The sequence below is a fragment of the Micromonospora sp. NPDC002296 genome, assembly GCF_040296145.1.
Taxonomy (GTDB): Bacteria; Actinomycetota; Actinomycetes; order Mycobacteriales; family Micromonosporaceae; genus Micromonospora.
The window spans coordinates 1-40,799 of the sequence record NZ_JBEOWQ010000044.1; the positions used below are offsets into that span (position 1 = coordinate 1).

General features: G+C 75.5%; 5 protein-coding genes. All 5 read right to left on the bottom strand.

Annotated elements, in window-relative coordinates; translation table 11 throughout:
- Positions 1–117: 117 nt before the first annotated feature.
- The gene (locus tag ABT023_RS24485) at positions 118–3,672 is read right to left on the bottom strand and encodes a class I SAM-dependent methyltransferase (protein ID WP_350888740.1); all 3,555 of its coding nucleotides are present in this window, start codon (positions 3,670–3,672) and stop codon (positions 118–120) included.
- A 17-nt stretch (positions 3,673–3,689) separates the two neighbouring features.
- Complete coding sequence (locus ABT023_RS24490) at positions 3,690–11,117, bottom strand: SDR family NAD(P)-dependent oxidoreductase (protein WP_350888741.1); 7,428 nt, start codon at positions 11,115–11,117, stop codon at positions 3,690–3,692.
- Positions 11,114–15,169, bottom strand: a complete 4,056-nt coding sequence (locus ABT023_RS24495; protein WP_350888742.1) for a beta-ketoacyl synthase N-terminal-like domain-containing protein — start codon at positions 15,167–15,169, stop codon at positions 11,114–11,116. The genes ABT023_RS24490 and ABT023_RS24495 overlap by 4 nt, the downstream gene beginning before the upstream one ends.
- Positions 15,166–39,039 carry a non-ribosomal peptide synthetase gene (locus ABT023_RS24500; protein WP_350888743.1) on the bottom strand — a complete coding sequence of 7,958 codons (23,874 nt, stop codon included), beginning with the start codon at positions 39,037–39,039 and terminating at the stop codon, positions 15,166–15,168. The genes ABT023_RS24495 and ABT023_RS24500 overlap by 4 nt, the downstream gene beginning before the upstream one ends.
- Positions 39,036–40,799 (bottom strand): methyltransferase (locus ABT023_RS24505; RefSeq protein ID WP_350888744.1); only part of this gene is annotated, 1,764 nt, incomplete at its 5' end. The genes ABT023_RS24505 and ABT023_RS24500, both read right to left, overlap by 4 nt.

Below are 40,799 nucleotides of genomic sequence, written 5' to 3' on the forward strand. Positions count from 1 at the left end.
CCCCGCGTTGCTCTTCCCCCCCCCCCCCCCCCCCCCCCCCGCGGGGGGGGGGGGGGGGGGGGGGGGGGGGGGGGGGGGGGGGGGGGGGGCGGGGGCCGGTCGGCCCGACCCCGCAGATCAGGCGAGCATGTCGGCCACGACGCCGTCGGGAAGCTCGTCGATCCGTTCGACCAGCTCGCCCTCGACGATCTGGGCCATGCCCGAGATGGTGCGGGCGTCGAACAGGCCGCCGAGGTCGAGTTCGATCGGGAACCGGCCCCGCAGGCGGGAGATCACCTGGGTGGCCAGGAGCGAGTCCCCGCCCAGCTCGTGGAAGTCGTCCGCGGGGGCGACCGTCGGCAGGCCGAGCACCTCGGCGACCGCCTGGGCCACCATGACCTCCAGCGGGTTGCCCTCCGGCGCGTTGCCCGCCGGGGCGCCGCCCGGGGTCGCCACGGCCCGATCCGCCTCCGCCGGGGTCACGGCGGACGCGACCGGGCCGCCGGGCGCGACCGGGCCGCCGGACGCGTTCTGGTCGGCGGCACCCGGGTTCTCCGCCAGGATCACCGACTCGATCGCCTGGTCCTCGCGGGTGGCCAGCAGTGAGAACGTCCGCACCGAGCCCATTCCGGCCCGCTCCAGCGCCCGTCGCCACATCGGCGCGCTCAGCAGCGGCCCGTTCGGCAGGCGGGTGTCCTCGAACGACCACCACCCCGACATGAGCCCGAAGGTCAGGGTGGGGAACGGCTGCACCCGGGTCACCTCCAGCACGACGATCACCCCGCCCGGCCGCAGGAGGGACCGCGCGTTGACGAGGGTGCGGTCGATGCGCGCGGTGGCGTGCAGCACGTTGGTGGCCAGCACCACGTCGTAGCCGCCCTCGGTGACGCCCTGCGCGGCCGGAGGGCGTTCGACGTCCAGCACCGCGGTGTCCAGGAAGCGGTACTCCCGGCCGTACCGGTCGGCGCCGTAGCGGGTGAAGCCGCGGGAGATGTCGGTGTAGGTGTAGCTCACCCGGTCGCTGTGCTCGACCAGGACGGGCAGCACCGAGGCGGCGGTTCCGCCGGTGCCGGCTCCGATCTCCAGCACCGCCACCGGGACCTGCGGGTCACGGTCGAGCCGGGCCCGCACGTACTCCCCGACCAGCCGGGCCACCAGGGCGTTGGAGTCCTGGTCGCTGTGGTAGACGTCCTCCACGGCGGTGAACGAGCCGCCGGGGAACAACACCTCGTGCGCCTTGCGCTTGCCGGTCAGCACGTCCGGGTAGGCGTCCAGGCAGGAGGTGAGCAGGCGGGCGAAGCCCGCGATCTCGGGCCGGTGGGCGAGCATGCCCTCGGTCAGACGGTCCACCTCGGACTGCTCCCAGCGGAGGGTCATCGCCGCGCACCCGGCGGTGGTGGTGTAGGCGCCGCCCTGCTCGGCGAGGTAGCCGGCGTCGACCAGGATGTGCACCAGCCCGGCCACCAGGCGGTGGTGCTCCGCGACGACGCCGAGCCGGCCGATCAGCTCGTCGACGGTGTACCGCTCGCCCTCGGCGGAGAAGACGCCCATCCGACGCAGGGACGCCAGGAGCAGCCGCTCACACAGCACGGCCAGCTCGCCCGCCAGTTCCTCGGCCTCGAGAGCGGCCCGCAGGCTGGTCCGGTCGGGATGCTCGTCGAAGTGCGCGGCGGCGGCGGCGTCCAGCTCCGACAGCATCGACGGCACCCCTGGGACGCCGGGCTGAACGGGCTGAACGGGCTGCGAATGCCCGTCGCCCGGGGCGGCGGGCGTGATCGGCGCCGCGCCGCCGGTCGGGCGTTCGATCGGGGTGCCGTCGGCCCAGACGTGCGGGTAGCGGTTGCGCTCGAAGGGGTAGCCGGGCAGGCCGATCCGCCGCGGCGCGGCGCCCAGGTGCAGGCGTGCCCAGGCCACCGGCTCACCCGCCGTCCACCGCCGGGCGGGCTCGGCCAGCTCGGCGGGCACGGCCCGGGTGTCCCCGCCCTCCCCCGCGGCGATCCGGTCGAGCAGGTCGGCCAGCTCCGCGACGGAACCTGCGACCACGACCGCCCGCTCCGCCGTCGGCTCCCGGCCGACCTGCAGGGTGTAGGCGACATCGACCAGGTCCGCCCCCGCGAGCGGACCGCGCAGCGCGGCGGCGAGCTCGGCCGCCTTGACCCGCAGGCGTTCCGCGGTACGCGCCGACAGCGGCACCAGCTGCGGCCGGGACGCGGCGGCGGGTTGCCGGGCGGGCGCCGGACAGTCGGAGAGCACCAGGTGGGCGTTGGTGCCGCTGTAGCCGAAGGAGCTGACCGCGGCATGCCGTCGGCCGTCCGGGCCCGGAGCCCACGGCATCTCCTCGGTGACCACGCGCACCGGCGCGGCGGAGAAGTCGATGTGCGGGTTGGGGGTGGTGAAGTTCGCCGCGGGCGGCACCACACCGGCCCGCATGCTCAGCAGCACCTTGATCACCCCGAGCACCCCGGCGGCACCCATGGTGTGGCCGATGTTCGCCTTGACCGACCCGATCGGGCAGTACCCGGTGCGGTCGGTCAGCCCGGCGAAGGCCGAGGTGATGCCCGCGATCTCGATGGGGTCGCCGAGGGTGGTGCCCGTGCCGTGCGCCTCGAAGTAGCCGAGCTGGTCGACCGGGACCCCACTGCGGCGCAGCGTCCTGCGCAGCAACGTGGCCTGCGCCTGGGTGCTGGGGGCGGTGATACCGGACGTGCGCCCGTCCTGGTTGGTGCCACTGGCCCGGATCACCCCGTGCACCCGGTCGTTGTCGCGCAGCGCGTCGGACAACCGCTTGAGCACCAGGACTCCGACGCCCTCACCGACGAGCATGCCGTCGGCGTCCGCGTCGAACGGCCTGCACCGACGGGTACGGGACACCGTCCCCAGGCTCTGCATCGTGAGGAACACGCCGGGGTGGTTGCACACGTAGACCCCGCCGGCCAGCACCAGATCGGCCTCGTCGGACAGCAGCAGTCGAGCGGCGACGTCGATGGCCACCAGCGACGAGGAGCAGGCGGTGTCCACCGCGAGCGCCGGCCCGGCCAGGTCGAGGTGGTAGGCGAGCCGGGACACCATCACGCTGGTGTCCGAGCCCAGCAGCGACTGCGCGTTGTACTCCGCCTGGGGTGCCAGGCCGGTGGTGCCCACGACCATGCCGACCCGTTGCCCGCGCAGGGTGGCCGCGTCGATGGCGGCGTCCTCCAGGGCGTGGTAGCTGGACTCCAGCAGCACCCGTTGGGCGGCGTCCATCGCCGCCGCCTCGGTCGGGGCGATGCGGAAGAACGCCGGGTCGAACGCGTCGGTGTCCGGCATGGCGCCGTAGCGGGGCAGCTCGGTGTCGGGGAACGCCTCCCGGTACATGCGCAGCGCGACCGGGTCGGTGATCTCCCGGGTCACGTCCCGCCCCGCACGCACCAGTTCCCAGAACCGGTCGGGGCCCTCCGCGTCACCGGCGCGGCAGTTCAACCCGACGATCGCCACCTGTTCCGGTGGCGCCTGCGCCGCCAGCACCGACTCGACGTGCGCGGCGAGCCTGCCGGTGTCCGGGTGGTCGGCGACCACCCCGCTGGGCAGGTTCGTGCCCAGCGCCGCGTTGATCGCCTCCACCAGGGACACCGACCTGGCCAGGTCCAGTCCGGCGATGGTGGTGAGGTTCAGCTTGGCTGCGGCCTCCTCGACCACCCGCACGACCTCAGACATGTGTTTCCCTCCAGGTTTCAGGCGTTCGCCCAGTCGGTGAGTACGCGGTGGTTGGCCCGGTCTCGGTCATCCGCCGCCAGGACGGCGTCCTTTCGCAGCCGCAGCAGCACCGGGCGGGTCCACCCGCGGCGGCGCGGCTCGGCGAGCCCGGCGTGGCCGAGCTGCGGCTCGAGCACTCCCGGCACTTCGGTGACCTGGTCGACGACGAGGCGGGCGGAGCCGAGCAGCGCTACCCAGGAGTCCACGCTGGGCACGAGCACGCCCGCGCCACGGTCGTCGAGGTCACCGCGCAGGGTGCCGAGGTGGTCGGCGAGCAGCACCCGACCACCATCGATCAGCGCGGCGTCGATCCTGGCGAGCAGGTCCCGCTTGCGGCGCACGGCGACCAGGCAGCCCAGGGCCACCACCAGGTCGTAGGAGCCGGGCAGGGCGACGTCCGGGTCGGCGGGTACGACGTGCACCACAGCCCGGCCCTGTGCGGCGGCCAGCTCGGTGAGCCGCTGACCGCCACCGCCGGCCAGATCGGCGATGGCCCCCACGGTGGCCAGGTCCTCCGGCGCGAACAACGCGGCCCAGGGATCCCCGGCCGTCTCCCCGCCACCGGCGGCGGCCGGGGTCGTCGCGGCGGTGGGGATCCGCTCCGCCAGCAGCCCCAGCAGGTGCGCCGCGAGCGCGCCCGCCGTGGCCTGGTCGAACACCAGGGTCACCGGCAACCGCAGGCCGGTCACCTGGTCGAGCCGGTTGCGCAGCTCCACCGCGGTCAGCGAGTCGAACCCGAGTTCGGCGAACCCGGTGTCGGCGTCGACGTCGCCTGCGTCGTACCCGGGCAGGATCGCCGCGACCTGCTCACCGATCACCGCCAGCAGCACGTCCCGACGCCGGTCCGGATCGACGGCGGCCAGCCGGTCCGGCAGCGAGCCGGACGACCCCGCGGCAGGCCCGGGTACCACGGGTGCGGACGCCGGTGCCGGTACGGGTGCCGGTGCCGCGATCACGGCGGGTGCCGCGGGTGCCGGTTTGGGCTTCGCGCCGACCAGAGCGCGCAGGATCGGGTGCACCGGCGCGGCCCGCAGGGCGGGGATGTCCAGCCGCATCGGCACCGCGAGCTCCGCGGTCCCGGCCAGCGCGGCGTTGAACAACGCCATGCCGTCCTCGTCCGACAGCATCCGGAACCCGCCCCTGGCCATCCGGGACGCGGCCTGCTCGTCCAGGTCGCGGGTGAGGTCGCTGATGCTGGCCCACAGGCCGAACGCGATGGACAGAGCCGGCAGTCCGTCGGTGCGGCGACGCCGGGCCAACGCGTCGAGGAACGTGTTGGCGGCGGCGTAGTTGGACTGGCCCGGGTTGCCGAGCACGCCGGCCGCGCCGGAGAACAGCACGAACACGTCCGGGTCGGCGGCCCGGGTCAGCTCGTCGAGGATGACCGCGGCGTCCAGCTTGGCCCGCAGCACCGGCGCGAGCCGGGCCCGGGTCTGGCCACGGAGCATTCCGTCGTCGAGGGCGCCGACCACCTGCACCACCCCGGTGAGCGGGTGCGCGGCCGGGATCCCGGCCAGCAGAGCGGCCACCTGGCCCCGATCGGTCACGTCGCAGCGCACCACCCGGACCCGGGCGCCGAGCGCCGTGAGATCGGCCACCAGCTGACCCGCGCCGGGCGCGGCGTCGCCACGGCGGGAGGCCAGCACCAGGTGCCGCACGCCGTGCGCGGCCACCAGGTTCCGCACGACCGCCGAGCCCAGCGTGCCGGTGCCACCGGCGACGAGCACGGTGCCACCCGGGGCGAACGACCGGGGCATGACGAGCACGATCCTGCCGACGTGCCGGCCCTGGCTCATGGTGCGCATCGCGTCCCCGGCCCGGCGCACGTCGAGGACGGTGCGGGTGGGCGGCGGCAGCTCGCCGCCCGCGAACAGTGGCATGAGCTCGTCGAACATCGCGCCGATCCGCTGCGGCCCGGCCTCGACGAGGTCGAACGCCTGGTAGCGGACGCCGGGATGGGCCCGCGCGACGTCCTCGGCCCGCCGGATGTCGGTCTTGCCCATCTCGATGAACCGCCCGCCGCGCGGCATCAGGCTCAGCGAGGCCTCGACGTGCTCACCGGTCAACGAGTTGAGCACGACGTCGACCCCACGGTTGCTGGTCTCGACGGCGAACGCCTCGGCGTAGCCGGTGTCGCGTGAGGACCGGATCAGCGAGGCGGGCACGCCCATGGCCCGCACGTCGGCCTGCTTGCCCGGGCCGGCGGTGGTGAACACGTCCGCGCCCAGGTGGTTGGCGAGGTGCACCGCTGCGCTGCCGACCCCGCCTGCGGCGGCGTGCACCAGCACCGACTCGCCGGCCCGCAGCCCGGCCAGTTCGACCAGGCCGTGGTAGGCGGTCAGGTAGGCCACCGAGGCGGACGCGGCCTCGGCGTAGGACCAGCCGGGCGGGATCCGCCGCACGGTCCGCGCGTCGGTCACGCAGACCGGGCCGATCCCACCGGGCATCAACCCGAACACCCGGTCGCCCACGGCCAGGCCGGTGACGCCCGGACCGACCTCGGTGACCACCCCCGCGCCCTCGGCGCCGAGCACCAGGTCGCCGGGGTACATGCCGAGCGCGCCGAGCACGTCACGGAAGTTGAGCGCGGCGGCGCGTACGGCGATCCGCACCTGCCCGGCGACGAGCGGGCGGGCGGCGTCGGGCGCGGGCACGAGCGCCAGACTGTCCAGCGTGCCGGGCGCGGTGCTGTCAAGCCGCCAGGTCGGGGCGTCCGGCACCGCGAGGCCCGGATCCTTCGCGGCGGGCGCCAACCGCGGCACCAGCACCCGGTCGCCGCGCAGGGCGAGGTAGAACTCGTCGGCGGCCACGGCGGCGGTGACCGCGGCGGGCACGGCCCCCACCGGGGCGTGCCGGTCCAGGTCGACCAGCACGAGCCGGCGCTGGTGCTCGGACTGGGCCGCGCGCAGCAGCCCCCAGGCCGGTGCGGTCACCAGGTCGGGCAGTTCCTCCCCCGGTTCGACCGCGACGGCTCCCCTGGTCAGGACGACCAGGAGCCGCTTCCGGTTGGCCGGGTCGATCAGCCAGTCGCGGACGGTGTCGAGCAGCGCGCCGGTGGCCTCGTGCGCGGCGGGTACCAGCTCGGCGGTGGTCACCGCGACGTCGGCCGGGCCGCGCAGGGACAGGACGACGAACTCCCCACGCTCGGTGGGCGTCACCACCGCACCGAGGCCGAACCTGTCGGGGCCGAGCAGCGACCAGGTCCCACCGGACGGCGTGCCGGACTCGGGCAGCGGAAGCCACTCGACAGCGAACAGCGCGTCCCGCACCAGGTCCCGTTGCTCACCCGTGGCCGAGCGCAGCACCAGGGAATCCAGCTGCGCGACGGGTTTGCCGTCGCCGTCGGCGAGCTGCAGGGCGACACCGGAGCTGCCGGCGGCGGTCAGCCGTACGCGGGCCCGGCCGCCCGCGCCGGGGGTGTGCACCGACATCCCGGTCCAGGCGAACGGCAGCAGTCCGCCGCCGCCCTCGATCCAGGTGCCGAAGCCCATCGCGTGCAGGGCGGAGTCCAGCAGCGCCGGGTGCACCCCGTAGCGGCCCGCGTCGGCCATCCACTGCTCCGGCAGCTCGACCTCGGCGAACACCTCGTCGCCGCGGGCCCACACCGCGCGCAGGCTCTGGAAGGCCGGGCCGTAGGTGTACCCGGCCGCGTCCATGGCGGCGTAGTAGTCGTCCGAGGGAAGCTTGCGCGCCCCCGGGGGTGGCCACTCGGTGAGGCCGAAGTCCAGCGCGCCGCGCAGCGGGGTGCACGTGCCGGTGGCGTGCCGCGACCATGGGCGGTTCTCGGCGGCGTCCGCCGGCCGGGAGGTCACCTCGACGGTGCGGACGCCGGCCGCGGCCGGCGGTGCGAGCACGACCCGCACGGTCACCTGCCCGGCCCTGGTCAGGTCGAGCGGGGCATGCAGGGTCAGCTCCTCGATCCTGCCCGTGCCCGCGATCGTGCCCGCGCGCCCGACCATGTCGACGAAGGCTGTGCCCGCCAGCAGCACGCGGCCGTTGACGACGTGGTCACCGAGCCACGGCTGCGCCGCCAGCGACACGCTGCCGCTGACGGTGACCGTGCCGTCCGCGCCGGTGACCGCCCCGGCGAGGTCGAGCAGCGGGTACTCGTCCGCCGTCGACGTACGCGCGGTGGCCGGGCCGGGGGACGGTGCGCCAGTGCCGGACCCGACCACCGGGCCCGGCGCGGTCGCGGTGTCGGACGCGACCACCACGCCCGGCGTGGGCCCGGTGGTCGACGCGACGGCGACGGGCCTGGCGGGCCGGGTGGCCGTCGCGGGCGGGTCGACCCAGTAGCCGGTGGTGGCGAACGGATAGGTGGGCAGGCCGCCGAGCCGAGTCGGGGTGCCCTGCTGGTACAGCGACGCCCAGGCGATCATGCCGCCCGCCGCCCACACCCTGGCCAGCTCGGTCAGGGGCCGGCCCTTGGCGCGCTCGGCGCGCACCGCGGACGCGGGCCGCCGCGCCTCACCGGTTACCACGGCTGTGGTGTCACCGGCCCGCCACCGGCCGAGCCGGTCGACGAGTTCGGCCACGCTGTCCACGACCACGGTCAGCCGGAACCGCATCGGCTCCCGGCCGGCCTGGCTGGTGTAGGCGACCCGCGCCAGGTCGAGGTCCGGGTGGGCGCGCAGGTGGTCGAGCCAGTTTTCCGCCGAGGTGACGAGCTGCTCCTGAGTGCGTGCGGACAGCACGAACAGGGCGGGCCCCGGGATCGCCCGGCGCTCCACCGCGGGCGCTTCCTCGAGGACGACGTGGGCGTTGGCGCCACCCGCGCCGATCCCCGTCACGCCGGCCCGGCGCGGCTGCCGCTGCCCCCGCACGATCGGCCGGTCCCACGGCGCGGGCGTGTCCGACAGCTCGAACGGCAGCTTGTCACGGTCGATGGCCGGGTTGATCGTGGCGGGCATGCGGGTCGGGGGCAGCGTCCGCTCGCCGAGCGCGAGAACCACCTTGGCCAGCTGTGCCAGTCCCGAGGACGCCTCGCCGTGACCGATGTTGGGCTTGACCGAACCGAGCCGGAAGCGGCCGGTGGCGTCGGTACGACCGCCGAAGACCTGGGTCACCGCGGTCATCTCCACCGCGTCGCCGATCTCGGTGCCGTTGACGGTGGTCTCCAGGTAGCTCACCGTGTCGGCGTCGACGTCCGCCCGACGCAACGCCGCGGTGATCACGTCGGCCTGCCGCCTGGGGCTCGGGCTGGTGAAGCCGACCGTACGCCCGTTGTGGTTCACCGCGGTGCCACGGATGACGGCCCGCACGTGGTCGTTGTCGCGCTGGGCGTCGGCGAGCCGCTTGAGCACCACGACACCGACGCCCTCGCCGGGCACGATGCCGTTGCCGCCGATGCCGAACGCCGGGCACTCCGGGCGGTTGGACAGCATCTTGACCGCGCCCAGCTCGGCGTACGTGGACGGGTGCAGGTACAGGTTCACCCCACCGACGAGGGTCATCGCGCACTCGCCCGACCGCAGGCTCTCCACCGCCTCGTGCAGCGCGACCAGCGCCGAGGAGCACGCCGTGTCCACCGGCTTGCTCGGTCCGCCGAGGTCGAGCTGGTAGGAGACGCGGTTGACCATGTCGCCGAAGGAGGTACGCGGCAGGTCGACCCCCCGGTCGGGGCCGAGCCGGTCGAAGCCGAGCTTGGACGCCCCGGCGAACACCCCGGTGGCCTTGCGCACCGCGGGGTCGAGGCCGTACGGGCAGTAGCCGGCGTCCTCCAGCGCCTTCCAGCACTCCTGAAGGAAGATCCGCTGCTGCGGGTCGGTGTTGCGGACCTCCTGCTCGGTCATCCCGAAGAACTCCGCGTCGAACTGGTCGAAGCCCTCCAGGAACCCGCCCCACCTGGAGTGGCTCCTGGTGATGACCTCCCTGCCCGTCGGCTCCGGGACGTAGTGCTCCCGCCAGTCCCAGCGCCGGGCCGGGATCTCGCCGATGGCACTCCGGTTGGACACGATCAGGTCCCAGTACCGACGCTCGTCCGGCGCACCGGGGAAACGGACGCTCAGCCCGATGATCGCGATCGGGCCGTCGGTGTCCGGGCGGGCCCGGGCGGGCCGCTCGACCGCGACGGCCTTCGGTTCGGCGGCGGGCGCCGCGGCCACGGCTGGGCGGACCGTCGACGGCGCGGGCGCGGGACCGGACGCCGAGACGGGCACGGGGGCCGGCGCGGAGACGGACGCCGAGACGGGGGCGGGAACGGGCGCAGCGACGGGGGCGAATGCGGGCGCCGCCCGCAGGGCGACGATGACCGCCTCCGGCGCGTCGTCCTCGTCCGCGCCCGGGGGCAACGGGTGCGCCCGGACCTCCTCGAACCCGGTCCGGGCCAGCGCGGCGCGCCACTGGTCGGCGGAGAGCAGCGGCGAGCCGGGCAGCCCCTGCCGGTCCCGTGCGGGCCACCAGTCCGGGGTCAGCCCGAACACCATGATCGAGGGTTCGGGCGCGGAGACGGCCTCGATCATCACCAGCGCGCCACCGGGCCGCAGCAGGGCCGCGGCGTTGGCCAGGGCCGCGTCGACGTCCGCGACCCCGTGCAGGACGTTCGCGGCGAGCAGCACGTCGGTCTCCCCCGGCGGCAGGCCCTGGGGTGCGGGGGCCCTGGCGACGTCGAACGCGACGAAGTCGACGAAGCCGTGGTCACGGCCGAACCGCTGCCTGCCGTACTCGACGAACCGGGTCGAGGTGTCCGTGTAGGCGTAACGCAGCCGGTCGCCGAGGGGGGCCAGCGCGGGCAGCATCCGCGCGGCGACCGCGCCGGTGCCGGCGCCGAGCTCGACCACCGACACGGTCGACGCGGTCTCCAGACGTACGCGGGCGAGTTCGGCCGCCACCGCGGCGGCGACACCACCGCTGTCGTGTTCAGCGCCGGGCTGGTCGCCGTCGGCCGCCACCGCCCCGCCCGGGAACAGCACCTCCGAGGCCGGGCGGCGGCCGGTCAGCACCTCCGGGTAGGCGGCCAGGCAGCGGCGCAGCAGCCGCGCGCTCGGCTCGATGGCGGGAAACTCCGTGACCAGCCCGGCGACCATGGTGTCCAGGTCGGATTCGGAAAGCTCACGCATGGCGTAGACGGCCACCAGCTCCGCGCCCTCGCGGCGCAGCACGCCCGCGGTGACGAGGATGTCGAGCAGGGCGTCGAACAGTCGCCGGTGCCCGTCGATCACCCCGAGCCGGGCGGCCAGTTCGTCGGGACGGCCACGCGCGCCAACCTCGGTGAACGCGCCCATCCGCCGGAGCACACCGGCGAGCATGCGCCGGGCCAGCACGGTCAGCGCGTCCATGCCGCGCTGCACCGCCAGCCCCGCGCCCGGGTCCGCCCCGGCGAGCGCGGCCTCGGCCGCCGCCGACAGCCGGGCCGCCAGCTCGGCCGGGCGCAACCCTTCCTCGGTCGCCTGGATCATGGCGGTCATCGGCGGGTCACCGCCTCGGCGTACGCGGTGGCCGCGGCGATCCGGGCCCGGTTGCCCGCGCGCCGGACCGCCGGGTCGGTCGAGGTGTCCTTACGCAGCCGCAGCACCAGGTACGCCGCCGTGCCGCGTTCCAGGGGTACCGCCAGGTCGGCGCGGAACCGCCATCTGCCCCTGTCGACCGGGTCGAGGGCCGCGGTGTTCTGGTCGACGTCGAAGTCGGCGAGGAAGTGGCCCACCCGGGCGCTCGCGTCGACCGCCTCGTCGAGCACGAACCCGCCGTCGGCGAGCAGGTCGGCCCACCGCTCCCGGCTGGGCATCCACACGCCGATCCGCTGGTCCGCCACCTCGGCGCCGACGGCGAGGAACTCGGCCAGCAGCAACCGGCCGCCCTCCGGCAGCGCGGTGGCGATCCCGGCCAGGTAGCCCGCCTTGTCGGCGACCAGGTGGCTGCCCTCGATGCCCAGCGCCACCTCGTGCGGGGAGTCGACCGGCACCGCGTCGCTGTAGGCGACGGTGACCCGGGCGTCCAGGCCGTGCTCCTTGCCCGCCCGGACGGCCGCCTCGGCGTGCGCCGGGTCGGCGGCGCGGACGTGCACCCGCAGCCCGCGGTGACGCGCCGCGAGGCGCATCCCGGCGGCGCCCTGCACACCGTGCAGGTCGATCAGCCCACCGACGCGGTCGAGGTCCTCGCCGCACAGCAGCACGTCGAGCAGCTCGGCCTGAAGCTCGCGTACCAGTTCGGTGTCATCCGGGTCGGCGTCCGGGTCCAGCAGCACCCGGCTGGCGGAGAACCCGACCTCGCGGGCCGGGAACGGCGCCATCCAGGTCGGCGCCACCGGCCAGTCCGGCATCGGCGCGGCGTGGTGCGCGGTTCCGTCGAGGGCGCCAACCGCCGGGGCCGAAAGCACCCGGGACTCCTCCGGGAAGTCGGCCGCCAGACTCTGCGCGACTTCGGCAACAGTGCCGAACTCGAACAACAACGTCCGCGACGCGTCCGGGAACGCCTCCGCGATCCGATGGTTCACCCGCGTCCGCACCACCGAATCGATCCCGAACGCATCCCACGACTGCCACGCATCGACCCCCGCCGGATCGATACCCGCCTCATCGGCCACCACACCCGACAGCCACCCGACCACATCGCCCCCACCACCGGCGGACGCCACAGCGACCGGGCTCGGGACGGCGGCCACCGCAGTGACCGACGCCGCAGCGGGGGCGGCGGCGAGCACCCCGGACTCATCGGGGAAGTCGGCCGCCAGACTCTGCGCGACCTCGGCAACGGTGCCGAACTCGAACAACAACGTCCGCGACGCGTCCGGGAACGCCTCCGCGATTCGATGGTTCACCCGCGTCCGCACCACCGAATCGATCCCGAACGCATCCCACGACTGCCACGCATCGACCCCCGCCGGATCGATACCCGCCTCATCGGCCACCACACCCGACAGCCACCCGACCACATCGCCCCCACCACCGGCGGACGCCACAGCGACCGGGCTCGGGGCGGCGGCGACCGGGGTGACCGGCGTCGAGGCCGCGGATGCCGGCGCGGCGGGTGCCGGGTCGGAGGCGCGCAGCGCGCTGCGGCAGTCGGCCGGGAAGTCGGTGACCAGCAGGTCGGCCACCTCGTCGATGGTGGTGAACTCGAACAGCAGGGTCCGCGACGCGGACGGGAACCGGTCGGCCAGGTGGTGGTTCACCCTGGTACGGACCACCGAGTCCACCCCGAACGCGTCGAACCGCTCCCAGCGGTCGATGGCGGCCGGGTCGATGCCCACCTCCGAGGCGATCACCCCCGCCAGCCACGCCGCCACCTCCTCGCTCAGCCCGCCGGGCCCGGCGCTCGCCGGCGGCTCGGTGGGCACCGGCGGCGGGGCAACGCGGGGCGGCTCGGGGACCGGCGGCGGGACGACACGGGGCGGCTCGGCCACCCGCGCCGGGGCGGCGGCGACTGCGGGTACGGGTGCGGGTGCGGGCGCGGAGACCGCCGGGGCGGACCTGCGCGGGGCCAGGCGGTCCCTGCCGTGCCGGTTGCGGGCGAACGGGTACCCGGGCAGCGACACCCGGCGCCCCCCGGAGGAAGGCCAGTCGACCTCCGCGCCCCGGCACCAGGCGCCGGCGGCGTCCCGCAGGGATCCGCCCGCCGCGCGCGGCTCACCCGCACGGGCCCGGCCGGTGACCGTGTCCGGCGTGGCGCGGCCGGCGGCCAACGCGCGTAGCGCGGCCACCAGCTCCGGCATCGACCCGGCCACCACGACCGCCCGCTCGTCCAGGGCAGCGCGCCCCCGCTGCAGCGTGAGCGCCACATCGGCGAGGGTCGGCGGCTCCCGCCCAGGCTGCTGCCCGCCCGCCGGGGCGGCCGGGGCCAGCGAAGCGACCAGGCCGTCGACGGACGGCGCCTCGTAGAGCGTGTCCACGGTCACCTCCTGACCGGTCTGCCCGGTGAGCAGAATCGCCAGCCGGGCGAGCTGGTGGGGCTCGGCGCCGTGGCTCTCCAGGTCGCGGTGGCCGTCGATGTCGGTGGGGGCGATGCCCAGCAGGTCGGCGACAAGCCTGCGGACCACGTCCTGCCCGGTGTCCGCCTGCGCCGAGGACACGCGGTCGAGGTGGTCGGCCAGCTCGCCCGCGAGCACACCGAGCCGCTCCCGGTCACGGGCCGACAGCGGCACCGCCACCGGGCCGGAGACCGGGACCGCCGTCCGCGGCCTGGGCAGGTACTCCTCGACGACCAGGTGGGCGTTGGTGCCGCTGTGCCCCATCGAGTTCACCGCGGCCAGCCGGGGCGCGCCCGGGGTGGCGGCCCACGGCCTGCCGACCGCGTCGATGGTGATGCCCGACCCGTCCAACTTGATCATGGGATTCAGGGTGCGGAACGTGGGCATCCCGGTGAAACGCTCGTTGCGCATGCTCAGCAGCACCTTGACCAGGCCGATCGCCCCCGCGGCCGCGCCGGTGTGGCCGATGTGCGCCTTGGCGCTGCCCAACACGCACCCGGCCGGGTTGGGCCGGTGCCTGCCGAGCGCGCGGACCAGCGCACCCGCCTCCACCGGGTCGCCGAGGGTGGTGCCGGTGCCGTGCGCCTCCACGTACCCGATCCGGGACGCGTCGATGCCGTAACGGCGGTACACGGCGTCGATGAGCTTCTCCTGGGCCAGTCCGTTCGGCGCGGTGAGGCCGTTGCTCGCGCCGTCGTGATTGACGCCGGTGGCACGGATGATCCCGCGAATGTCGTCGCCGGCGGCCTCAGCGTCGGCGAGGCGCTTGAGCACCAGCACCGCCACGCCCTCGGCGAACACCGTGCCGTTGGCCGAGTTGTCGAAGGTGCGGCACTCCCCGGACGGGGAGAGCACCCCCATGTCGGCGAGCAGGCCCAGCGGCCCCGGCCCCAGACCCACGTTGGTGCCGGCGGCCAGCGCGACGCCGCACTCGCCGATCAGCAGACTCTGGCAGGCCAAGTGGATGGCCACGATGGACGACGAGCAGGCGGTGTTGACCACCAACGCCGGGCCGTGCCAGTCGAGGATGTAGGACAGCCGGGCCGCGACCAGTGCGTCGGACGCCCCCGTGAACGACTCGTGCAGGTAGCCGGCGGGCTCGGCGCCCACGAACATGCCGGTGTCCGATCCCGACAGCGAGTACGGGTCGATGCCCGCATCCTCCAGGGCGTGCCAGGCCTCCTGGAGCAGCAGCCGCTGGTGCAGGTTCATCGAGTCGGCCTCGCGCGGGTCGATCCCGAAGAACTCGGGGTCGAAGCAGTCCCGGTCGGCGATCACGCCGCCCCACCGGTAGCCGCGGGCGTCCTCGCCGAGGATCTCCCTCGGCAGCTCACCGACGCACTTGCGGCCGGCGGCCAGGTTGTCCCAGAACTGCCCGACGCCATCGGCCCCGGGGAATCGGCCCGCCATGCCGACGACTGCGATGTCCAACGCGGACGCCCCGGTCGGCGGTGTGCTCGGCCGTCCGGCCTGACCGGGGTCCGTCACCGCCGCGGTGGCCGGGCCGTCGGCGAGGTAACGATCCACGACGGATCGGAACTCGGTACTCGTCATCGCGGCCCTCCGGTGTTGTTGTCTACGAGGTCGGTTAGGTGATCGGTCAGCCGGTCAATGCTGGTGTGGTCGTAGAGGAGCGCGGCGTCGAGCTCGAGCCCGAGTTCCTCGCCCAGCTCGGCCATGAAGGACATCCCCGTGATCGAGTCGACGCCGAGTTCCGCGAACGCCATCCGGGACGACAGCTCCTCGACGGGCACCCGCAGCACCCGGGCGAGCCGCTGCGTGGTGAGCGCCTTGATCCGGTCCCGGTCGGCGTGACCCGTTCCGCGGCCCGCGGTCGCGTCGGCGGGAGCCGGTTCGAGGGTGCGCCCCGGTTCGGGGGCGGGTCGCGGTGCCCGTACCGGCTCGGGTGCGGCGGTCTCCGCCCGCCGGGTGGGCGCGGGCAGGGCCCCGCCGGGGCGCAGGCCGATGGTCTGGGCGGGACCGCCGGTCACCAGCAGCCGCACGGCGGCGTCGAAGCAGGCCGCCCCCTGCTCGTCGCTGAGGAAGCCGACGCCCGGGTGGTCGGCGGCCGAGTCACCGAACGAGGCGGCCCACGCGCCCCAGTTGAGCACGCCGACCGGGAACGGCGCGGTGCCGCCGATGACCCGGGCGAACGCGTCGGCGAAGGTGATGCCCGCCGCGTAGGCCGGGTGCGTGCCCACCCCACCGAACGCGAACGCCTGCGCCGAGGAGAAGAAGCACAGGAAGTCCAGCGGTTCGTCGACCACCGCGACCGCGACGTGCACGGCGCCGCTCGCCTTCACGTCGTAGTGGTGGCGGAACTCGGCGTCGTCCAGCTCGGCCACCGCCCGCGCCGGCTCGGTGATCGTGGTCGCGCCCGCGAACACCACCCCGTTCACCCCGCCGAGGGTGGCCTTGGCCTCGGCGACCGCGGCCCGGACCTGCTCGGGGTCGGTCACGTCGGCGCTGAGGTAGAACGGCGTACGGTCGCCGACGGTCGCCGCCGCCAGCGCCGCCCGCACCGCCGGGTCGCCGGCCGGCCTGCGGCCCATCCAGACGACCCGGGCGTCGTAGTGCTCGTGCAGGTGCCGGGTGACCGCCTGGCCGACCACGCCCGCGCCGCCGATCACCAGGTAGGCGCCGCCGGTTCGCAGCCCCGCCGCGCCGCCGGGTGGCTCGACCTCGTCGAATCGCTGCCGGTACCGCACGCCGTCGCGCAGCAGGGTCAGCTCGGCCACCGGACTCGCCGGTTCGGCGACGATCGCCGCGGCCAGCGCCGTGCGGTCGGCGTCGCGGGCGGAGACGTCCACGTTGCGCAACGCGAACCGCTGCTGGTGGGCGAGGAAGTAGGCCAGGCCGGTCAGGCCCGCACCCCTGGCGTTGGCAGCGCGGCCGTCCAGGCCGTGGGTGTCGTGCGTGGTCAGGTGGCAGTCGATCCGCGTCGGATCAGCCGGTTCGGACAGTGCGCGGATCAGCCGTAGCGCCAGCAGTTGCACGTCGGTGTCGAGGCGTGCGTGCGGGTCGCCGGCGCCGACCACCAGATGCACCCGGTCCACCCCGCCGACGTCGGCCAGGACGGCGCGGAACGCGTCGGGGTCGGCGACCGAGACCACCCTGCGCGGGCCCACGGCCAGCGTGTCCGGGCCGGTGGTCACCAGTACCACCCTGGCGCCCGCCCGCCGGTGGTGGGCGGCGATCGCCTCGGCCAGCTCGCCCGCGCCGGAGTCGACGACCAGCACCCGGCCCCCGCCGGCCACCGTGTGGGCAGCGGGCGAGCGGGGTGCCCAGCTCGGCACGCGCAGCATGCCCCTGGCGGGTTCGACGGGCGAGGGACGCGTACCTGCCCCGCGCGCACCCCGGCCGTTCGCGCCGCGCCCGTTCGCGCCGTTCTCGATCGCGCCGTTCTCGATCGCGCCGGGCCCGTTCGCGCCGTGGCCGTTCGCGCCGCGCCCCACCGCGTCGTGGCCGTTCCCGCCGTGGCCGTTCCCGCCGTGGCCGTTCCCGCCGTGGCCGTTCCCGTCGTGGCCGTTCCCGTCGTGGCCGTTCGCGCCGTGGCCGTTCGCGCCGTGGGGCTCCGGGCCGGGTCCGCCGCGGACGGCGTCGATCACGCCCGCGCCCTCGCGCCCGGGTGCGCCGGCGTGGTCGGTGAACCAGTAGTGGTCCTGCGCGAACGGGTAGGTGGGCAGGCTGATCCGGCGCGGGCGGACGGTGCCGAACTGGCCGGACCAGTCGGCGGTCGCGCCGCCCACCCACCGTTCGGCGAGCGCCCTCGGCGTCGGGCCGGTGCCGTGCACCCGGACCCGGTCGTCGGCGAGGAAGCCGCCGAGCGCCCGGGCCAGCCCGGCCAGGTCGGTGACGACGAACGCCGCCCGCTCGGCAAGCTCGACACGGCCCACCTGCAGCGTGTACGCCACGTCGGCGAGCGCGAGTCCCACGGCCCGGTGCGGCAGCAGTGCCGCGACCTCGACGGAGCTGTGCGCGGTGGTGAGCCGGGGCGGCTGGCCCGAGGGCAGCAGCTCGGCCAGGGACCGGGACAGTGCCGCGACCTCGGCGACCCCGATGCCGTACTCGTGCCACGGCCGGGCCGGGTCGATGTCGGCGGGATCGGCGCCCAGCACCCGGGCCACCCGGGCGGTGACCTCGGCGACCTGGTCGGCTGCCCCGCCACGCACCCGGTCCAGCAGCCGGGCGGCGATCATCCGCAGCGCGGGGACCGTCCGCGCCGACAGCGGCACCACCACCGGCCCTGGCGCCTCGGTGCCCGCCACGGTGCCGGTGTACTCCTCCAGGATCACGTGCGCGTTGGCGCCGGTGGCGCCGAACGAGCTGACCCCCGCCCGGCGCGGTCCGCCGGGCCGGGCCGGCCACGCCTCGGCGGCCCGCTGCAGCCGGAACGGCGAGCCCGCGAGGTCCAGCAGCGGGTTGGTCGGCTCGGCGTGCAGGGTCGGCACCAGGGTGCGGTGGTGCAGTTGCAGCACCGCCTTGGTGAGCCCCGAGATGCCCGCGGCGCCCTCCGCGTGACCGATGTTGGACTTGACCGAGCCCAGCGAGCACGACCCCGGGTCGACCCGGTCACCGAACGCGGTGGTCAGCGCACGCAGCTCGATCGGGTCGCCGAGGGAGGTGCCGGTGCCGTGGGCCTCCAGCACCCCGATGGTGGCCGGGTCGGTGCCCGCGTCGCCGAAGGCGGCGGTGAGCACCGCGGCCTGCGCGACCGGGTTGGGCACGCTGAACCCGCTCGCCGCGCCACCGTGGTTGACCGCGCTGCCGCGAATGACCGCGTAGACGTGGTCACCGTCGCGCTCGGCCGCCGCGAGCGGCTTGAGCACGAGCGCGCCCACCCCGTCGGCGGAGACGTAGCCGTCGCCCCCCGCGCCGAACGACCGGCAGCGGCCGTCGGTCGAGTGCATGTTGACCAGCCCGTAGCCGATGTACTTGGCCGGGTGCAGCGAGAGGTTGACCCCGCCCGCGACGGCCACCGCGCACTCCCCGTCGCGCAGGCTGCGCACGGCCAGGTGCACGGCGGTCAGCGAGGACGAACACAGCGTGTCCACCGCGACGCTGGGCCCGTGGAAGTCGCAGAGGAACGACACCCGGTTGGCGATCTGTCCCTGGCTGAGCCCCAGCGGCACCGGATCACCGCCACGTGCCACGTGCTCGACACCCAGCAGCGGGTAGTCCTTGTGCATCGCGCCCACGAACACCCCACCCGCGCGGCGGCCCGCCGGGCCCGACGGCGGGCACAGCGAGTCCGGCGTGTGCCCGGCGTCCTCGATCGCCGCCCAGCAGGCCTGCAGGAACAGCCGCTCCTGCGGGTCGAGCACGGCCGCCTCGGCGGCGGAGATGCGGAAGAACGCGGCGTCGAAGGCGGCCACGTCGTCGAGGAACCCGCCCCAGGACGACAGCGGCCGGCCGGAGGCGCTGCGCACGTGGTCGTACCGGTGGCGGTCCCAGCGGTCCCGGGGGATCTCGACGACGCTGTCCACGCCGCCGAGGAGGTTCGCCCAGAACTCGTCGAGATCCACCGCGCCCGGGTACCGGCCGGCCATACCGATGACGGCGATGGGCTCGGCCCTGTCCCGCGCGGTGACCATCGCCCCCGACCCGGCGGCCGGCGCCGGCCCGACCGGCACCCCGGTGGACTCGACACGACGCCGGCTCAGCACGGGCCTGGGCAGGGCGGTACGCCTGCCCTGGACCCCGGCCCAGGCCGCGACGACCACGTGCGCGTTGGTGCCGCCGTCGCCGAAGCTGTTGATCGCGGCGACCCGGGGCCCCGTCCACTCGGCCTCGGTCCGGTCGAACCGGAACGGCGAGGCCGCCAGGTCAAAGTGCTCCGGCGGCTGCTGCGCGCTCAGGTACGGCACCCGCCGCCCGCGCTGAAGCATCATCGCGACCTTGATGAACCCGGCGATGCCCTCGGCGCACTGGGGATGGCCGATGTTGGGCTTGACCGAGCCGAGCGCGCACTCCGCCGTGGACGTCGAGCGGTACACCGCCCGCACCGCCTTCAGCTCGATCAGGTCGGGGACGGGCGAACCGGACGCGTTGGCCTCCAGGTAGCCGATCTCCTCCGGCCGGTGGCCACTGGCGGCCAGGGCGCGGGAGAGCACCGCCTGCTGGGTGACCAGGTTCGGGGTGGCCGGCCCGGCCGTGCGGCCGTCGTTGTTGACCGCGATGCCCTTGACCACCGCGATGATCCGGTCCCCGTCGGCGCGGGCCGCTGCCAGCGGCTTCACCACCACGACGCCCGCGCCCTCGGCGGGCACGAATCCGCCCGCGCGACGGTCGAAGGCATGGAACTCCGGCGTCGCGGAGAGCAGCCCGCGCTGGTCGAACACCTGGTGCGCGGCGGCCCCCTCGATGAGGGTGACCCCGCCGACCACGGCGGCGTCGATCTCACCCGCGCGCAGCGCCTGCGCGGCGAGGTTCAACGCCACCAGCGCCGAGGAGCACGCGGTGTCCACCACCACGCTGGGACCCCGCAGGTCGAAATGGCGGGAGATGTTGGCGGCCAGGTAGTTCTGCCCCAGCATGACCGGGTTACGGCTGGCGAGCACGCTCTCACGGGCGGGCAGCCGCGCGGTCCGGCCACCGATGTAGACGCCGATCTCCCGGCCCTTGACCTCGTCCGGGCGGTACCCGGCGTCGCACCAGGCGAACAGGGTCTCCTCCAGCAGCAGCAGGGACTGCGGGTCCATGGCCGCCGCGTCCGCGTCGCCGATGTGGAAGTACCCCGGGTCGAACTCGCGGTCGACGTCGGCGAGCAGCCCGGCGTGGAAGCCGCCGCCCTCACCGGGCCAGCGGTCCTCGGGCACCGGTGCGATGGCCGACCGGCCCTCGGCCAGCAGCCGCCAGTACGCCGACGCGTCCGAGGCGCCGGGGAACCGGCACGACAGGCCGACCACCGCGAGGTCACCGTCGCGGGCCTCGGGCGCCGGGCGGACCTGCGGGGCGGCCGGGGCCTCCGCCCCGACCTCCGCCCCGACCTCGGTGGCGGGCACCGTGATCGGCCCGGTGACGGGCACGGTGGCGGGGCCGAACTCGGACCGCACGACGTCGGGGTGCTCGCCCGCCAGCCAGCGCGCGAAGCCGGCCGCGGTCGGGTGTTCGATCAGGATCGACGGGTCCAGCTCCACGCCGAGCCGAGTCGAGGCGGTGCGGGTGAGCTCGACCAGGGTGATCGAGTCCGTGCCGTAGTCATGGACCGGGGTGTGGGCGTCGAGCCGGTCGCGATCGAACTCCAACCGCTCGGCGATCAGGTCGAGCAGCCACCCCGCGACGGCGGGCTCGTCCAGGTCACCCGCCGGCGGCGCGGACGGGACCACGGCACGGGGCGAGGCCGCCGGCGGCGCGGACGGGACCACGGCACGGGGCGAAGCCGGGTCCCTCCGGAGCACACCCAACTGGTCGATCGGGCGGTCGTCGGCGGGGACGACCGGAAGCACCACCGGGCCGACCGCGCCGGAGACTGCGAGGTCCAACACCCGCAGCCCCTCCTCCTCGCGCAGCGGCGCCAGGCCCGCGGCCCGGTAGGCCGGCCCCGTGCCTGCCGCGCCCATGCCGATGCCGTCCCAGCTCGGCCACTGCACGCTGACCACCGGGACGTCCCCGGACCGACCGGCGAGCTGGTCGAGGTAGGTGTTGGCCATGGTGTAGTCGCTCTGTCCCACCGCGAGCGTGGGCAGCACGGCGGCCACCGAGGAGAACAGCACCACGAACCGCACCGGGTGCCCGGCGACAGCCCGCAGCAGCGCCTCGGTGCCGCCCACCTTGGGCGCCAGCACTCGACGCACGCCGGCCACGGTCTTGCGGCCGAACGACAGGGTGTCCTCGTCCACCACACCGGCGGCGTGCAGCACCCCGCCGACCGGGCCGTGCTCGCGCAGCAGCACGGCCAGCGCGGACTCGGCACCGGGGCCGTCCATCGGCACCGCGGCGACCCGGATCCGGGCCCCGGTGGCGGCGAGGTCGAGCAGGCCGCGCAGCTTGCGGCCGAGCGCGTCGTCGCGGCGGGACCGCTCGGCCCAGCCGCCGCGCTCCGGCAGCTCCTCACGGCCGATCAGCAGCAGGTCGCGTACGCCCCACGCGGTGACGGCGTGCCGGGCCGCGGCGAGACCGACGCCCCGGGTGCCGCCGGTCACCACCAGCACCTCGTCAGGGCCGAACACCGGGGTCGGTACGCCGGCCGGGGCGTGCTCGCGCAGCACCGGCCGCAACCGGCTGCCACCACGGTGCCGCACCCGATCCGGCGCGTCGGTCGCGCGGAGCTCGGTGAGCAGGCGTCCGGCCGCCGTGGCGTCCGGCTCGGTGGGGTCGAGGTCGACGTGCGTGGCGCGCAGCCGGCCCATCTCGTGCCCGAGCATCCCGTACAGGCCCGCCACCCGGGCGGCATGCGGGTCGGCCCGGTCGAGGCCGCGGGTCACGCCGACCACCCGGCCGGCGCCGGCGCAGGCCCGTTGCAGCCACGGCAGCCAGGTGTCCAGGTGGTCGCCCCCGGGGGCGCACCCGGTCAGGTCGATGATCGTGTCCACGGTGGTCTCCGCGCCGGCCAGCGCGTCGACGTCCAGGACGGTCGCCCCGGGCAGTGCCCGCCTGAGGTGACCGGCGATGCCGGCGGTGGCCGGGGTGGTCAGCACGGCCACGCGTCCCAGGTCACCGCCGCCCGAGGCGATTGCCGGTGCGGGCTGCCAGTCCTCGCTGAGCAACCGCACCCGGTCGGCGTCGGGGGCGCCCGCGGTGCCGACGATCACCTCGGCGAACGCGCCGTCGTGCTCGGTGGGCCTGGCGATGGCGCCGAATCCGTGCTCGCGCAGGAGCCGTTGCCAGCCCGCTGCGGTGAGCAGCGGGGCACCGGGGATGCGCAGGTGCTCGTCGTGGTACAGCCACCAGCCGTCGAGCAGGCCGAAGGTGAGGGTGAGCAGCGCGGACTTACGGGTCACCTCGTTGACCACCAGCAGCCCGCCGGGCCGCAGCGCGGCGGCCAGGTTGGCCACCACCTGCCGCAGGTCGCGGGTGGCGTGCAGGACGTTGGACGCGATGAGCACGTCGAACGTTCCGCCCGCCAGGTCCTCGGCCGCACCGGGCCGCTCGACGTCCCAGCGCCCGTAGCGCAGGTAGTCGCGGCCCAGGCCGAACCTTTCCTCGGCCCTGGACAGGAACATCGGCGACAGGTCGGTGAACCAGTACTCGGCGGTCCCGCCCACGGCGTCCAGGGCGGGCAGCACGACCGCGGTGGTCCCGCCGGTGCCCGCGCCGACCTCGCCGATCCGGACCGGCCCCGCGCTGTTCCGGACGAACGCGGCAACCGTATCGGCGACGGTCTGGTTGAGCCCGTCGGCGATGGTGTTGCCCTGGTAGGCGGCCATCATCCGGGCCAGCGACCCGCCGGGGAAGAGGATCTCCGTGACCGGCCGGGTGCCGGTGAGCACGGCGGGCAGTTCGGCGACGCAGTCCTCGACCAACGACAACTGCGCGTGCCAGTACGGGTTCGCGGCCAGCCGGGCGCGCAGGTCCACCCAGTTCGGGTCGGCGGCCGGGTCGGCGGCCCGGCGGCCCGCGTCCGACAGCGCGACCGGGTCGGCGTCGTCGGTGAACCCGGCCGCCGCCAGCAGCCGCAGCGCCTCGTCGACCCAGCGGTGGTACTTCTCCACCACGCCGTGCCGGGCGGCCAGCCCCGCCCTCGGCTCGGGCCCGTCCGCGAACAGGCCGAGCTCGCGCAGCCGCACCAGCGTCTCGCGGGCCACCCACCGGTCGGCGTCGTCCGGGGTCAGCCCGCCGGCCCAGCCCTGCGGCTCGGCGGCCGGACGGGCGGAGGTCCCGTCGAACACGTGCGGGTAGCGCGGGGCCAGGTAGGCGGCCAGGTCACGGATGGTCGTGCGCTCGAACAGCAGCGTCGGCGGCTGCTTGTCGCCGACCAGTTCCTCGACGGCCGCGACCATCTTGAGCACCTGCGCGGACTCGATGCCCAGCTCGAAGTAGCCCGCCCGGACGTCGAGGGACTCAGGGTCGCGCCCCACCTGGGCCGCGAACACCGCACGCAGCAACGCCTCGTCGGCGCTCGCGCCCATGCCCGCCGTCGTGGGCGCGACCGCACGCGGGCGGCCCGGCCGGTCGACCAGCTTGCTGGACAGGCCCACCAACTCGGCGACGAGCCCGCCCCGCTCGTCGTAGAACTCCACGCCGAGCGTGACCAGCTCCGGGCCACGGCGGATCGCGGCGGTGTCGACCCGGGCGAAGCAGCGCGCGGGCAGCGGGCCGGTGGCGCGGAACGACGCCACGTGCACCGGAAGGTACGGGCCGGGGCCGTCGGTCATCAGCAGGCCCGGTGCCACCGCGCCGGCCAGCAGCACCGCCGGGTCGAAGTCGGGAGTCCGAGCCCGGTCCACGGTCGGCGCGGTGAGCTCGGCGACGAGCGCCCCCGGGCACTCCCACACCTCGCCCTCGGCCCTGGCGGCACCGGTGTAGACCTGGCCCACGCCCTCGTCGGCGGCGTAGACGTCGGCCAGCGGGATCCGGCGGGTCGCCGAGGCCCGTACGACCGGAACGTCCAGCGCACCGTGGAGTCGTACCCGCTCGATGGTCATCTCGGCGGTGGCGTACGCGCCGCCGTCGTCGGCGACCGTGACGGTCCAGCCGCCGGGCTCGGCGGGCACGGCCTCGACGGACAACCGCACCGGGGCGTCGTCGGTGACCTCCAGCGGGCGGACGGCCGTCAGGTCGGACATCCGCAGGGTGCCCACGGCGTGCCCGTGAGCGGCGAAGACGCCGTAGACGAGGTCCACGTACGCCAGGGCGGGCATCAGCGCGCGGCCGTCCACCCGGTGACCCGCGACGTACGGGGTGTCCATGGACAGCACGGCCTCGCCACGGATCACCACCTCGTCCTGCGCCACTGGCTCGACCGGTGCGACCCCACGCCGTGGGCCCGACAGGTCCTCGGCGGCCTCCGGCAGCCAGCACCGGTCCCGCTCGAACGGATAGCCGGGCAGGGAGACGGGCCCGGGCGGTTCGGCGCCCCAGGCCGCCCGCCAGTCCACCGTCGCGCCGTGCACCCACGCGGCCGGGTCGGTCTCGCCCGCCCGCCTGCGGTCCGCGACGCCGGTGGACACCGGCGCACCGGCTCCACCAGCGGTGAGGTGGTCACGCAGAGCCCGGACCAGCCCGGGAACGTCGGTGAACTCCGTGGCCAGCCGGTGCGGCATGGGCTCCCGGCCGACCTGCAGGGTGTACGCCAGGGCGGCGGGGTCGGTGTCGCGCCCGGGGCCGTCGAGGAAGTCGGCCAACCGCCGGGTGACCTCCACCAGCCGCTCGGGGTTCCTGGCCGACAACACCGCCAGGTGCGACCGGCGCGGCGTGGGCGCGGGGCGCCGGGCGGGGACGTACTCCTGCAGGATCAGGTGGGCGTTGCTGCCGCCCGCGCCGAACGCGCTGACCCCGGCCAGCCGGGGCAGCTCACGTCCGTCCGGCCCGGTCCGCGCCCGCCAGTCGGCCCGCTCACGCTGCACGCGGAACGGGACCGAGTCGAAGTCGATGTTGGCGTTGAGCCGCTCGGCGTGCAGCGACGGCACGAGCGTGCGGTGCCGCAGTTGCAGCAGCACCTTGGTCACCGCGGCGATGCCCGCGGCCGACTCGGCGTGCCCGATGTTGGACTTGACCGAGCCGATCGGGACGATCCGGTCCGCCAGGTCGTCGTCGCCCGCGAAGGCCCGGGAGAGCCCGCTGATCTCCACCGGGTCACCGAGCGAGGTGCCGGTGCCGTGCGCCTCGATGTAGTCGATCTCGGAGGGGCGCACCCCCGCCCGGGCCAGCGCGTCCGCGACGAGCACCCCCTGCGAGCGCGGGTTGGGCACGCTGTAGCCCTTGCTCGCGCCGCCGTGGTTGACCGCTGAGCCGCGCACCACGGCCAGGATCCGGTCCCCGTCGGCCTCCGCCTGCGACAGCCGCTTGAGCAGCACGGCCCCGGACCCGTCGGCCGGGACGAACCCGTCGCCGTCAGCGCCGAAGCTGCGGCAGGCGCCGGAGGGGGCGAGGAACCCGCTGCGGGACAGTTGCAGGTACTTCACCGGGTGGCTGGTGATGTTCACGCCGCCCGCGATCGCGACCTCGCAGTCCCCGGTGCGGATGGCCTGACAGGCGAGGTGGATCGCCGCCAGGGACGACGAGCACATGGTGTCCAGGGCGATGCTGGGGCCGGTGAGCCCGTAGAAGTAGGAGACCCGGTTGGCTACGGCCGCGTACGAGGAGGAGGTGGCGATGCCACTGCGGTGCAGGGCCGCGTCGACGCCGTAGAGCTGGTAGTGGCCGTACATCATGCCGACGAAGACACCGGTACGCACCGCCGCCAGGTCGGCCCGGGTGCGGCCCGCGTCCTCCAGCAGGTGCCACACGGTCTCCAGGAAGATCCGCTCCTGCGGGTCGAGGTGACGAGCCTCGACCGGGGACATCCGGAAGAACATCGGGTCGAACTTGTCGGCGTCGCGCATGAAGCCGCCGGTGCGGGTCGCGGTCCTGCCCGGGGTGCCGGGCGTCGGGTCGTACCAGCGGTCGTGTTCCCAGCGGTCGACGGGCACGTCCTCGACGCAGTCGCGGCCCGCGCGGAGGTTCTCCCAGAACTCCCACAGGTCATCGGCCTGCGGGTAGCGGCCCGCCACGCCGATGATCGCGATGTCCTCGTCCGCCCGCTCCGCCCGCTCCGTCCGCTCCGTCCGCTCCGTCTGCCGCAGCTCGGCGACCGCCGTGGTCACCGTCGCCGGGGTCCCCGGCGTCGCGTTGCCCTCCGGCTGGTCGCCGGGCGGGGTTTCGGCGTCGCCGGCGAGGGCGGCGCGCAGCACGGCGGCATGGTCGGTGACGAGGTACTGCGCCAGCTCGGCCAGGGTCAGGTACTCGAAGAACAGCGTCTTCGACAGCGGACCGAAGTGCTTCTCCAGCGCGGCGGTCGCGCTCATCACGATCAGCGAGTCGACGCCGTAGGCGTGGAAGTCCTCCTCGGGGTCGATCTCCGCGACGGGCATCTTCAGCTGCTCGGACAGCACCTCGGCGAGGAGTTCCTCGGCCCGACCGCGCAGGTCGCCCGCGTCCGCGCGCGGGGGTGCCTCGGCCGGGCGGACGGCCCGCGGGGGTGCCTCGGCCGGGCGGACGGCCGGCCGAGGCGCGGCGGCGATCCCGCCCAGGCCCACGGCGATCCGGTCGGCGTCGCCGGGGGCCAGCAGCACCGACGGCGCGTCGCCCGCCAGCGCGCGGGCGAGCGCGGCCATGGCGGGCCGGGTGCGCACCGGCCGCATGCCGAACAGTTCGGTCATCTTGGCCGCCACGGCCGGGTCGGCGGTCACGCCGCCGTCCGTCCACAGGGGCCACTGCACCGACAGGCTGACGCCGCAGCGCTCCCCCGCCGCGACCTGCTCGGCCCGGCGGGCCATCAGCCGGTCGAGATAGCCGCTCGCGGTGGCGTGGTCGGCCTGGCCGACGTTGCCGAACGCGGCGGCGGTCGAGGAGTAGGCCACGAAGTAGCGCAGCGGATCGTGCCGGGTGGCCAGGTCCAGCCAGGCCGCACCGAGGACCTTCGGCCGGAGCACGGCGTCGGCCTCCGCGCGGCTCTTGCGCAGCAGGAACGAGTCGCGCAGCGTCCCCGCCAGGTGTGCGACGCCCACCAGCTCACCCGCCCGCCGGGCCTGGTCGACCGCCGACCACGCGCCGTCGCGGGTGGCCAGGTCGGCGCGGACGAACCGGACGTCGGCGCCGTGCCCGCGCAGCCGGTCGAGCGCGGCGGGATCGGGTTCGGTACGCCCGGCCAGCACCACGGTGGCCTCCGGGTTGCGCTCGACCAGCCAGGCGGCGAAGGCCAGGCCGAGTGCGCCCGCCCCGCCGGTCACCAGGTGCACGCCGGGGCCGCCGGTGACGGCTTCCGGGTCCTCGGGCAGTTCGACGCGCTGCCAGGCGCGGACCATCCGCCCGCCCGACTCGACCATGACCTCGGCGGGTCCACCGCTGGTCAGCTCGCCGGCCAGCACCGTCGCGGCGTCCAGCCCCGCGTGGCCGACCACACGCATGGCCAGCTCCGGGTACTCCCAGCTCAGGGACCGGGCGAAGCCCGCCATGGCGCCGTGCAGCTCCGGTTGGTCGCCGGTCCGGTCGTAGAGGTACAGCCAACGTGCGCTACCCCGGCGCGCGGACACCCACGCCGCGGCCAACTCCCGCGCGAGGTGGAAACCGTCGTCCAGCGAGCCCTCCAGGTCGGACCGGGCGGGCGGGGTCTGCACCAGCGACACCGGCGCCGGCGCGTCGGCCAGCCGCGCCACCAACTCGGCGACCGACTCGCCGGGGCGGCGGGTGACCACGGTGGCCGGGGTCACGGCGGCCACCAGCGCCGGCCCGGCGTCACCGAGGAACACCACGGTGGCCGGGGCGGGCACGGGTTCGTCGGTGGCGGGCCGCCAGGAGGGCACGAAGGCGACCGGCTCGTCGGTGTCGGCCGACACCCGGGCGCGCAGCGCGAACCCGTCGACGCGGCACACCACGGTGCCGTCCCGGTCGGTCATCGTCAGGTCGAACACCTGCACGCCCGCGCCGGAGCGCACCCGGACCGCGTGCACCAGGCAGGTGTCCGGCAGCTCGCCGAGCAGACGCACCTCGTCGATCGAGAACGGCAGGTAGGGCACCGACCGCCCGTCCGCCCCCCGCGCGGCGGCGGTGTCCACGATCCAGCCGACGACCTGCAGCGCGCCGTCGAGCAGCGCGGGCTCGAACCGGTACTCGGCGGTGTCGGCGCGCCGGGGCTCGGGCAGCACCAGCGTGGCCAGCGCCTCGTCGGCGCCGTGCCGGACCTCCTCGACCGCGCGCAGGCTCGGTCCGTAGTCGAAGCCCAGCGCGGTCACCCGGTCGTAGCACTCCTCGCGGGTCCGCACGGTCACGCACCGCCCGCGCACGGCGGCCACGTCGAGCTGTGGCGCCGGGGCGGGGTCGCCGAAGCTCAGCACGCCGCTCGCGTGACGGACCAGTCCCGCCTCAGCCGGCCCGTCCCCGATCGACACCACCTCGAACCGGGCCCCGTCCGGGGTCCGCTCGCCCAGCCGGACCCGCAGCCGCAGGCCGTTCGGGCCGGGCCGGACGGGGAGACCCCACACCAGGCCACCGACCACGCGCACCGGCCGCTGCCCGGCGAGTTCGCCCGCCAGCCTGGCGAGCTCGAGGTGGACGACGCCGGGCAGCACCAGCTCCCCGCCGACCACATGGTCGGCGAGGTAGAACTCGCCCGGGGTGAGGTGCTTCTCGAACGCCAGCCCCTCCAGCGTGGAGACGTTGGCGTCGAGCAGGGTCGGGTGCAGGCGTCCCCGGGTGGCGGTGGCCGCCGGGGCAACCGCGTCCACCCAGTACCGGGTGCGCTCGAACGGGTAGGTGGGCAACGGCACCCGCCGCCCGCCGTCCGCGCAGGTCAGGTCGGCCCGGTCGCCCGCCACCCAACGCCGGGCCCGGTCGAGCAGGGCGTCCGGACCGGCGTCGGACCGGGCGGGCGCCGAACCTGGGCTCCGGCCGCGCTTGCCCGCCCGGCCGCGCAGCACCGCGTCGGTACCGCCGCCCCCGGCGAGGACGCGCAGGGCCGCGACCAGCTCCGCGCGGTCCTTGGCCACGACGACCGCCCGCTCGGCCAGTTCCTCGCGCCCGACCAGCAGGGTGTGCGCGACGTCGACCAGCCGCACCACGACGCCGTCACCGTCCAGGTACGCGGCGAGCGCCCCCGCCTGCTCGGCCAGCGCGGTCGCGGTACGCGCGGACAGCGGGAACGCCAGCGGCCCCGCAACGGCGACCTCCGGTGCGTCACGCAGGGGCGGCTCCTCGACCACCAGGTGGGCGTTGGCGCCACCGACGCCGAACGAGCTGAGCCCGGCGATCCGGGGGCGGTCGGTGCGGCGCGGCCACGGGGTCGCCTCGTCGACCACCCGGAACGGCCCGCCGTCGAGCTCCAGGTACGGATTCTGGTCGGTGTAGTGCAGGTTCGCCGGCAGCAGGCCGTGGCGCATGGCCAGCGCGACCTTGAACAGGCCGGCGATGCCCGCCGCGGTCTCCAGGTGACCGATGTTCGACTTGACCGACCCGATCCCGCAGAACCGCCCCGCGGGCAGCGCCGTGCCGCGCCGCCGGGCGAGTTCCTCGAACGCCGCGCGCATGCCGGACACCTCGACCGGATCGCCGAGCTCGGTGCCGGTGCCGTGCGCCTCCAGGTAGTCCACGTCGGCGGGGTCGACCCCGGCGGACGTGTACGCCTCGGCCATCAGGGCGGCCTGGGCGTCGGGGTTCGGCGCGGTCAGCGACGAGCTGAGACCGCCGTGGTTGATCGCGATGCCCCTGATCACCGCGTGGATGACGTCGCCGGCCCGCTCGGCCTCGGCGCGATCGCGCAGCACCACCACGCCGACGCCCTCACCGCGCACGTAGCCGTCCGCCGAGCTGTCGAAGGTCTTGCACCGGCCGTCCTCGCTGAGCACGTGACCGTCGGCCATCGCCAGGTACACCTCCGGCGACAGCAGCAGGTTCACCCCACCCGCGATCGCCAGGTCGCAGGCACCGGTGCGCAGCGCCGCGACGGCCTGGGCGACCGCGGTCAGCGAGCTCGAACAGGCGGTGTCCAGCGCCACGCTCGGGCCCCGGAAGTCGAAGAAGTAGGACACCCGGTTGGGCACGATCGACTGGGCCGCGCCGGTCGCGGCGTGACCCTCGTGGTGGCGGCCACCGTCCCGCTGCACCTGCGCGTACTCGACGTTGGACACCCCGAGGAAAACGCCGACGCGCGACCCGGCGAGGTCCGACGGCCGCAGCCCGGCGTCCTCCAGGGCGGTCCACACCGCCTCCAGCGCCAGGCGCTGCTGCGGGTCCATCAGCTCGGCCTCGCGCGGGGAGATCGCGAAGAACGCCGCGTCGAACCGGTCGACGCCGTCGAGGTAGCCGCCCCAGCGGGCGACCCGGCCGACGCGGTCGCCGTGCTCGCGGCCCAGCGCCCGCCAGTCCCACCGTTCGATGGGCGTCTCGGTGACCAGGTCGTCCCCGGCGACCAGGTGCCGCCAGAACGCGTCCAGGTCGAGTGAGCCGGGCAGCCGTCCGGCCATGCCGATGACGGCCGTCTCCCCGGTGCGCGCCGCGACCGGGACGGGCTCGGCCCGCGTGCCCGCCGGCTCGGCGGTCGTCGAGGCGAAGACCTCGGGGTGGGTGGCCAGCAGGTGGTCGGCGACCGCCCGCGCGGTCGGGTACTTGAAGAACACCGGGGGTGCGACCTCCACCCCCCACCTCCGCCGGATCCGCACGCTCAGCTCCGTCAGGCGCACCGAGTCCACCCCCAGCACACCGAACCGGTCGGTCTCGTCGACGTCGTCCGGCGCCGCGCCGATCAGGTCGGCGACCACGCCCGCGAGCTCCGCGGCGAGACCGTCGGCGGCCCCGTCCGCCTTGACCACCGCTGCCGGGGCCCGCCGCTCACGGTGCGCGCGTTCGGGGCGCTCGGCCGCCAACCGGGCGCGATCGATCTTGTCGTTGGGGGTCTTGGGCAGCTCGGGCAGCTCGATCAGCTCGTCCGGGACCATGTAGTCCGGCAGCAGGCGCCCCAGGTCGAGGCGGTCGGGACGCGGGCCGCCCGGCGCCGGGGTGTAGAAGCAGCGCAGCACCGCCGCCCCGGCACCGGTCCGCGCCAGCACGACCGCCGCGTCGGCGACCCCCGGCAGCTCCCGGGCGGCCTGCTCGATCTCGCCGGGCTCCACCCGGTGACCGCGGATCTTGACCTGGGCATCGATGCGCCCCAGGTACTCGAGCGCCCCGCCCGCCGTGCGGCGCACCAGGTCCCCGGTGCGGTAGAGCAGCGGCGACGCCTCCGGGTCGACCGGGTTCGGCACGAACCGCGCTGCGGTGAGCTCGGGCTGGCCGAGGTAGCCGTTGGCCAGCCCGGCGCCACCGATGTGCAGCTCGGCAGGCACCGAGGCGGGCACCGGTCGCCCGGCGCCGTCCAGCAGGTGGAACACGGTGTTGGCGATGGGGTGACCCAGGGTGATCGGTCCTTCGTCGCGGACCCGCGCCACCGACGACCAGATGGTGGTCTCGGTGGGGCCGTAGAGGTTCCACACCTCGCCGACCCGGGCCAGCAGCGCGCGGGCGGTCTCCCGGTCGAGCGCCTCGCCGCCGCAGAACGCGCGCAGGCCACGCCCACCGGTCCACCCGGCGGCGACCAGCATGCGCCAGGTCGCCGGGGTCGCCTGCATGACGGTGGCGGCGCTGGCCTCCAGCACCCGCCGCAACGCGATGCCGTCCCGGGTCGCGGCCGCGGGCACGACCTCGACGCTGCCGCCGGCGACCAGCGGCAGGAACAGCTCCAGGCCCGCGATGTCGAACGAGACGGTGGTGACCGCGAGAATGCGGTCACGCTCGGTGAAACCGGGCTCGTGCGCCATCGACCACAGCAGGTTGACGAGCGCCCGGTGCCCGACCCGCACGCCCTTGGGGCGACCGGTGGAGCCGGAGGTGTAGATGACGTAGGCGTCCTCGGTCGGGCTCGGGCCCTCACCGCCGGCGGCCTCCGCGTCGTCCACCGCCTGCGCACCCTCGGCCCATCCCGGGTCGAGCCACAGCGCGGGCGCGTCCACCGCCCTCGCGGCCTCGCCCAGCTCCCGCTGGGTGACGACCAGCGCGACGGCGGCGTCGCTGGTCATGTACCGCACCCGCTCCGCCGGGTACGCGGGATCCAGCGGCACGTAGGCGGCGCCGGAGGCGAGCACCCCCAGCAGCGCCACCACCAGGTCCGGCGACCGGTCGACCAGCACCCCGACGGTACGGCCAGGGCGCGCGCCGCGCTCGCGCAGCAACCCGGCGAGCGCGCGCACCCGGGTGATCAGCTCCCGGTACGTCAGCTCCTGCCCCCGGCACACCACGGCGGTCCGGCCCGGGTGGCGCCGCGCCTGCTCGGCGACCAGGTCGACCACCGTACGCCCGCTCGGGTAGTCGCGCCGCGACGCCGCCTGTTCCCTGGCCACCAGCTCCCGCTCGGCCGGGGTACGCGGATCCAGCTCGGCCAACGGCCGGTCCGGCTCGGCCACCCCCTCGGCCAGCAGCAACCGGAACCGCTCGGCGAACCCGTCCACCGTGGCCCTGTCGAACAGCCGGGGGTCGTACTTCATCGTCAGCTTGCAGCCCGCCGCCAGCTCGACCACGTCGGCGGTCAGCTCGAACTCGCCCTCCTGGTGCACGCCGTCGACCAGCCCACGCACCAGGGTCGGGCCGGGGCGCTCGGCGACCCAGTTCTGGAAGTAGAAGGCGTTGCTGACCAACGGCCCGCCCAGTTCCTCGGCGACCCGGATGAACGGGTAGTCACCGTGCTCCACCGCGTCGAGGACCTCTGCCCGGACCCGCCGCAGCAGCGTGCCGAAGGTGTCCTCGGGGCGCGGCTCGACGCTGATCGCGACGAGGTTGACGAAGTAGCCGACGGTGCGCGCGAAACGGCCCTCCGGCCGCCCGGCGACCGGGGTGCCGACGGTGATCCGCCGCTGCTCACAGTGCCGGTCGAGCATCGCGACGTAGGCGGTGAACACGACCGCGAACAGCGACACACCGGCGGTGGCGGCGTACCGCTTGGCCGCCACGACCAGGTCGGCGTCGAGGACGAGTTCGGTGCTGGCGCCGTCGAAGGACGGGACCTGCCGGCGGGGCCGGTCGGTGGGCAGCCGGACCGGCTCGGCGCCGGCCAGCCGCCCGAGCCAGAACTCGCGCAGCCGGGCCCCGCGCGGACCCGCCAGCATCGACCGCTGCCAGTCCACGAAGTCCCGGTAATCGGCCGCGCGCCGCGGTTGCGGAACCGGACGGCGGTCGCGCACCGCCAGGTACGCCTCGGTGAGCTCCTCGAGGAACACCGCGATGGACGTCCCGTCGAACACCCCGTGGTGCAGGGTGATCAGCAGCGCGTGCCGGCCGTCGGGAACGGTGTGCACCTCGGCCCGCACCAGCGGCCCCGCGCTCAGGTCGAACGGGCGACGGACCCGGGCCCGCAACCGCTCGGCCAGCGCGTCCGCCTCGGCGGCGGGCACCCGCTCGTGGCTGAACTCGAGTTCGACCCGCGGGTGCACGACCTGCACCGGGGTGCCGTCCTGGTCAACGAGGGTGGTGCGCAGGGCCGGATGCCGGGCGACGAGCGTCTCCAGCGCGGTGCGCAGGGCGGCGATGTCGGTGTCCGCGTCGAGCCACAGGGCCACCGGCAGGTTGTAGGCGGAGTTGCCCGGGGCGGTCTGCTCGATCACCCACAGCGCCCGCTGCCCCTCGGACACCGGGTGGCGCTCGACCTCCCCCGCCTCGGCGGGCGGCACCTCGACCGGAACTGCGGGCCGCTCGACCGCGACGACCCCCGTCGTGGCGGGCGGCACCTCGGCCGGAACGGCCGCCCATTTCGCCGCGACGACGCCCGTCGTGGCGAGCGGCGCCTCGGCCGGCGCGGCGGGCCGCTCGACCGCGACGATGCCCGTCGTGGCGAGATGGGCGGCCAGGGAACGCAGCGTGGGGTGTTCGAGGATGTCGACCAGGCGCACGTCCGCGCCGTAGGTCTCGGCGATGCCGGTCACGATCTGCATGCCGGTCAGCGAGTCGAAGCCGTACTCGGCCAGCGGTCGGTCCGGGTCGATGCGCTCGTCCAGCTTGAGCGTTCGCTCGACCAGGTCGCGCAGCTCCGCCGGCACACCGTCGGTGCGCACCGTGGCGGGGGTCCGGGTCCGCCGCGTCGATACCGCCGCGGGGACCTGCTCGCCGCCCGCCTCGGCGACCAGCACGGTCTGTCCGAGATCCGCGCCGCCGGAGAGCACGGCGACCTCGGTGAACCCGGCCTCGCGCAGCAACCGCGCCCAGGTGGCCGGCTCGCCCAGCGGCGAGTCCGGAATGCGCAGCTCGGCGTCGCGGAAGGACCACCAGCCGTCGAGCACCCCGCCCGCGACGGTGACCGAGGCGCGCACCGTGGTCAGCTCGTTGAGCACGAACCACCCGCCGGGGCGCAGCAGCGACCGCACCGAGCGCAACGTCTCGACCAGGTCCGGGGTCGCGTGCACGACGTTGGTCGCGATCACCACGTCGTGACCGCCCGGGACGAAACCCTGCGCTGCGGCGTCAGAGCGCAGGTCGAGGATCCGGAAACGGACGTACGGGCGGTCGGCCCCGAGCCGGTGCCGGCCGTGCTCCAGGAACCGCGGGGACACGTCGGTGTACGCGTACTCGACCAGGTGGGCGTCGGCGTCCAGGACGGGCAGCACTCGTTCGGTGGTCGCCCCGGTCCCCGCGCCCAGCTCGACGATCGAGACGCGCTCGCCCTCGGCCAGCTCGGACACCCGGGCCCGCACCCGCTCAGCGACCGCGCCGCGCACCAGATCGTTGTAGTGGTCGGTGACCGGGTTGCCCTGGTAGAAGCCGACGGCCAGGTCGAGCGAGGCGTTCGGGAACAGGATCTCCGTCGCGTTGGCCCGCCCGCACAGCACCTCGGGATAGGCGGCGAGGAACCGCTGGACCGGCAGGATCGTGGACGCGACCTCCGGGTACGCGGCCCGTAGCCGGTCGAACTCGGCGTCGAGCCGGGCGCCGTCCCACTCCCGGGCGGTGGTCTCGAAGGAGGGCAGCGCCCGCACCGAAGCGCCCTCCTCGACCAGGTGACCGGCCCGCACCAGGATCGTGATCAGGGCGGCGAAGTGCCGGGTGTGGGCGGCCACGACCCCGAGCTCGGCCGCGATGCCCGCGCGGTCGACCCGGTCGCCCCGGGTGAACGCGCCCATCCGCCGCAGCGCCACGACCAGGCCCCGGGCGACGAGGGGTTCCAACTCGCCGTACGCGTCGATCACCCGGCCGGTGCCCGCCCGGTCGCGCGGCGCGGCGTCGAGCCGGTCGCGGACCGCCGCCAGCCCGCTTCCGGCGGGGGCGTCGGCGAGCGCGGCCAGCGCCGGTGGTTCCGCCCTGATCACCATGACCTGCGGCTCGGCCCCGGCCAGCACGCCGGGAAGCGCGGCGAGCCCCTCCGCCGGGCTGAGCTCACCGATGCCCAGCGCCCGGAAGATCGCGGGCAGGCTGGGCCGGGCACCGGACCCGACGGCACCCCAGTAGCCCCAGTTCACGACCCGCACCGGGTAGGGGCGAACGGCGTCGAGGTACCTGCCCAACGCGTCCTGACACGCCGACGCCGCGGTGTAGGCGCTGTTGCCGGAGCTGGACCCGAACGACCCCGCCGAGGAGAACAGCGCGACGAAGTCCGGGCGGTACCTGCTGACCGCGGCGTCCACGGCGAGGGTGCCGTCGACCTTGGCGGCCAACGCCGCCCGGAACTCGGCGCCGGTCAGCTCACCGATCGGCCGGTCGTCGAAGGTCATCGCGGAGTGGAACACCCCGTGCACGGCACCGAACCGCTCCACGGTCCACGCGATCGCGGCCCGCACCGCGTCGGTGTCGGCGACGTCGACCCGCTGGTGCACCACGTCACCGCCAAGGCCCCGGGCCCGCTCGATCTCGGCCCGGTGGCCGGCGCCCGGCTCGTTGCGGCTGAGCCAGACGACGGTGGCCCGGTACCGCTCGGCGAGGTGGCGGGTCAGCTCGACACCGATGCCCCCGGTCCCGCCGACGATCACGTACACCCCGCCCTCGCGGTAGCGCAGCGCGGCGCCGGCGGGCACCGGGACCAGGGCGCGCGCGTGCCGTCGACCCCCGCGTACGACGACGACCCGGCCCCGGGGGTGCGCGGGCTCGCCGAGGATCGCGGCGATCCGGTCGGCGATGGGATCCTGCCTGGTCAGGTCCACGCAGGACACGCCGGTGCCGGGGAACTCGGCCGAGGCGACCTGGGCCAGCCCGTGCAGTGCCGCCGCCACCGGGTTGTCGCCGGGGGCGCCCGCGACCGGGTACACGTCCGAGGTCACCACCCGCAGCGCGCGTGCCCGCACCCGGGTCAGCACGTCGAACAGCGAGGCGGCGCCGATGGTCAGGTCGTCCGCGACGGGCGTGCCCGCACCGGCGCGTACACCGCCGAGATGGATCACCGTGTCCACCTCGCGGGGCAGGCCGGCCGGCGCGGCAACCCCGTCGAGCCACTCGACGCGCACGTCGCCGACGGCCGTGGCGAGGGCGGCGGTCAGATCCCGCGACGCCTCGGTGGCCAGGACGAGCACCGGGCCGGTGGGCCGCACCGCCCCGCGCACCGGGCCCGCGGGCTGCCAACGGGGCGCGAACCGGCCGGGCGTGTCCCCTGGTTCCACGCCCCGGTCGACCGGGGTGGACCGGGCCGGCTCGGGGATCCAGAACCGCCGGCGCGCGAACGGGTAGGCGGGCAACGCGATCCGGCGCGGCGCCCGGCACCCCTCGGGGCGATCGGTCAGGCGCGACCAGTCCACGGCGCAGCCGCCGGCCCAGAGGGCCCCCAACGCGTGCAGGTCGCCGTCGGCCAACGCGCGCCGCACCTCGGTGTCCGTCCCGGCGTGCCCGGGGTCACGCAGCCGCTCGCCCGCGTCACCGAGCCAGTGCGGGCAGGTGGGTTCCTGGTTGTCGGCGACCGCGCGCAGTGCCCGGTGCAGCGCGTCGGTGTCCGCGACGACGAGGGCCAGCCGGGCGTCCATCGGCGAGCGGCCGACCCGGAGGGTGTGGGCGATGTCGGCCAGCTCGACGTCGGCGCGCGGCACGACGGCTCCGTTGCGCGCGGCACGCCCGGCCAGGGTGCCGGCGGTGGTGCCGGCGGGGAGGGTCGCGGGCAGCTTCAGGTGATCGGCCAGCAGGTGGCGCAGCCGCGGCCACTCGGCGGAGCCCAGCCCGTAGTCGCGCAGCTCGACGCCCGGATCGACATCCCCGGGTTCGACGCCGAGCACCTCGGCCACCGCGGCCACGCAGGTGCCCACCGCCGCGCCGTCGACGGCCGGGGTGCGGTGCTCGCCGTCGTCGAGGAAGTCCGCGAGCCTGCCCGCGGCCACCCGCAACCGCTCCTCGGTACGCGCGGACAGCACCACCAACTGGGGCGTACGCGCCGGGGGAGCCGCATCCGCCGTTCGGTCGACGTACTCGGTCACGACGAGGTGGGCGTTGGCGCCGCCCCCGCCGAAGGAACTGACTCCCGCCACCCGGGGCCGTACGACACCGTCGACCACCGGCGACGGCCACGGCTCCGCGTGCGGGGGGATGCGGAACGGCGTGTCGCCCAGGTCGATCTCCGGGTTGAGCGGCTCGGCGTGCGGCGACGGTGCGATCATGCCGTGCCGGAACTGGAGCAGCACCTTGGTGAGCGCGGCGATGCCCGCCGCCGACTCCAGGTGGCCGATGGTCGACTTGACCGAGCCGAGTACGCAACTGCCCTGGGGCAGCCCGCCGAACACCCGGCGCAGCCCGGCGATCTCGAGCGGGTCGCCCAGCGGGGTGCCGGTGCCGTGGGCCTCGACGTAGCCGACCTCGGCCGGGTCCACGCCGGCGCGGCGCAGCGCCTCGACGATCACCTCGGCCTGGCTGTTCGGGTTCGGCACGGTGTAGCCGCTCGTGCGACCGCCCGCGTTCAGCGCCGAGCCGCGGATAACCCCGAGCACCCGGTCGCCGTCGGCGACCGCGGCGGCCAGCGGCTTCAGCACGACCGCGCCGACGCCCTCGCCGTCGACGAAGCCGTCCGCGCCCGCGCCGAACGCCCGGTTCCGCCGCCCCTGGGAGATCATCTGCCGGTCGGACAGGTGCCACAGGTGCGCCGGGTGCAGGATGAGGTTGACCCCGCCCGCGATGGCCATCGCCGACTCGCCGCTGTTGAGGCTCTGCACGGCGAGGTGGATCGCGGTCAGCGACGACGAGCAGGCGGTGTCCACGGTCATGCTCGGCCCGTGCAGGTCCAGCGTGTAGGACAGGCGGTTGGCCACCGACCAGTGGTTGGACCGGGCGTGGGTGGGCACCCCGCGGGCCTCGGCCGCGCCACCGATCCACTCGTAGTCGTTGTTCATCACCCCGGCGAACACCCCGACCGGGTCGTTGCCGCCCAGGGACCGCGGCGCGTAGCCCGCGTCCTCCACCGCGGCCCATCCGATCTCCAGGAACAGCCGTTCCTGCGGGTCCAGGTCCTCGGCGTCGCTCGGCGAGATCTGGAACAGCAGCGGATCGAACTTGTCGACGTCGTCGAGGAAGCCGGCCCACTTGCTGTAGCTGCGGCCCGGCCCGCCCGCCGGGTCGAAGTGCGCGTCGGCGGGCCAACGGTCGGCGGGCACCTCGCGCACGCAGTCCCGCCCGGTGCGCAGGTTGCGCCAGAACTGGTCGACGGTGCCCGCCAGCGGGTACCGACCGGCGACGCCGATGATCGCGATCTCGGTCTCCGGCGCGGCGACCACGCCCAGGCCGGCCAGGATCCGTGCGAGCAGCTCGCGGCGGTCGGCCGGGGCGTCACCGAGGTGGGCGCCGGTGTCGGGCCCGGACGGCACGATCATGCGCTATCGCCCTTCGCGTTGGTCGTGGTTGCGAGACCGCCCAGCAGCGTGAGCATCCGGTCCACCTCGGCGTCGGACAGCCCGGCCACCACGGCGCGGAGCGAGCCGCGCGCCGGGGGGCGGGGCGCGGCGGTCCGGGTGGCGGGCCCGTCGGACGAGGGGGTGGGCCGGTGCTGGGCGGGAATGGGGTGGGTGGGGCTGGGCTCGGCGGACGGAGCCGGGCTCGGGTCGGGGTCGACCTCCCGGCTGCCCCGCAGGGTGTGCAGGTGATCGGCGAGCCGACCGATGGTGGTGTGTTCGAACAGCAACGTGGCGGGCAGCGGGCCGAAGTCGGCCTCCAGAGCCCGGGTCAGCTCCAGGGCCACCAGGGAATCCACCCCGTAGTCGCCGAACACCGCGTCCCGGGCGAGCCGGTCCGGCGGGAGTTCCAGCACCCGCGCGAACACCGCGCTCACCTGCCGCTCAGTCGTCTCCCGGGACGTGTCGGCCGCAGTCGTGGGCGGCCGGGACGCCCCGGCGGTCTCGGTGCGGGCCGGTCCGGCGTGCCCGGTGCGGCGCACGCGCAGCCCGTCCGCCCGGCCGAGCAGCAGGCGCTGATCGGCGGGTTCGACCGGCAGGGCCAGCTCGGCGGCCGAGGTGAACCCGGCCACGGTCAGCGCGTCCAACCAGCGGGGCGCGCTCAGCACCGGGGTGGGTGGCAACCGCAGCGCGGTGTCCTCGGCCAACCACCAGCCGCGGGTCAGGCCGAAGATCAGGGTCAGGTAGGCCGCGGGACCGGTGCCCTCGTTCACCACGAGCAGGCCACCGGGCACCAGCAGATCCTTGATGTGGTCGAGGGTCGACTCGATCCGCCGCGTCGCGTGCAGCACGTTCGTGGCCAGCACCACGTCGTATCGGGCGTCGTCGGCGAAGCCCTGCTCCGCGGGCGGGCGCTCGATGTCGAGGACACGGAACTCGATCCCCGCCCGGTCGCCGAACTCCCGGCGGCCGTGCCGGATGAACGTGGACGACAGGTCGGTGTAGGTGTAGTGGACCCGGGCACCGAACGGCGCCAGCGCCGCGAGCACGATCCGGGTGGTGGCGCCGGTGCCCGCGCCCACCTCGAGGATGCGCACCGGGCCGTCGGCCGCTGCGGTCCGCAGCACCTCACCGAGCAGACGGTTGTACTGCTCCATCACCGGGTCCGACCGGTAGAACCGGGACACCAGGTCCGCCGAGCCCTCGGGGAAGAGCACGTCCATCCCGTCCCGGCGACCGGTGAGCACGTCGGAGAGCGCCCGCACGCACCGGCCCAGCAGCTCGGCGGCCGGGGCGACGCCCGGATGCGTGCCGGCCAGCGCGGCCACGGCCCGGCTCGGGTCGGCGACGACCGTGGTGACGTCCCCGGCCCGGACCCGGTCGGTCACCTCGACGTACCCGTCGGCGGCGCGCAGCATCCCCGCGCCGGCCAGCAGGTCGAGCGCGGCGTCGAACAGGGCGCGGTGCTCGGGTACGACGCCGACCTGGTCGGCGAGGGCACGCCGGTCGTGGCGGTGCCCGGGCGCGACGACGGCACCGAGGTCGCGCAGCACGCCGACCAGCAGCCGCGCGGCGAGGGCGTCGAGGGCGTCGGTGGCCCGCAGGTGCGCCGCGGCCGTGTCGGCCCGCTCCGGGTCGGGCGCGACGTGCGGCACCGGCAGCGGCGCCGCGTGGGCGTACCCGACCTGGTGCAGCGTGGGGGGGGGGGGGGGGCCCACGCCCACCCCGGCTCGCACACCCAC

Coding starts and splice junctions, on each gene's coding strand:
- ABT023_RS24485 (WP_350888740.1), bottom strand. CDS start 3,672: ATGTCTGAGGTCGTGCGGGTGGTCGAGGAGGCCGCAGCCAAGCTGAAC.
- ABT023_RS24490 (WP_350888741.1), bottom strand. CDS start 11,117: ATGACCGCCATGATCCAGGCGACCGAGGAAGGGTTGCGCCCGGCCGAG.
- ABT023_RS24495 (WP_350888742.1), bottom strand. CDS start 15,169: ATGACGAGTACCGAGTTCCGATCCGTCGTGGATCGTTACCTCGCCGAC.
- ABT023_RS24500 (WP_350888743.1), bottom strand. CDS start 39,039: ATGATCGTGCCGTCCGGGCCCGACACCGGCGCCCACCTCGGTGACGCC.